The 56797-nt window shown below is 66.1% G+C and carries 54 protein-coding genes (2 of these 54 cut by a window edge); 33 read left to right on the top strand and 21 right to left on the bottom strand.

Annotated features, from left to right (window positions below; genetic code table 11):
- The 7 genes from FHR73_RS20575 to FHR73_RS20545 form a co-directional block, all read left to right on the top strand.
- Positions 1–457: the final stretch of a DUF2333 family protein gene (locus FHR73_RS20575; protein ID WP_158890967.1), read on the top strand. Its footprint begins 560 nt before the window's first position; 457 of the gene's 1017 nt are visible here — the last part of the coding sequence; its start codon lies off the left edge, out of view; it ends in the stop codon at positions 455–457.
- On the top strand, positions 457–1008 hold the full coding sequence (locus FHR73_RS20570) for an NUDIX hydrolase (protein WP_183633745.1): 552 nt from the start codon (positions 457–459) through the stop codon (positions 1006–1008). Before FHR73_RS20575 ends, FHR73_RS20570 begins: the two co-directional genes overlap by 1 nt.
- A 143-nt stretch (positions 1009–1151) precedes the next feature.
- A complete protein-coding gene (locus tag FHR73_RS20565; RefSeq protein ID WP_183633743.1) occupies positions 1152–1496 on the top strand; it encodes a translation initiation factor Sui1 in 345 nt (114 codons plus the stop codon).
- Between the two features lie 86 nt (positions 1497–1582).
- On the top strand, positions 1583–3496 hold the full coding sequence (gene speA, locus FHR73_RS20560; RefSeq protein ID WP_133861519.1) for an arginine decarboxylase: 1914 nt from the start codon (positions 1583–1585) through the stop codon (positions 3494–3496).
- 63 nt (positions 3497–3559) lie between these two features.
- On the top strand, positions 3560–3814 hold the full coding sequence (locus FHR73_RS20555; RefSeq protein ID WP_183633741.1) for a hypothetical protein: 255 nt from the start codon (positions 3560–3562) through the stop codon (positions 3812–3814).
- Positions 3811–4374 (top strand): lipocalin family protein, encoded by a 564-nt coding sequence (locus FHR73_RS20550; RefSeq protein WP_183633739.1) that lies wholly within the window; start codon positions 3811–3813, stop codon positions 4372–4374. The genes FHR73_RS20555 and FHR73_RS20550 overlap by 4 nt, the downstream gene beginning before the upstream one ends.
- 17 nt (positions 4375–4391) lie before the next feature.
- Positions 4392–4886, top strand: coding sequence for a YbhB/YbcL family Raf kinase inhibitor-like protein (locus FHR73_RS20545; protein ID WP_311630621.1), 495 nt, complete (start codon positions 4392–4394; stop codon positions 4884–4886).
- 17 nt (positions 4887–4903) lie between these two features.
- Here FHR73_RS20545 and FHR73_RS20540 read toward each other — a convergent pair whose 3' ends face one another.
- Positions 4904–5707, bottom strand: coding sequence for a hypothetical protein (locus FHR73_RS20540; RefSeq protein WP_183633737.1), 804 nt, complete (start codon positions 5705–5707; stop codon positions 4904–4906).
- A gap of 131 nt (positions 5708–5838) precedes the next feature.
- Between FHR73_RS20540 and pip the strand changes: the two genes are divergently transcribed.
- From pip to mdoH, 4 genes are all read left to right on the top strand, one after another.
- On the top strand, positions 5839–6804 hold the full coding sequence (gene pip / locus FHR73_RS20535; RefSeq protein ID WP_183633735.1) for a prolyl aminopeptidase: 966 nt from the start codon (positions 5839–5841) through the stop codon (positions 6802–6804).
- Positions 6801–7238 (top strand): D-aminoacyl-tRNA deacylase, encoded by a 438-nt coding sequence (gene dtd / locus FHR73_RS20530; protein WP_183633733.1) that lies wholly within the window; start codon positions 6801–6803, stop codon positions 7236–7238. The genes pip and dtd overlap by 4 nt, the downstream gene beginning before the upstream one ends.
- Before the next feature lie 213 nt (positions 7239–7451).
- Complete coding sequence (locus FHR73_RS20525) at positions 7452–8972, top strand: glucan biosynthesis protein G (RefSeq protein ID WP_221191664.1); 1521 nt, start codon at positions 7452–7454, stop codon at positions 8970–8972.
- Positions 8965–11562, top strand: coding sequence for a glucans biosynthesis glucosyltransferase MdoH (gene mdoH, locus FHR73_RS20520; RefSeq protein ID WP_183633731.1), 2598 nt, complete (start codon positions 8965–8967; stop codon positions 11560–11562). The genes FHR73_RS20525 and mdoH overlap by 8 nt, the downstream gene beginning before the upstream one ends.
- A 70-nt stretch (positions 11563–11632) precedes the next feature.
- On the opposite strand, the gene FHR73_RS20515 is transcribed toward mdoH, so the two are convergent.
- The 9 genes from FHR73_RS20515 to ubiE all read right to left on the bottom strand — a co-directional run bounded on the left by FHR73_RS20515 (position 11633) and on the right by ubiE (position 17798).
- Positions 11633–12343 (bottom strand): 16S rRNA (uracil(1498)-N(3))-methyltransferase, encoded by a 711-nt coding sequence (locus FHR73_RS20515; protein ID WP_183633728.1) that lies wholly within the window; start codon positions 12341–12343, stop codon positions 11633–11635.
- Positions 12340–13137: a twin-arginine translocase subunit TatC gene (tatC, locus tag FHR73_RS20510; RefSeq protein WP_183633727.1), complete on the bottom strand. Its 798-nt coding sequence runs from the start codon at positions 13135–13137 to the stop codon at positions 12340–12342. Before tatC ends, FHR73_RS20515 begins: the two co-directional genes overlap by 4 nt.
- Entirely contained in the window at positions 13134–13490 is a 357-nt protein-coding gene (tatB, locus tag FHR73_RS20505) for a Sec-independent protein translocase protein TatB (protein ID WP_183633725.1), read from the bottom strand. The genes tatC and tatB overlap by 4 nt, the downstream gene beginning before the upstream one ends.
- Positions 13491–13499: 9 nt before the next feature.
- Positions 13500–13766 carry a twin-arginine translocase TatA/TatE family subunit gene (locus tag FHR73_RS20500; protein WP_059230854.1) on the bottom strand — a complete coding sequence of 89 codons (267 nt, stop codon included), beginning with the start codon at positions 13764–13766 and terminating at the stop codon, positions 13500–13502.
- A 27-nt stretch (positions 13767–13793) separates the two neighbouring features.
- Positions 13794–14126, bottom strand: coding sequence for a phosphoribosyl-ATP diphosphatase (locus tag FHR73_RS20495; protein ID WP_007161606.1), 333 nt, complete (start codon positions 14124–14126; stop codon positions 13794–13796).
- Positions 14119–14520, bottom strand: coding sequence for a phosphoribosyl-AMP cyclohydrolase (gene hisI / locus FHR73_RS20490; RefSeq protein WP_183633723.1), 402 nt, complete (start codon positions 14518–14520; stop codon positions 14119–14121). The genes FHR73_RS20495 and hisI overlap by 8 nt, the downstream gene beginning before the upstream one ends.
- 277 nt (positions 14521–14797) lie before the next feature.
- Positions 14798–16396, bottom strand: coding sequence for a ubiquinone biosynthesis regulatory protein kinase UbiB (ubiB, locus tag FHR73_RS20485; protein WP_133861505.1), 1599 nt, complete (start codon positions 16394–16396; stop codon positions 14798–14800).
- Positions 16393–17028 (bottom strand): SCP2 domain-containing protein, encoded by a 636-nt coding sequence (locus FHR73_RS20480; RefSeq protein WP_183633720.1) that lies wholly within the window; start codon positions 17026–17028, stop codon positions 16393–16395. The genes ubiB and FHR73_RS20480 overlap by 4 nt, the downstream gene beginning before the upstream one ends.
- Positions 17028–17798, bottom strand: a complete 771-nt coding sequence (gene ubiE, locus FHR73_RS20475; RefSeq protein WP_183633718.1) for a bifunctional demethylmenaquinone methyltransferase/2-methoxy-6-polyprenyl-1,4-benzoquinol methylase UbiE — start codon at positions 17796–17798, stop codon at positions 17028–17030. Before ubiE ends, FHR73_RS20480 begins: the two co-directional genes overlap by 1 nt.
- Before the next feature lie 151 nt (positions 17799–17949).
- Here ubiE and FHR73_RS20470 point away from each other — a divergent pair, with 151 nt between their 5' ends.
- Entirely contained in the window at positions 17950–18228 is a 279-nt protein-coding gene (locus FHR73_RS20470; RefSeq protein WP_183633716.1) for a polyhydroxyalkanoic acid system family protein, read from the top strand.
- A 6-nt stretch (positions 18229–18234) separates the two neighbouring features.
- Here FHR73_RS20470 and FHR73_RS20465 read toward each other — a convergent pair whose 3' ends face one another.
- The 6 genes from FHR73_RS20465 to FHR73_RS20440 all read right to left on the bottom strand — a co-directional run bounded on the left by FHR73_RS20465 (position 18235) and on the right by FHR73_RS20440 (position 25485).
- Positions 18235–18606: a gamma-butyrobetaine hydroxylase-like domain-containing protein gene (locus tag FHR73_RS20465; protein WP_133861502.1), complete on the bottom strand. Its 372-nt coding sequence runs from the start codon at positions 18604–18606 to the stop codon at positions 18235–18237.
- A 51-nt stretch (positions 18607–18657) separates the two neighbouring features.
- The gene (hslU, locus tag FHR73_RS20460) at positions 18658–20007 is read right to left on the bottom strand and encodes an ATP-dependent protease ATPase subunit HslU (protein ID WP_183633714.1); all 1350 of its coding nucleotides are present in this window, start codon (positions 20005–20007) and stop codon (positions 18658–18660) included.
- Positions 20008–20026: 19 nt separating this feature from the next.
- Positions 20027–20560 (bottom strand): ATP-dependent protease subunit HslV, encoded by a 534-nt coding sequence (gene hslV, locus FHR73_RS20455; protein WP_058764934.1) that lies wholly within the window; start codon positions 20558–20560, stop codon positions 20027–20029.
- Positions 20561–20661: 101 nt separating this feature from the next.
- The gene (locus FHR73_RS20450; protein ID WP_183633713.1) at positions 20662–21399 is read right to left on the bottom strand and encodes an SPOR domain-containing protein; all 738 of its coding nucleotides are present in this window, start codon (positions 21397–21399) and stop codon (positions 20662–20664) included.
- 18 nt (positions 21400–21417) lie between these two features.
- Positions 21418–23175, bottom strand: a complete 1758-nt coding sequence (gene argS / locus FHR73_RS20445) for an arginine--tRNA ligase (protein WP_183633711.1) — start codon at positions 23173–23175, stop codon at positions 21418–21420.
- Between the two features lie 96 nt (positions 23176–23271).
- On the bottom strand, positions 23272–25485 hold the full coding sequence (locus FHR73_RS20440) for a primosomal protein N' (protein ID WP_183633709.1): 2214 nt from the start codon (positions 25483–25485) through the stop codon (positions 23272–23274).
- 157 nt (positions 25486–25642) lie between these two features.
- Between FHR73_RS20440 and rpmE the strand changes: the two genes are divergently transcribed.
- From rpmE to FHR73_RS20425, 3 genes are all read left to right on the top strand, one after another.
- Complete coding sequence (rpmE, locus tag FHR73_RS20435) at positions 25643–25858, top strand: 50S ribosomal protein L31 (RefSeq protein WP_133861498.1); 216 nt, start codon at positions 25643–25645, stop codon at positions 25856–25858.
- On the top strand, positions 25858–26685 hold the full coding sequence (locus FHR73_RS20430) for a thermonuclease family protein (protein WP_183633707.1): 828 nt from the start codon (positions 25858–25860) through the stop codon (positions 26683–26685). The genes rpmE and FHR73_RS20430 overlap by 1 nt, the downstream gene beginning before the upstream one ends.
- Positions 26686–26797: 112 nt before the next feature.
- A complete protein-coding gene (locus FHR73_RS20425; protein WP_133861496.1) occupies positions 26798–28066 on the top strand; it encodes a malic enzyme-like NAD(P)-binding protein in 1269 nt (422 codons plus the stop codon).
- 53 nt (positions 28067–28119) lie between these two features.
- Here FHR73_RS20425 and FHR73_RS20420 read toward each other — a convergent pair whose 3' ends face one another.
- Entirely contained in the window at positions 28120–30540 is a 2421-nt protein-coding gene (locus FHR73_RS20420; RefSeq protein ID WP_183633705.1) for a penicillin-binding protein 1A, read from the bottom strand.
- 167 nt (positions 30541–30707) lie between these two features.
- Between FHR73_RS20420 and FHR73_RS20415 the strand changes: the two genes are divergently transcribed.
- The 18 genes from FHR73_RS20415 (at position 30708) to FHR73_RS20330 (ending at position 54726) form a co-directional block, all read left to right on the top strand.
- Positions 30708–31772 carry a pilus assembly protein PilM gene (locus FHR73_RS20415; RefSeq protein WP_183633703.1) on the top strand — a complete coding sequence of 355 codons (1065 nt, stop codon included), beginning with the start codon at positions 30708–30710 and terminating at the stop codon, positions 31770–31772.
- Positions 31773–32363, top strand: coding sequence for a PilN domain-containing protein (locus tag FHR73_RS20410; RefSeq protein WP_183633701.1), 591 nt, complete (start codon positions 31773–31775; stop codon positions 32361–32363).
- Entirely contained in the window at positions 32360–33013 is a 654-nt protein-coding gene (gene pilO, locus FHR73_RS20405) for a type 4a pilus biogenesis protein PilO (protein WP_133861492.1), read from the top strand. The genes FHR73_RS20410 and pilO overlap by 4 nt, the downstream gene beginning before the upstream one ends.
- Complete coding sequence (locus FHR73_RS20400) at positions 33010–33528, top strand: pilus assembly protein PilP (protein WP_026083837.1); 519 nt, start codon at positions 33010–33012, stop codon at positions 33526–33528. The genes pilO and FHR73_RS20400 overlap by 4 nt, the downstream gene beginning before the upstream one ends.
- Before the next feature lie 18 nt (positions 33529–33546).
- On the top strand, positions 33547–35778 hold the full coding sequence (pilQ, locus tag FHR73_RS20395; protein WP_183633699.1) for a type IV pilus secretin PilQ: 2232 nt from the start codon (positions 33547–33549) through the stop codon (positions 35776–35778).
- Between the two features lie 5 nt (positions 35779–35783).
- Complete coding sequence (aroK, locus tag FHR73_RS20390) at positions 35784–36302, top strand: shikimate kinase AroK (RefSeq protein WP_183633697.1); 519 nt, start codon at positions 35784–35786, stop codon at positions 36300–36302.
- Positions 36303–36354: 52 nt separating this feature from the next.
- Positions 36355–37449, top strand: coding sequence for a 3-dehydroquinate synthase (gene aroB, locus FHR73_RS20385; RefSeq protein ID WP_183633695.1), 1095 nt, complete (start codon positions 36355–36357; stop codon positions 37447–37449).
- Positions 37450–37467: 18 nt separating this feature from the next.
- Entirely contained in the window at positions 37468–39066 is a 1599-nt protein-coding gene (locus FHR73_RS20380) for an AAA family ATPase (protein WP_183633693.1), read from the top strand.
- A 216-nt stretch (positions 39067–39282) separates the two neighbouring features.
- Positions 39283–43731: a glutamate synthase large subunit gene (gene gltB / locus FHR73_RS20375; protein ID WP_183633691.1), complete on the top strand. Its 4449-nt coding sequence runs from the start codon at positions 39283–39285 to the stop codon at positions 43729–43731.
- 90 nt (positions 43732–43821) lie between these two features.
- Positions 43822–45240 carry an FAD-dependent oxidoreductase gene (locus FHR73_RS20370; protein ID WP_183633689.1) on the top strand — a complete coding sequence of 473 codons (1419 nt, stop codon included), beginning with the start codon at positions 43822–43824 and terminating at the stop codon, positions 45238–45240.
- Between the two features lie 490 nt (positions 45241–45730).
- On the top strand, positions 45731–46798 hold the full coding sequence (hemE, locus tag FHR73_RS20365; RefSeq protein ID WP_183633688.1) for a uroporphyrinogen decarboxylase: 1068 nt from the start codon (positions 45731–45733) through the stop codon (positions 46796–46798).
- A 91-nt stretch (positions 46799–46889) separates the two neighbouring features.
- A complete protein-coding gene (locus tag FHR73_RS20360; RefSeq protein WP_183633686.1) occupies positions 46890–47903 on the top strand; it encodes an Ldh family oxidoreductase in 1014 nt (337 codons plus the stop codon).
- 110 nt (positions 47904–48013) lie between these two features.
- The gene (locus tag FHR73_RS20355; RefSeq protein ID WP_183633684.1) at positions 48014–49537 is read left to right on the top strand and encodes an MFS transporter; all 1524 of its coding nucleotides are present in this window, start codon (positions 48014–48016) and stop codon (positions 49535–49537) included.
- A 191-nt stretch (positions 49538–49728) separates the two neighbouring features.
- A complete protein-coding gene (locus FHR73_RS20350; protein ID WP_183633682.1) occupies positions 49729–50202 on the top strand; it encodes an RNA pyrophosphohydrolase in 474 nt (157 codons plus the stop codon).
- A 111-nt stretch (positions 50203–50313) separates the two neighbouring features.
- Positions 50314–52593: a phosphoenolpyruvate--protein phosphotransferase gene (gene ptsP / locus FHR73_RS20345; protein WP_133861481.1), complete on the top strand. Its 2280-nt coding sequence runs from the start codon at positions 50314–50316 to the stop codon at positions 52591–52593.
- A 76-nt stretch (positions 52594–52669) separates the two neighbouring features.
- Positions 52670–53452, top strand: a complete 783-nt coding sequence (locus tag FHR73_RS20340) for a sulfite exporter TauE/SafE family protein (protein WP_183633841.1) — start codon at positions 52670–52672, stop codon at positions 53450–53452.
- A 19-nt stretch (positions 53453–53471) separates the two neighbouring features.
- Positions 53472–54284, top strand: a complete 813-nt coding sequence (gene lgt / locus FHR73_RS20335; protein ID WP_017641011.1) for a prolipoprotein diacylglyceryl transferase — start codon at positions 53472–53474, stop codon at positions 54282–54284.
- An 85-nt stretch (positions 54285–54369) separates the two neighbouring features.
- Positions 54370–54726, top strand: a complete 357-nt coding sequence (locus FHR73_RS20330) for a multidrug transporter (protein ID WP_183633680.1) — start codon at positions 54370–54372, stop codon at positions 54724–54726.
- A 23-nt stretch (positions 54727–54749) separates the two neighbouring features.
- On the opposite strand, the gene FHR73_RS20325 is transcribed toward FHR73_RS20330, so the two are convergent.
- From FHR73_RS20325 to rsmD, 4 genes are all read right to left on the bottom strand, one after another.
- Positions 54750–55001, bottom strand: coding sequence for a YfhL family 4Fe-4S dicluster ferredoxin (locus tag FHR73_RS20325; RefSeq protein ID WP_007161640.1), 252 nt, complete (start codon positions 54999–55001; stop codon positions 54750–54752).
- Between the two features lie 99 nt (positions 55002–55100).
- Entirely contained in the window at positions 55101–55586 is a 486-nt protein-coding gene (gene coaD / locus FHR73_RS20320; protein WP_007161641.1) for a pantetheine-phosphate adenylyltransferase, read from the bottom strand.
- 99 nt (positions 55587–55685) lie between these two features.
- A complete protein-coding gene (locus tag FHR73_RS20315; protein ID WP_183633678.1) occupies positions 55686–56690 on the bottom strand; it encodes a hydrolase in 1005 nt (334 codons plus the stop codon).
- A protein-coding gene (gene rsmD / locus FHR73_RS20310) for a 16S rRNA (guanine(966)-N(2))-methyltransferase RsmD (RefSeq protein ID WP_183633676.1) crosses the window boundary here: on the bottom strand, positions 56687–56797 show its end. The gene runs 459 nt beyond the window's last position; 111 of the gene's 570 nt are visible here — the last part of the coding sequence; its start codon lies beyond the right edge, outside the window — the gene reads right to left on this strand; it ends in the stop codon at positions 56687–56689. Before rsmD ends, FHR73_RS20315 begins: the two co-directional genes overlap by 4 nt.

Below are 56797 nucleotides of genomic sequence, written 5' to 3'. Positions count from 1 at the left end.
GCGCAACTGGCTGGGTGACGTCGAGACCCGCCTGGGTTCGCTGTCCCAGCGCCTGTCCGCCAGCGTCGGCCGGGTGCGTCTGGACGCCGAGGTACGGCCGAACCAGGACATCCCCGCCGGCCAGGTGCCGGAGGTGCACGAGCAGCGCGTCGAGACGCCCTGGCTGCAGATCGACAACGTCTTCTACGAGGCCCGCGGTCAGGCCTGGGCGCTGTCGCACATCCTGCGCGCCATCGAGGTGGATTTCGCCGACACCCTGGCCAAGAAGAACGCCACGGTGAACGTGCGCGAGATCATTCGCGAACTGGAAGCGGCGCAGCAGCCGGTCTGGAGTCCGATGATCCTCAACGGCAGCGGCTTCGGCATCCTGGCCAACCATTCGCTGGTGATCGCCAACTACATCTCCCGCGCCAACGCCGCCATCATCGACCTGCGCCAGTTGCTGGAACAGGGCTGATGACGCCTGACGCTCGCGAAGCGGCGCATCGCGCCGCCTCCGACCGGGAACGGGTGGTCTGGGTCGATCGCGACGATTGCATCCAGGGTGAATTGCCACGGGCAGAACTGCGTGCCCGCGGCCTGATCGGTCGCTGCACCTTCATCCTGCTGTTCAACGACAGCGGCGAACTCTGCGTGCACCGGCGCACCCTGAGCAAGGCGCTCTACCCGGGCTACTGGGACGTGGCTGCCGGCGGCATGGTGGCGCCGGGCGAAAGCTATGCGGAATCGGCGGCCCGGGAGCTGGCCGAGGAACTGGGGGTCAGCGGCGTGCCCCTGCGCGAGCACGGCACCTTCTATTTCGAGGAGCCGGGCAATCGCCTCTGGGGCGGCGTGTTCAGCGCCCACTGGAGCGGCCCGCTGCGGCTGCAGCCGGAAGAGGTACTGGAGGCGCGCTTCCTGGCTCCGGCGGCGATTCTCGACGAGGCTCGTCAGCGCCCCTATTGCCCGGATTCGCTGGAGGCCCTGCGCCTGGCTCTCAGCCGGGCGGATGTCGCATCCCTGCCTTAATTTCTCGCATTCGCGCCTTAGCATCCGCGGGCGATGCTGCTACATTGCGCGGCCCCGGACCAGCGCGGCCCGTGCCGGTCGGCGCTGCATCCAAGGTTTCCTCCAGGCGCCCGGCGTCTGAACCAGACTGGGAGGACCGTCCCTTGAGCAAGAAAACCTCGTCGCTGTCGGATCTCAGCCGGCTGGTGTACTCCACCGACGTCGGCCGCATTCGTCCGGAAGAACCCCAGGCACCGGCGCCGATCGGTGATGGCATCGCCCGGGTCCGGCGCGAGACCAAGGGCCGCGGCGGCAAGACGGTGACCACGGTCAGCGGCGTCCCGCTGGACGAGGAAGCGCTCAAGGACCTGGCCAGCGCGCTCAAGCGCCGCTGCGGCACCGGCGGGGCGCTCAAGGATGGCGTCATCGAGATCCAGGGCGACCATGTCGACCTGCTGCTCGGCGAACTCGAAAAACGCGGCTTCAAGACCAAGCGGTCGGGCGGCTAGGCCAGGCCTTCCAGCCCCCGCGTACAACTTACCGCCCCTGGCGGCGGTCCATCCAAAGCAAGATTCCCTACAGGAGATTCCCGCGAATGTCCCCACGACGCACGCGCAAAGATGACGGCAGCCAGTGGACCGTGGCGGACAGCCGCAGCGTCTATGGTATTCGCCACTGGGGCGCCGGCTACTTCGCCATCAGCGATGCCGGCAACGTCGAAGTCCGTCCCCACGGCCCGGACGGCCAGCCGATCGACCTCCATGTGCTGGTCGGCCAGCTGCGCGAAGCGGGGCTGTCGCTGCCGCTGCTGGTGCGTTTCCCCGACATTCTTCAGGGCCAGGTGCGCCACCTGACCGGCGCCTTCGATCGCAACATCGAGCGCCTCGACTACCAGGGTCGCTACACCGCCCTCTATCCGATCAAGGTCAACCAGCAGGAAGCGGTGGTGGAAAACATCATCGCCACCCGCGACGTCTCCATCGGTCTGGAAGCCGGCTCCAAGCCCGAGCTGATGGCGGTGCTGGCGCTGGCGCCCAAGGGCGGCACCATCGTCTGCAACGGCTACAAGGACCGCGAATTCATTCGCCTGGCGCTGATGGGCCAGAAGCTGGGTCACAGCGTCTTCATCGTCATCGAGAAGGAATCCGAGGTCCCGCTGGTGATCGAGGAGGCGGCCGAGCTCAAGGTCACGCCCCAGGTCGGCCTGCGCGTGCGGCTGTCGTCCCTGGCGTCGAGCAAATGGGCCGACACCGGTGGCGAGAAGTCCAAGTTCGGTCTCTCCGCTGCCCAGTTGCTGTCGGTGATCGAGCGCTTCCGCGCCGCCGGCCTGGAGCAGGGCGTGCGCCTGCTGCACTTCCACATGGGCTCGCAGATCGCCAATCTGGCCGACTACCGCCAGGGCTTCCGCGAGGCCATCCGCTACTACGCCGAGCTGCGCGCCCTGGGCCTGCCGCTGGATCACATCGACGTCGGTGGCGGTCTGGGCGTGGACTACGACGGTACCCACTCGCGCAACGCCAGCTCGATCAACTACGACATGGACGACTACGCCGGTACCGTGGTCGGCATGCTCAAGGAATTCTGCGACCAGCAGGAATTGCCGCATCCGAACATCTTCTCGGAAAGCGGCCGCGCCATGACCGCCCACCACGCCATGCTGGTGATGCAGGTCACCGACGTCGAGCGCCACAACGACAGCGTGCCGGCCAGCGAGCGCTTCGAAGGCAAGGCCGAGGTGGTGCAGTGGCTGGCCGAACTGCTCGGCGACACCGATCCGGAGATGGTCACCGAGACCTACTGGCGCGCCACCCAGTACGTCAGCGAAGCCGCCGCCCAGTACGCCTCCGGCACCCTGAGCCTGAGCGACAAGGCGCTGGCCGAGCAGTGCTACTTCGCCATCTGCCGCCGCCTCTACAACCAGCTCAAGGCCCGCCAGCGCTCCCACCGCCAGGTCCTCGACGAACTCAACGACAAGCTGGCCGACAAGTACATCTGCAACTTCTCGGTGTTCCAGAGCCTGCCCGACACCTGGGCCATCGACCAGATCCTGCCCATCGTGCCCCTGACCCGCCTGGACGAGGAGCCGGTGCGCCGTGCCGTGCTGCAGGACCTGACCTGCGACTCCGACGGCAAGATCAAGCAGTACGTCGACGAGCAGAGCATCGAGACCAGCCTGCCGGTGCACGAGGTGCGCGAGGGCGAGGACTATCTGCTGGCGGTGTTCCTGGTGGGCGCCTATCAGGAGATTCTAGGCGACATGCACAACCTGTTCGGCGACACCGACTCGGTGAACGTCTACCAGGACGCCGACGGCAGCGTGCGCCACGGCGGCATCGAGACCCACGACACCATCGAGGACATGCTCAGGTACGTGCACCTCTCGCCCGAGGAGCTGATGACCTACTACCGCGACAAGGTCGCCAGCGCGCGCCTCACCGCCCGCGAGCGCACCCAGTTCCTCGACGCCATGCGCCTGGGTCTGACCCGCTCCTCCTATCTCGCCAGCTGACGAAGCGAACCCTGGCGGCCGGGCGGGCTCTATAGCCTTGCCGTCAGGATGGAGGAGGCAGGTATGAAGGGGCGCATGGCGCTGTTGCTGGTGGGCAGTCTGCTCATTGCCGGCTGTGGCAAGGTCAATCAGGAAAACTATTCCCGGCTCAAGGCCGGTCAGACCAAGGCCGAGGTGGAGCAGGTCCTGGGTGCGCCCACGGAATGCGCGGGCGCCCTGGGCGTCACCACCTGTACCTGGGGCGATCGCGGCTCCTTCATCAGCGTGCAGTATCTCAACGATAAGGTGGCGATGTTCGCCGGGCAGGGTCTGCGATGAAAACCTCTACCAAGATTATCCTGCTGGCGGGTGCCGTCGGACTGCTCGCGGCCTGCGCCAGCGGGCCGCGCGAGGTCCCGCCGCTCACCGCGGGCAATGTCGATCTGCAGCGCTACCAGGGACACTGGTACGAGGTGGCGCGACTGCCGATGTTCTTCCAGCGCAAGTGCGCCCAGTCCGAAGCCAACTATCACGTCATGGCCGATGGTTCGGTCGCCGTGTTCAACCGCTGCCGTACCCTGGACGGCAAGGTGGAGGAAGCCACGGGCACCGCTACCCCGCTCAAGCCCGGCGTGACCGATCGCCTGGAAGTGCGCTTCGACACCTGGTTCAGCGGCGTCCTGCCCAACATCGCCAAGGGACCCTACTGGATCCTCTATGTCGATGACGACTACAAGACCGCCCTGGTCGGCAGTCCGGATCGCAAGTACCTCTGGATACTGGCGCGCAAGCCCGAGATCTCCGCGGCGCAGAGCGAGAAGCTGCTGCGTATCGCTCGCGAGAAAGGCTACAACCTCAATCGTCTGGTCTGGCGCGAGACCGACGCCCACATGCCCTAGGCCTCAGGAGCACCCCCGTGAAACTCTGGACCGACGCCTTTTCCGATAACGCCTTCATGCCCAAGCGCCACGAATTCGACGTGGCCGATTTCGGCGCCCACGGCGAGAACGTTTCGCCCGCGCTGCAGTGGTCCGATCTGCCGGCCGACACCAGGAGCCTGGCGCTGACCGTCTACGATCCGGATGCCCCCACCGGCAGCGGGTTCTGGCACTGGGTGGTGGTCAATATCCCGGTCGGCACCCAGGGCCTGGCGGAAGACGCCGGTCGCGCCGACGGCGCGGGCCTGCCGGCCGGCGCCCTGCAGCTGATCAACGACTACGGCACCCGCGGCTTCGGTGGCGCGGCGCCGCCCAAGGGCGACAATCCGCACCGCTACATCTTCCAGCTGCATGCGCTCAAGGTCGATCAGCTGCCGGTGCCGGCGGACGCGACCAATGCGGTCGGCCGCTTCATGATCCACCTCAACCAGCTGGCTTCGGCGACCTACACCGGTCTCTACGAGATCAAGTAGGGCAGCGTACGGACGGGCTAGAGCGCGTCCGTCGAGGTCGCCAGGCGGATGCCGGCGGCACGCATCTCGGCCAGGAACGCCTCGCCCTGGGCTTCGAAGCCCGGCACCGAATGACTGCAGTCGGTGAGCAGCACCAGGTCCTGGCGCCGTTCTCGCGGCCAGAACTCCAGCAGATCGCGCAGGGTGCTGGCCACGCAGTGCGAAAGCGCCTCGCCCGCCACCAGCAGGGTGTCGGCGGCCTGCAACCGGGCGATTAGTCCGGCATCCACCGCGGTGCCCGGGTCCGCCGGATCCAGGACCTCGGCGCGCAGCGCCGAATAATGTTCGGTGTGGGGATTGCCACCCTTGGCGATGAATTCCACCAGGCGTCCCTGCTGCCGTCCCCAGGCATTGAGCGCCTGGTGGACATCCTCCTGGACTCCATGGCCCCAGCCACCCACCAGGCAGTGCTCCGGCCAGATCACCAGGCGATAGCGACCTCCGGCTTCCAGGGCCTGCACATAGGCCAGCGCGCGGGCGCGCTCGGCCGGATCGCGGGTCTGCCAGCGACCACTGGCCACCTCGTCCTCGCTGATCTGGGTAAAGGGCGCCGGCGGTCGGCCCTGGGCATCCTGCCAGCCATGCGGATGAGCGATGTGCAGTGGCTGATGGGAATCCAGGGTCACCCGGACCCCGGTGAGCCGGGCACCCAGGCGTTCGATCAGGGCGGCGACACGCTGCAGCCCGGCCACCGCACCGGGCACCGGCAGGGCCGCCCCCGGCAGGTCGCAGAAATCGTTTTGCGGATCGATCAGCAGCAACTGCAGCTTGGCACGGGACATGGCGATCTCCTTGGCGACGGGCTGTCGATGGTGCGGGTGCCGCTGGATGCGAGGCAAGCCCGGGCAGCGTGGAAACCCGGTAAGGTGCAGGTCTATGATGAAGGGGCCGACCCTGCCCCGCGGAGCGCGACATGCTGAATCTGTATCCGGAAATCAAGCCTTACGCCCGCCACGAGCTGGCCGTCGAAGCCCCCCATGTGCTCTATGCCGACGAGAGCGGCTCGCCCGACGGTCTGCCGGTGCTGTTCATCCATGGCGGACCCGGCTCCGGATGCGATCGCCTGAGCCGGCGCTTCTTCGATCCCAATCTCTATCGCATCGTCACCTTCGATCAGCGCGGCTGCGGTCGCTCCACCCCCTATGCCAGCCTGGAGAACAACACCACCTGGCACCTGGTCGAGGACATCGAGCGCCTGCGCGAGCACCTGGGCATCGAGCAATGGGTGCTGTTCGGCGGCTCCTGGGGTTCCACCCTGGCCCTGGCCTATGCCCAGCGCCATCCCGAACGGGTCAAGGCGATGGTCCTGCGCGGCATCTTTCTCTGTCGCCCGGTGGATCTGCACTGGTTCTATCAGGAAGGCGCGAGCCGGCTCTTTCCCGATTTCTGGCAGGACTACCTGCATCCCATCGCCGAAGAGGAACGCGGCAATCTCATCCAGGCCTACTATCGCCGCCTGACCGGTCCGGACGAACTGGCGCAGATGTCCGCCGCCCGGGCCTGGTCCTGCTGGGAGGGCCGTACGGTGACCCTGAGGCCGAATCCCGACGTGCTGGAAAAATTCAGCGAGCATGCCCTGGCCATCGCTCGCATCGAGTGCCACTACTTCATCAACGATGCCTTCCTCGAGCCCGACCAGCTCTTGCGCGACATGCCCCGCATCGCCCATATCCCGGCGGTGATCGTGCACGGCCGCTACGACATGGTCTGCCCCCTGGACAATGCCTGGGCCCTGCACCACGCCTGGCCGGGCAGCGAATTGCAGATCATCCGCGACGCCGGTCATGCGGCCAGCGAGCCCGGTATCTGCGACGCCCTGGTGCGGGCGACCGACCAGATCGCCCGCCAGCTGCTCGATCTGCCCCAGGAGGCCGAGTGAAGGCGCTGCTGCAGAGGGTCATCCGCGCCAGCGTCGAGGTCGAGGTAGAAACGGTCGGCGCCATAGGCCCGGGGCTGCTGGTCTTCGTCGGCATCGAGCCCGCGGATGACGAAGCGGCCTGTGGCCGGATGCTCAAGCGGCTGCTGGAGTACCGGGTCTTCGCCGACGGCGAGCAGCGCATGAATCTGTCCCTGCAGGATGTCGGCGGCGGCTTGCTGCTGGTCTCCCAGTTCACCCTGGCCGCCGATACCCGCAGCGGGCGGCGGCCGAGCTTTTCCAGCGCTGCGCCGCCGGCCCAGGGCGAGCGACTGTTCGGTCACCTGGTAGGCCTCGCCCGCGATCTGCATCCCGAGGTCGCGACCGGGCGCTTCGGCGCCGACATGCAGGTTTGCCTGGTCAACGATGGACCGGTGACATTTTTATTGTCGATTTAGTGAGGGCGCCCCTTACAGCGCCCTGCCAAGTGTCTATGATTGCGCAGTTCGAGTTTGAACGGTCGTCCAACCGGGGAATCATTGACCCTTGGGGGAGTCGGACCACTGCCTATCCGTTTCGCGACTACCCGTCGCCAAACGTATTCGTACGCTGATTTAGGAGGCTGCGTGTTATCTCATTCCAAAGTTAAGCCGGGCAAGCAGGGCTTCGCCCTGATCGGGCTCTCCGTCGCACTAGGTCTGTTCAGTGCCCAGGCCCTGGCCTTCAGCCTGGACGACGTGGCCGCCAAGGCCAAAGAACTCTCCGGCCAGAAATTCGTCGCGCCCAAGAGCAACCTGCCCGCATCCTTCAGCGGCATGAAGTATGCCGACTATCAGCAGATCACCTTCAATCAGGACAAGGCCTACTGGAAGGACGCCAAGACCCCCTTCCGGCTGAATTTCTATCACGAGGGCATGCACTACAGCGTGCCGGTGAAGATCAACGAGGTCACCGCCAACAACGTCGAAGAGATCAAATACGATCCCTCGATGTTCAACTTCGGCAACCTGCAGATCGACCAGGCCCAGCTCAAGGATCTCGGCTTCGCCGGATTCAAGGTGCTCTATCCGCTGAACAAGGCGGACAAGCATGACGAGCTGATGACCATGCTCGGCGCCAGCTATTTCCGCGTGATCGGCAAGAACCAGGTCTATGGCCTGTCCGCCCGCGGTCTGGCCATCGACACCGCGCTGCCGTCCGGCGAGGAATTCCCGCGCTTCACCGAATTCTGGGTCGAACAGCCCCAGTCGGATCGCCGCAACCTGGTGATCTACGCACTGCTCGACTCGCCCCGGGCCACCGGTGCCTATCGCTTCGTGCTGACCCCCGGCAAGGACAGCACCGTCGACGTCGAAGCCAAGGTGTTCCTGCGCGACAACGTCAACAAGCTCGGCATCGCGCCGCTGACCAGCATGTACCTGTTCGGCCCCAACCAGCCGAGCACCCAGGTCAACTACCGGCCGGCCCTGCACGATTCCAACGGCCTGGCCATCCACGCCGGCAACGGCGAGTGGCTGTGGCGTCCGCTGAACAACCCGCGTCGCCTCTCGGTCAGCACCTACACCATCGAGAATCCGCGCGGCTTCGGTCTGCTGCAGCGCGGCCACGAGTTCTACAAGTACCAGGACCTTGACGAGCGCTACGACAAGCGTCCCAGTGGCTGGGTCGAGCCCAAGGGCGACTGGGGCAAGGGTCATGTCGAACTGGTGGAAATCCCCACGCCGGACGAGACCAACGACAACATCGTGGCCTTCTGGACGCCGGACACCCTGCCGGAGAAGGGCCAGCCGATCGATGTCAGCTATCGCCTGCACTTCACCACCGACGAACCCAACCTGCACACCAAGGACCTGGCCTGGGTCTCTCAGACCCGCCTGTCCACCGGTGACGTGCGCCAGTCCAACTTGGTCCGTCAGACCGATGGCAGCCTGGCCTACATCATCGATTTCGAAGGGCCGAATCTCGACGATCTGCCCGAGGATTCGCAGGTCGGCTCCCAGGTCAGCCTGGACGCCAACGGTGAACTGGTCGAGAACTCTGTGCGCTACAACCCGGTTACCAAGGGCTATCGCCTGACCTTGAGACTCAAGGTCAAGGATCAGACCAAGCCGGTGGAAATGCGCGCCAACCTCGCCCAGGGTGACAAACCGCTCAGCGAAACCTGGACTTACCAGCTACCTGCCAATGAATAACACCACCCGCGATACCTCGGTCGCCGCCACCGGTGACTACCTCGAACACCTGCCTTTGCCCGCCGGGCAGCGGCAGGCGCTGGACCAGACGGCCGACGTCGAGTCGCTGCACCGGCAACTGGCCGGTGCCCGCGGCGAGGGCGCCCAGGGCGCCGACGCGGTGATCGCTTCCACCGAGGCGCGCCTGGCCGCCGGTTGGGACGAGACGCTGGACGACGGCGAGCTGCTGGGCAGCGATGCCCAGGGGCGTGTCTTCATCAAGGCCACCCCGCCCATGACCCGCTCCATGATGGTGCCCGATCCCTGGCGTACCAATCCCGTGGCGCGGAGCTGGAAGCGTCTGCTCGGCCGCAAGGACCACAGCCGCTGGCAGCCCGATCCCGAAGCCGATGCCCATGCGCACTGGCGCAAGGTAGGTTCCTTCCGGCGCTTCATCCTGCTGATCCTGATGCTGGTGCAGACCGGCATCGCCACCTGGTACATGAAGGCCGTGCTGCCCTATCAGGGCTGGGCGCTGGTCGATCTCAGCGAGGTCTACCGCCAGGGCTGGGGCGAATCCATCCGCCAGGTCCTGCCCTATGTGGTGCAGACCAGCATCCTGCTGCTCTTCGCCCTGCTGTTCTGCTGGGTATCCGCCGGTTTCTGGACCGCCCTGATGGGCTTCTGGCAACTGCTCAGCGGGCGCGACAAGTACAGCATCTCGGCCAGCTCCACCGGGACCGAGCCGATCGATCCCCAGTCGCGCACCGCCCTGGTGATGCCCATCGCCAACGAAGACGTGCCGCGGGTGTTCGCCGGTCTGCGAGCCACCTACGAGTCGGTCCGTGCCAGTGGCGAGCTGGACCACTTCGACTTCTTCATCCTCAGCGACAGCAACGACCCCGACAAATGCGTGGCTGAAGAGAAGGCCTGGCTGGAACTGTGCCGCGAGGTCGGTGGCTTCGGCCACATCTTCTATCGCCGTCGCCGCCGCCGGGTGAAGCGCAAGAGCGGCAACATCGACGACTTCTGCCGTCGCTGGGGCAGCCAGTACAAGTACATGGTGGTGCTCGACGCCGACAGCGTGATGAGCGGCGAATGCCTGGCCAGCCTGGTTCGGCTGATGGAGGCCAATCCTCGTGCCGGCATCATCCAGACCGCGCCCAAGGCGTCCGGCATGGATACCCTGTATGCGCGTCTGCAGCAGTTCGCCACCCGGGTGTACGGACCGCTGTTCACCGCTGGCCTGCACTTCTGGCAGCTGGGTGAATCCCACTACTGGGGCCACAACGCCATCATCCGGGTCAAGCCGTTCATCGACCACTGCGCCCTGGCTCCGCTGCCGGGTACGGGTTCGTTCGCCGGCGCCATCCTCTCCCACGACTTCGTCGAAGCCGCACTGATGCGTCGCTCCGGCTGGGGTGTCTGGATCGCCTACGACCTGCCGGGCAGCTACGAAGAATTGCCGCCCAACCTGCTGGACGAGCTCAAGCGCGACCGCCGCTGGTGTCATGGCAACCTGATGAACTTCCGGCTGTTCCTGGTCAAGGGCATGCACCCGGTGCACCGCGCGGTGTTCCTCACCGGGGTGATGTCCTACCTGTCGGCGCCGCTGTGGTTCCTCTTCCTGGTGCTGTCCACGGCGCTGCTGGCGATCCACAAGCTGCTGGAACCCCAGTACTTCTTCCAGCCCCGCCAGCTGTTCCCGGTCTGGCCCCAGTGGCATCCGGAGCAGGCCATCGCGCTGTTCTCCACCACCCTGATCCTGCTGTTCCTGCCCAAGCTGCTCAGCGTGGTGCTGATAATCGCCAAGGGCGCGAAGGAATTCGGCGGTGGGCTGCGGCTGTTCCTCTCCATGATGCTGGAGATGCTCTTCTCGGTGCTGCTGGCACCGGTGCGGATGCTCTTCCACACGGTGTTCGTGACGGCCGCCTTCCTCGGCTGGTCGGTGCAATGGAATTCGCCCCAGCGTGACGACAACGACACGCCCTGGAGCGAAGCCTTCCGTCGCCATGGTTCGCAGATGCTGCTCGGCCTGATCTGGACCGCCGGCGTGGCCTGGCTGGACCCGCGCTTCCTCTGGTGGCTGTCGCCCATCGTGGTGTCGCTGATCCTGTCGGCGCCGGTGTCGGTGATTTCCAGTCGGACCAACCTGGGTCTGGGCAGTCGCCGCCATCATCTGTTCCTGATTCCGGAAGAGTACGCACCGCCGCGCGAGCTGGTGGCGACCGACGAATACCTGCACCTGAACAACCGCAACGCCCTGACCAAGGGCTTCCTGCGCGCCACGGTCGATCCGGTGCTCAATGCCCTGGCCATCGGCATGGCCCGCGGTCGCCATGGCAAGGTGGTGGAGCCGGCACGCCGGCTGCGCGAAGAGCGGGTGGCGCGGGTACTGGCCGCCGGTCCCGAGAAGACCAAGGGCGACGACCAGTGGCGTCTGCTCAGTGATCCGGACGGCATGGCGCAACTGCACCTGCAGGTCTGGAAGGCCGAAGAGCACCGCAACTGGCGGGAGGCCTACGCCACCCTGCGACCGCGCTCCCACAGCGATTCGGCGGCGGATGCCGCGGCCAGTCCGGCCAGCATGAGTCCGCGGCCCGCCTCCTGAGGCGGCGCTCCGCCCAGGAAAAAGCCCCGGTATCGCGAGACACCGGGGCTTTTTCTTGTCCGTGAACCGGCTAGAACAAGCGGGCGAGTAGGGCGGGTACGGCGTTCTCGACGCGCAGGATGCGCTCACCGAGCTGTACGGGCGCCAGGCCCGCTTCCTGCAGCTTCTCGACCTCGTAGGGTATCCAGCCACCCTCGGGACCGATCGCCAGCGTCACGGGCTCGCTGAGGGCGCGAGGGCAGGCCGGATAGCTACCTGGATGGCCGACCAGGCCACGGGTGCCCGCGGCGAGGGCGGGCAGGCGATCCTCGACGAAAGGCTTGAATCTCTTTTCGATCAGCACCTCCGGCAACACCGTGTCCCGAGCCTGCTCCAGCCCCAGGCGCAGTTGCTCCTCGATGGCCTCGGGCGCCAGGAACGGGGTCTGCCAGAAGCTCTTTTCCACCCGGTAGCTGTTCAGCAGCACCAGCCGCGCGACGCCCATGGCGGAGACGGTCTGCAGCACCCGGCGCAGCATCTTGGGGCGGGGCAGGGCCAGCAGCAGGGTGAGCGGCAGCTTGGCCGGCGGTGGCTGGTCGAGGGTGACGTTCAGGCAGGCCTGGCCGGCATCGAGGGTCTCGATCTGGCCGGTACCCATCAGGCCATTCAGCAGGCCGACGCGCATCCGGTCGCCGGCGGCCGCCTGGTGCACCTCGCGCAAATGGGCGAGACGGCGCGGATCGCGCAGCACGACCCGGTCAGCGGCCGTGAAGTCGGCCGCCTCGAGCAGGATCAGATTCACGGGCGTTCGGCGGGCGGCTGGGCGCTGGGACTGGCGTCTTCGTCGCTGAGCGGGCGCTCGCGCTTCTGCACGAAGCGACCGAACAGCAGGCCGATCTCGAACAGCAGCCACATGGGCACGGCCAGCATGGTCTGGGAGAAGACATCCGGCGGGGTCAGGATCATGCCGACCACGAAGCAGCCGATGATGACGTAGGGGCGGATCTTCTTCAGGTAGGCGACGTCGACCACGCCGATCCAGATCAGCAGCACGGTGGCCACCGGAATCTCGAAGGCCACGCCAAAGGCGAAGAACAGCGTCAGGATGAAATCCAGGTAGGCGTTCAGGTCCGGCATCATCACGGCGCCTTCCGGCGTGATGCTGCTGAAGAAGTGGAAGATGATCGGAAACACCAGGAAGTAGGCGAAGGCCATGCCGGTGTAGAACAGCAAGATGCTGGAAATCAGCAGCGGGATGGCGACCTTCTTCTCGTGGCGATAGAGCCCGGGCGCGATGAAGCCCCAGACCTGGTGCAGGATCACCGGCATGGCGATGAACAGCGACACCACCAGGGTCAGCTTGAAGGGCGCGAGGAAGGGCGAGGTGACGTCCGTGGAGATCATGGTCGCGCCTTCGGGAAGGACGCGGCGGATCGGCTCGGAGGCGAAGGCATAGATCTTCTGGGCGAAGTAGAACAGCCCGAGGAAGATAAGAAAGGTCGCCAGCACGCATCTGAGGATGCGGGTGCGCAATTCGGTCAGGTGCGAGACCAGGGGCATTTCCTGGTCATCGTGTTCGGAAGGCTTGTCGCTCATGGTGCTCTTGGCGGCGTCTGGGGCGGATCCTGCGGGCGTTCGGCAACCACGTCCTGGGGCATGGGCGGAGCAGCGGCGGCGGGCGGTGTCTGGACTTCCGGCGGGGAAGCGGCAGGCTTGGGCCGGTTGTCGCGCTGTTCCATGGACAGGATATGCTCGTTGCGCAATTGCTGGCGAATTTCGTCAGCGCCGATCTCGCGCTCCACTTCCTGGCGGATGCTGTTGAAGCTGCGCCTCAAGCGACCGATCCACAGACCCGCGGTGCGCGCGGCACCCGGCAGGCGTTCCGGACCCAGCACCAGCAGGGCGACGAACCCCACCAGCATCATTTCGGGAAAGCTGATTCCGAACATGGCGGGGCCTTAGTCCTTGCGCACCACCGGCTCTTCGACCTTGCGGTGCTCGGCGTCGAAGGTCTGGGGGCGATTCAGGGGAGCGTTCGGGTTGGCCGTGCTGGTGGTCGGCGTCGGCTGTTCGGCCTTGTCGTCCTCGTCGGTGTGCATGGCCTTGCGGAAGCCCTTGATGGCCTCGCCCACGTCGGAGCCGAGGTGCTTGAGGCGCTTGGTGCCAAAGACGATCACCACGACGAGCAGGATGACGATCCAGTGTTTCCAGTCGAAGATACCCATGGTCTTTCCTCGTTGCGAAGCTTGGGGTCAGGATTGAGTACGGGCGGCCTTTTCGGCGTGCCCGGAGAGGCCGAAGCGACGATCCAGTTCGTCCAGCACGGCCTGGGGATGCTGGCCGAGGGCCGAGAGCATGATCAGGCTGTGGAACCAGAGGTCGGCGGTCTCGTAGATGACGTCGTCGTACTGCTGGCTGATGGCGGCGTCCTTGGCGGCGAGAATGGTCTCGACGCTTTCTTCGCCGACCTTTTCCAGGATCTTGTTCAGACCCTTGTGATAGAGGCTGGCCACGTAGGAGGAGTCCGGCGCGGCCTGCTTGCGTTCTTCCAGCACCTGCGCCAGACGCGCGAGGGTGTCAGTCATGGCCGTGCCCTCCGGCATAGATGGCGCTGGGATCCTTGACCACCGGATCGACGGTCGCCCACTCGCCCTCGCGCAGCACGCGATAGAAGCAGCTCTCCCGACCGGTGTGGCAGGCGATACCGCCGAGTTGCTCCACCTGCAGCACCACCACGTCGGCGTCGCAATCCAGGCGCAGTTCGATGACCCGCTGCACGTGACCGGATTCCTCGCCCTTGCGCCACAGCCGGTTGCGCGAGCGCGACCAGTAGACCGCTCGGCCTTCGGCGGCGGTCAGGGCCAGGGATTCGCGGTTCATCCAGGCCATCATCAGGATGCGCCCCGAGGTGGGGTCCTGGGCGATGGCCGGTACCAGGCCATCGCTGTTCCAGTGGATCTCGTCTAACCAGTCGCTCATGAGTCTGTTCAATACTACGAATTAGGGTACTGGGCTCTGTCCGAAAAATGCCTGCGCTCGGTCAGGCGGCGTTAAAAATCCGTTCGGAATGCTCATTTACCGCACGTAAATTCCGCTTCCTCACGGATTTTTGCCTTGCCTGACCTTCGCTCGGCGACTTTTCAAACAGGCCCTAGCCTCGCACAAGACGCAGCTCGAATACAGCGGCAGGGCACCAGTGGCTGAGGGCGTGTATTTCGCCCGATAAAAAAGACAGGACGGTTACAGCTTAAGGAGTTCAGCGCCTGATCACCAGAACCAGGCCGCCGACCAGCATGGCCCAGGCCGGCCAGGCGTGGGGCTGGGGTTCGAGACCCAGTTGCGCCGCACCCACCAGCAGGACCGCGCCGACCACCCGTACGATCCAGTCGTCGTTGCGTCTGCCCCAGGGATTGGGCGGATCCTTGCGATGCGGCTGGGTGATGCGTTCCAGGGTATCGCGGGCCATCTGCGCCAGATGGGGGATCTGTTCCAGTTGCTGCTGGATGTTGCGGGCGACCTGCGGCGGACTCAGCCGCTTGCGCATCCACTTTTCCAGGTAGGGCTTGGCGGTGGACCAGAGGTCCAGGTCCGGGTAGAGCTGGCGGCCCAGGCCCTCGATGTTGAGCAGGGTCTTCTGCAGGAGCACCAGCTGCGGCTGGATCTCCATGTTGAAGCGGCGCGCCACCTGGAACAGCCGCAGCAGCAGCTGGCCGAAGGAAATGTCCTTGAGCGGCTTCTCGAAGATGGGTTCGCAGACGGTGCGGATGGCTGCTTCCAGTTCGTTGACCTGGGTGTTGGCCGGTACCCAGCCTGAGTCGATGTGCAGCTGGGCGACCTTGCGGTAATCGCGCTGGAAGAAGGCCCAGAGATTGCGCGCCAGATAGTCCTGGTCCTCGGGGGTCAGGCTGCCGATGATGCCGCAGTCCACCGCGATGTAGAGCGGATCCCAGGGCTTGGCGGTGCTGACGAAGATGTTGCCGGGGTGCATGTCGGCGTGGAAGAAGCTGTCGCGGAAGACCTGGGTGAAGAAGATCTCCACGCCGCGTTCGGCCAGCAGCTTGAAGTCGGTGCCCTGGTCGCGCAGCGCGGCCAGGTCAGTCACCGGGATGCCGTAGATGCGCTCCATGACCAGCACCCGCTCGCGGCACCAGTCCCAGTACACCTGGGGCACGTAGAGGCGTTCGGAGCCGTCGAAATTGCGTCTGAGCTGGCTGGAGTTGGCCGCTTCGCGCAACAGGTCCAGCTCGTCGTAGATGGTCTTCTCGTAGTCGCTGACCACGTCCATCGGATGCAGGCGGCGGGCTTCGGCGGACAGCCGTTCGGCCAGGCGCGCCAGCAGGAACAGCCAGGCGATGTCCTGGCTGATGATGTTCTTCAGCCCGGGGCGCACCACCTTGACCACCACCTCTTCGCCGGTCCGCAGCTGGGCGGCATGGACCTGGGCGACCGAGGCCGAGGCCAGCGGCTGGTGATCGAAGCGGGCGAAGGCCTGCTTGATGGGCACGCCGAGCTGGGACTCGATGAGCGCCACGGCCTTTTCCGGCGGAAAGGGCGGGACCTTGTCCTGCAGGAACATCAGTTCGTCGGCGATATCCTCGGGCATGAGGTCGCGCCGGGTGGAAAGGATCTGGCCGAACTTGACGAACACCGGCCCCAGGCCTTCCAGCGCCAGGCGAAGCCGGGCGCCGCGCGGCAGGGTCTTGCTCGGCCGCGGCAACCAGCGCCAGGGCAGCACATAGCGGGTGGCACGCAGGTACCAGGGCAGCGGCAGGGCGTAGACGATGTCGTCAAGCCGATAGCGGATGACCACGAAGAAGATCCGCAACAGGCGGTTTAGGGCAGCGAACAGCTTCATTCGTCGGGGTTATCCCTGGCGTTGCGGGCGGTGCCCAGGCGGGCGAGACGGGCGTCGAGACGATCCACGTCCAGGCGCAGGGCATCGATCTCGGCGAAGCGAGCCTCACCTTCGAGGCGACCCACCAGTTGGCGGCTCTCCTCGTTCAGCCAGTTGGACAGCGTCAGCTGCAGGCTGTCACGGCTCTGTTCACCGAGCGCCTGGCCACGTCGGGCGAGATCGCCCAGCAACGCGGCCGGCAGCGGACCGAGCCAGCGACTGACCTCGTGCTGCCAGTCCAGCTCCAGCTTCTGCAGGATGTCGGCCAGTTCGATCAGCAGGGTGCTGTCGCCCTCCAGGCGCACATCCGGCTGGTGCAGCACCCGCTGTTTGTCGCGGGCCAGGGCCAGCTCGGCCAGGCGCGTGGCCGGGGCCTTGAGCGTACAGTCGATGTCACCCTCGTGATGGGCGGCGAAGTGCAGACCGTCACCCGCGGGCAGGATGTAGAGATGTAGCGCCGGTTGCCGGGTCTGCACCGCGATCACCCGCCCGGTCAGGCCGGCCAGCCGCGGCAACGCCACCGGGTCCAGCGCCAGCAGCGGATTCAGGCCACGCTCCAGCGCGGCCAGCAACGCCTGGGTGACGAGGGCCATCAGGGCTTGATGCCGCGATGCAGGGCGACCACGCCGCCGGTCATGTTGTGGAAGGAGACCCGGGCGAAGCCGGTTTCTTCCATCATGGCCTTGAGGGTCTGCTGGTCGGGGTGCATGCGGATGGATTCGGCCAGGTAGCGATAGCTCTCGGCGTCTCCGGCCACCAGCTTGCCCATCAGCGGCAGGAAGCCGAAGGAGTAGGCGTCATAGGCCTTGGACACCAGCGGATTGGTGGGCTTGGAGAATTCCAGCACCAGCAGTCGGCCACCCGGCTTGAGTACCCGCAGCATGGAGGCCAGGGCCTGGTCCTTGTGGGTGACGTTGCGCAGGCCGAAGGCGATGGTGATGCAGTCGAAATGGTTGTCGGGGAAGGGCAGCTTCTCGGCATCGGCCTGGACGAAGCGCACATTGCTGGCGACGCCTTCGTCGAGCAGGCGATCGCGGCCGACCCTGAGCATGGAATCGTTGATGTCGGCCAGGACCACCTCGCCGGTGGGGCCGACCAGGCGGGCGAACTGCTTGGTCAGGTCGCCGGTACCGCCGGCGATGTCCAGTACCCGGTTGCCGCGGCGCACGCCGGAGAGCTCGATGGTGAATCTCTTCCACAGCCGGTGGATGCCCGCCGACATCAGGTCGTTCATCACATCGTACTTGGCCGCGACCGAGTGGAAGACTTCCGCGACCTTGTAAGCCTTCTGGCTTTCCGGAACGCTCTGGTAGCCGAAGTGGGTCTGGGATTCGGCCTCGGGGCCTTTGCGCGGATCGCTCATGGGGCTACACCTGGGACAGGGACAAGAGGGCATTCTAGCAGGCCGATCGCCCGGCTTGCCCGGCTAAAACGGCGGCTGACCGCTCGGTTCTCGCGATTGGCGACGCGGCGGGCCCTCGCTATAGTCAGGGCCCCTTATCCGGAGTTCCCCGATGTCCCAGATCACCATCGAACGCAGCCACTCGCTCGGCCTGGAAGGCGTGCGCCAGAAAGCCGATCAGCTGGCGGAAAAGCTCACGCGCGACTACGGGGTGGCCTGCGCCTGGGAAGGCGATACCCTAACGTTCACGCGCAGTGGCGTGGATGGACGGATCGAGGTGGCGCAGGATCGGGTGCGGGTACTGGCGACCCTGGGCATGATGTTCTCGATGCTCAGTGGCCAGATCGAAAAGGAAATCGAGCGCAAGCTGGACAAGGCCCTGGCGGCCTGAGTCCGCTCAAAGCATCAGCTTGACCGCGCTGACGTGCGGATCCCGCGTCTTGCCGGCGCGGGCCAGCTGCTCCAGGTAGTCGGCCCAGAGTTCGTCGCGGCGACTGCCCAGTTCATAGAGATAGTCCCAGCTGAACAGGCCGCTGTCGTGGCCGTCGTCGAAGGTCAGCTTGATGGCGTAGCGCCCCGCCGGTTCGACGGCGCTGATGCCGACCTGCTGCTTGCCCCACTGCAATACCGGATTGCCGTGTCCCTGGACCTCGGCCGAAGGCGAGTGCACCCGCAGGAATTCGGCGGGCAGCTCGAAGGTTTCCGCGCCATAGCTGACGCTGAGGGTCTTGGAGGCCTTGTGGAGCTGGATGGCGGTGGGAGTACGCATGGTGGCTGATCTCGCAGGCGAAGCCGGCGCCCTGGGGCGCCGGCAGTACCGTCACAGTATATAGCGCGACAGGTCTTCGTCCTGGGCCAGTTCGCCCAGGTGGCCGTTCACATAGGCCGCGTCGATGACGATGGGCTCGCCATTCTGCTGGCCGGCGAGGTCGGCGGCGCTGAAGGACACCTCTTCCAGCAGGCGTTCCAGCAGGGTGTGCAGGCGCCGGGCACCGATGTTCTCGGTCTTCTCGTTGACCTGCCAGGCGATCTCGGCGATGCGGGTGATGCCGTCGGCGGCAAATTCCACCAGCAGCCCTTCGGTCTTGAGCAGTTCGCGATACTGCTCGGTGAGCGAGGCGTGCGGCTCGGTGAGGATGCGCTCGAAGTCCTGCGGGGTCAGCGCCTTGAGCTCGACGCGGATCGGCAGACGACCCTGCAGCTCCGGCACCAGATCGCTGGGCTTGGACAGATGGAAGGCGCCCGAGGCGATGAACAGGATGTGGTCGGTCTTGACCATGCCCAGCTTGGTGTTGACGGTGCAACCCTCGATCAGCGGCAGCAGGTCGCGCTGCACGCCTTCGCGGGAGACGTCGGCACCGCTGGTGTTGCCGCGCTTGGCGACCTTGTCGATCTCGTCGATGAAGACGATGCCGTGCTGTTCGACGGCTTCCAGGGCGCGGCCCTTGAGTTCCTCTTCGTTGACCAGGCGGGCGGCTTCTTCGTCCCGCACCAGCTTGAGCGCTTCCTTGACCTTGAGCTTGCGCTGCTTGGTCTTGCCCTTGTGCATGCCGGCGAAGAGATTCTGCAGCTGGCTGGTCATCTCCTCCATGCCGGGCGGGGTCATGATCTCGACGCCGGCGGGGGCATCGGCCACCTCGATGTCGATTTCCTTGTCGTCCAGCTGGCCTTCGCGCAGGCGCTTGCGGAACAGCTGGCGGGTATTGCTATCGGTCGCCGCCGGCTGGGGGTCGTTGCTGAAGCCCACCGAGGGACGCGCCGGCGGCAGCAGGGCATCGAGGATGCGCTCTTCGGCGGCGTCTTCGGCGCGATGGCGGTTACGCACCATCTCCTGCTCGCGCAGCATCTTCACCGCGGCATCGGCCAGGTCACGGATGATGGATTCGACGTCGCGGCCGACATAGCCGACCTCGGTGAACTTGGTCGCTTCCACCTTGAGGAAGGGCGCATTAGCCAGCTTGGCCAGGCGCCGGGCGATCTCGGTCTTGCCCACGCCGGTCGGGCCGATCATCAGGATGTTCTTGGGCGTGACCTCGGGGCGCAGCTCGACGGGCAGCTGCATGCGCCGCCAGCGATTGCGCAGGGCGATGGCCACGGCGCGCTTGGCGTCGTCCTGGCCGATGATGTGGCGATTGAGTTCGTGAACGATCTCGCGGGGGGTCATGGACATGGGCAGTCTCTAAACCGGATCACGCCTGGGGCGCGTCCAGCTCCTCGATGGTCAGGTTGCGGTTGGTGAACACGCAGATGTCACCGGCGATATTCAGGGCGGTCTCGGCGATTTCGCGGGCGCTCAGGTCGGTGTGCATGAGCAGGGCGCGAGCGGCGGCCTGGGCATAGGCGCCACCGGAACCCATGGCGATCAGGCCTTCTTCGGGCTCCACCACGTCGCCGTTGCCGGTGATGATCAGCGAGGCGTCCTTGTTGGCGACCGCCAGCATGGCTTCCAGCCGGCGCAGGGCGCGGTCGGTACGCCAGTCCTTGGCCAGCTCGACGGCGGCGCGGACCAGGTGGCCCTGGTGCTTCTCGAGTTGCGCCTCGAAGCGCTCGAAGAGGGTGAAGGCGTCGGCGGTACCGCCGGCGAAACCGGCCAGCACCTCGCCCCGGTACAGCCGCCGGACTTTCTTGGCGTTGCCTTTCATGACGGTGTTGCCCAGGGAAACCTGGCCGTCGCCGCCGATCACGACCTTGCCGTTGCGGCGTACAGAAACGATGGTGGTCAAGGGAATCTCTCCGCGTTGCTTGGGGCGTCGGCCCCGGTTACGCAGAGATATGGGGATGGCCGCGACGCCCTTCAAGCGCCGCGACGGGGGGATTGATCCGATCAGTGACTGCGTCGCTGTTGCAGCAACAGATTCTTGAAGCCGCTGCCGGCGAGCTGTTTCTGCGCCTGGGTCAGCTGGTCGCGATCGCTGTAGGGACCGACCAGTACCCGGTACCAGGTGTCGTCCTTGACCTTGCCCGACTCCACCCGCACGTCCTGGCCGAGCATGATGATCTGGGCGCGGACCCGGTCGGCATCGGCCTGGGTGCGGAAGGAGCCGGCCTGGAGGAAGAACAGCGTCACCGGCGGCTGGGCCTTGGTGGTGGCTTCCTTGGGCGGGGTGGCGGCCGATTGGCCCGCGGTGGTCGCGGGCGGGGTCGCGGTCGCCGGCTGGCCGGGTTGCGCCGGGGTCGCGGCGGCATCCGGCTTGGCCGGGGTGGCCGGCTTGGCGGCCGGATTGCGCGGCACGGCGTCCGGCGGCACGATCACCTCGGATTCGGGCAGCAGGGTATAGAAGTCGTACTTGGGCTTGATCGGCGTGGGCGGCGTGCCCTCGGTCTTGCCAGCGGCGGTCGAGGACGACGACTTGCCGTTGCCCGCGGCCGCGGCCGGGCGGCCTTCTTCCGGCTTGGCGCGCTGCACTGCCTTGTTGCCTGGTTCGAGCTTCATCAGGAACACCACGAAGGCCCCGATGGCCAGACCCGACGCGAGCCAGACCCAGCCGGGCAGGGGCTGTTTCTTGGGAGCCGAGGTGTTGCGACTGGCGCCGCGCTTGGGTGGGGCTTTCTTGGTGGCCATCAGGCGGTGATCCGTCTCTTACATGCGTTCCAGGGTGTGCAGGCCGAGCAGTTCCAGACCCTGCTTGAGGGTGCGCCCGGTGAGGGCGGCCAGCCGCAGGCGGCTCTGGCGCAGCGCAGGGTCCTCGGCGGTCAGGATCGGGCAATTCTCGTAGAAGCTGGAGAACAGCCCGGCCAGGTCGTAGAGGTAGCTGCACAGCAGGTGCGGGGTGCCCTTGTCGGCGACGCCGGCGAGGATTTCGCCGAATTGCGCCAGGCGGCCGCCCAGGTCCTGCTCCTGCGGGGCGTCCAGGCGGATGCTGCCGGCGGGTTCGCTCTGCTCGGCCTTGCGCAGCACGCTGGCGACGCGGGTGTAGGCGTACAGCAGATAGGGCGCGGTATTGCCCTCGAAGCTGAGCATCTGCTCGAAGTTGAAGCTGTAGTCGCTGGTGCGGTGCTTGGACAGGTCGGCGTACTTGACCGAGGCGATACCCACCACGCGGCCGATATGGCGCAGTTCGTCCTCGCTGAAGGGTGCCTCGCCACGCTCGGCGCGACCGGCATTGCGCTCCTTGACCAGCTGATAGGCACGCTCCTCGGCTTCGTCGAGCAGGTCGACCAGCTTGACGGTGCCGCCGTCACGGGTCTTGAACGGACGGCCATCGGCGCCGTTCATGGTGCCGAAGCCCATGTGTTCGAGTTGCATGGTCGGCGCGACGAAGCCGGCGCGGCGCGCCACCTCGAAGGCCATCTGGAAGTGCAGGGCCTGGCGCTGGTCGACGAAGTACAGCGCCCGATCGGCGTGCAGCTGGCGGCTGCGGTAGCGCATGGCGGCCAGGTCGGTGGTGGAATAGAGATAGCCGCCACCGGCCTTCTGCACGATCACCGGCAGCGGATTGCCCTCGGCGTTCTTGAATTCGTCGAGGAAGACGCAGCGGGCGCCATCGCTCTCGGTGAGCAGGCCGGCGGCGTCCAGATCGCTCACCACCTGGGCCAGGTCGTCGTTGTAGGCGCTCTCGCCCTTGACGTCGGCCGGGGTCAGGCGGACGTTGAGGCGGTCGTAGACTTCCTGGCAGTGGGACAGGGAGACGGCGTTGAAGCGTTCCCAGAGGCGCAGGCAATGGGCATCGCCGGCCTGCAGCGCCACCACCAGTTCGCGAGCGCGGGCGGCGAATTCCGGGGAGGCGTCGAAGCGCCCCTTGGCGGCGCGATAGAACACCTCGAGATCGGCCAGCTCGCCTTCGGCGGCTTGCGGCTGCTCTTCCATGTAGGCCAGCAGCATGCCGAACTGGGTGCCCCAGTCACCCACGTGGTTCTGGCGGATCACCTCGTCGCCGAGGAATTCCAGCACCCGCGCCACGGCGTCCCCGATGATGGTGGATCTCAGGTGACCGACGTGCATCTCCTTGGCCAGGTTCGGCGAGGAGAGGTCCACCACGACGCGCTGACGTGGCTCGTGACTGGGCACGCCCAGGTGCGGATCGGCGAAGGCCGCATCCAGGCGCGCGGCCAGTTGCGCGTGATTCTGGAAGAAGTTGAGAAAGCCGGGTCCGGCGATTTCCACCTTGCTGACCGCCGGATCGGCGGGCAGGGCGGCCAGCAGCTTTTCGGCCAGGTCGCGGGGCTTGGCGCGAGCCGGCTTGGCCAGCAGCAGGGCGACGTTGCTGGCGAAGTCGCCGTGGCTCTTGTCCTTGGTGTTTTCGACCTGGATGGCCGGGGCCACGTCGGCCGGCAGGGTGCCGTCGGCGATCAGGCGGTCGAGGGCGTGCTGGATGAGCTGGCGGATGCTGTCTTTCATGGTCATTGGCCTTCGGCGTGCGCCGAGCGCGCACTGCGATGAAAACCCGGCATTATCCGTGGCGAGCCCGGCCTTGCCAATGGTAAGCCAATGCCACTAGAAGAGATCGATGGGATCCACGTCCAGCGACCAGCGCACCTGACGGGCTTCGGGCAGGCTTTCCAGCTGGACGACCCAGATGCCCAGCAGGCGATGCAGGGGCGCGCGGCTGCTGCTCTGCAGCAGCAACTGGGCGCGGTGGCGACCGGCGCGCCTTTCCATCGGTGCCGGTACCGGACCGAGCAATTCCACCTGGGGCAGGGCGAGATTGACCGCCAGACCCTCGGCGACGTGATAGGCCGCCTCCAGGAAATTCTCCACCTGGTCCTGGCGATGGGCATCGGCGCGCAGCAGCGCCAGATAGGCGAAGGGCGGCAGCCCGGCGGCGCGGCGCTCCTGCAGGGCCTGGCGCGCAAAGGCCGGATAGCCTTCCTCGGCCAGCTGCACCATCAGCGGATGATCGGCCAGATGGGTCTGGATGAGTACCTGCCCCGGCTCCTCGGCGCGACCGGCGCGACCGGCCACCTGGACGATCTGCTGGGCCATGCGCTCGCTGGCGCGGAAGTCGGCGGAAAACAGCCCGCTGTCGGCATCCAGCACGGCCACCAGGGTCACCTTGGGAAAGTGGTGCCCCTTGGCGAGCATCTGGGTACCGACCAGGATGCAGGGCGCGCCGCTGTGGATGATCCTCAGCAGCTTGCCCAGGGCGTCCTTGCGCGCCGTGGTGTCGCGGTCGATGCGCAGCACCGGGACGTCCGGGAACAGCAGCTGCAGGCGTTCCTCGGCGCGTTCGGTACCGGCGCCCACCGGGCGCAGGTCGAGCTTGCCGCAGGACGGGCAGTGCCGCGGCGGCGTCTGGCGCTGATCGCAGTGGTGGCAGCGCAATTCGCCGGAGCCGCGGTGATAGGTCATGCGGGCATCGCAGCGCGGGCACTGCGCCAGCCAGCCGCAGTCGTGGCAGAGCAGAGTGGGGGCGAAGCCGCGGCGATTGAGGAACACCAGCACCTGCTGGCCGCGTTCCAGGGTCGCGCCCATGGCCTTGAGCAGCGGCTGGGACAGGCCGCTGTCCAGCGGACGACTGCGCACGTCCAGGCGCTCGAAGCGCGGCGGCTGGGCGCCACCGGCGCGGAGCGACAGGCGCAGATGGGCATAGCGCCCCTGCTCGGCGTTGTGCAGGCTTTCCAGCGAGGGCGTGGCCGAGCCCAGCACCACCGGCAGATTCTCGAAGCGCGCGCGGACCACCGCCAGGTCGCGGGCGTGGTACCTCAGGCCCTCCTGCTGTTTATAGGAGGCGTCGTGCTCCTCGTCGACGATGATCAGCCCGGGATGCTTGAGCGGGGTGAACAGCGCCGAGCGGGTGCCGACCACGATGTCCAGTTCGCCATCGCGGGCGGCCAGCCAGATATCCATGCGCTCGCGATCGGTCAGCGCCGAGTGCAGCAGGGCGATGCGGGCATTGAAGCGCTGTTCGAAACGCCCCAGGGTCTGGGGGCCCAGGTTGATCTCGGGGATCAGCAGCAGCGCCTGGCGCCCCGCTTCCAGGGTGGCGCGGATCAGTTGCAGATAGACCTCGGTCTTGCCGCTGCCGGTCACCCCTTCCAGGAGATAGCAGTGGAAGCCGCTGCCGGCGCGGACCGCTTCGTAGGCCAGGCGCTGCTCGCTGTTGAGGGGCAACTCGGCCTGGGCCAGCCAGGAGCCCTGGTGCCGGGTCGGCTGGTGATAGCGGGTCTCCACCTTGACCAGGCCCTTGGCCTGCAGGAGATCGAGACTGTCCTTGACCAGGCCGAGCTGCCCGAGCAATTCGTGCAGCACCCCGTGGGGGTGCTGGCGCAGGGTCTTGAGTGCCTCGCGCTGGCGTGGCGCCCGGGCCAGGCGCGGATCCTCCGGGCGCGCCTCGGGCTGGGCGATCCAGAAGCGCCGCAGCCGTCGCTCGGCCGGCTCCCCCTGACGCAAAAGGGCAGGAAGTGCCCAGCTCAGGGTGTCGCCGAGGCTGTGCTGATAGTACTGGGCAGACCACTGGCAGAGCTCGAACAGCGCGCTGGGCAGCGGCGGGCGTTCGTCGAGCAGTTGCAGCGCCTTGCGCAGCTTGTCCGGCGGCACCTCGGTTTCCGTGGCCACCTCGATCAGCACTCCGACCACCTCGCGGCGACCGAAGGGCACCCGCAGCCGCACGCCCGGGCGCAACTGCTCCTCGACCGCTCCCTTGGGCGGCAGATAGTCGAACAGGCGGCGCAGCGGGGAGGGCAGCGCCAGGCGCAGGATCAGGGGCACGGCAGGGCTCGCAGGAGGAAAGCCCGATGGTAGCAGACGGGCGGTGAGGGGGCTGCTTGCACCTCCTATCTGCTCTGGTATGATTTGCAGCCCAAATCTGTGCGGTATCCGGCAATGGCGCCGGGTGGCGGCACAGCTAGACCCCGAGGATAGCCCCATGAAAGCTGATATCCATCCGCAGTACGATGCCATCGAAGCCACTTGCAGCTGCGGCAACGTCATCAAGACCCGCTCTACCCTGAGCAAGAACATTCACCTGGACGTCTGCTCCGAATGCCACCCGTTCTACACTGGCAAGCAGAAGGTCCTGGACGCTGGCGGCCGTATCGATCGCTTCAAGCAGCGCTTCGGCGTGTTCGGCAGCAACAAGTAATGCGCTGCCGTCGGCCATCTCCGTATGGCTCGACACTGAAAAAGGCGTCCCTCTGGGGCGCCTTTTTTGTTTGTGGCCTGGCTGGCGCGCCGGCGGCCCAGGCGGCGGACTGTCCGCTGCTGCCGGGTGGGCAGGAGGTCATGGTCCGCCAGGTGGTGGACGGCGATACCCTGCGCCTGGTCGACGGTCGTTCGGTGCGCCTGATCGGCGTCAACGCACCCGAGCTGGGCAAGTCCGGCGGTACGGCGCAGCCCTATGCCGAGACGGCGCGCCGACGGCTGCAGGCGCTGGTCGAGGCCAACGATGACCGCTTGCGCCTGGTCCCGGGTAGCGAGGCGACCGACCACTACGGCCGTACCCTGGCGCACCTCTATGATCGCCAGGGCCATAATCTCGAAGCGCAGTTGATCGCCGAAGGACTCGGCTATGCGGTGGCCATCGCCCCCAATACCCGGCTGGCTGACTGCCAGGCCGCAGCGGAAGGCGCGGCGCGCAAGGCTCGCCTCGGCGTATGGAAGAAAGACCCGACCCTGGCGTCCACCCGTATCGAAGAGGGCGGCTTCGCGGTGGTGCAGGGCCGTCTGCAAGACGTAGAGCGCAATCGGGGCGGGCTCTGGCTGCAGTTCGACGGCGATCTGGTGGTCAATGTGCCGAATCGCTTCGTGGCTGCCTTCGACGAGGTGCCACTGCAGCAATGGATCGGCCGCAACCTCGAGGCGCGGGGCTGGATTTCCGATCGCAGCAGGCGCAAGGAGTCCGGTCGAGCGCGCTGGCAGATGACCCTGAGCGACCCGCACATGCTGGGTTTGCGGGTTGAATCGTTTTAGCCGAAAGTCGTATTGCGATTGATTTCAGGCATATGGCCGATTGCTTGTGGCACCTTGAGTCTTTGCGTATTCTCGCCCGACCCAAGACCCACACCACGCGGATATACCAATAATGTCTGATCTCAAAACCGCCGCCCTCGAATACCACGCCCAGCCCCGCCCCGGTAAACTCAGCGTCGAGCTGACCAAGCCCACCGCGACCGCCCGTGACCTGTCCCTGGCCTACAGCCCCGGCGTCGCCGAGCCGGTCCGCGAGATCGGTCGCGACCCCGAGCTGGCCTACCGTTATACCGGCAAGGGCAACCTGGTCGCCGTGATCTCCGACGGTACCGCGATCCTCGGCCTGGGCAACCTCGGCCCGCTGGCCTCCAAGCCGGTGATGGAAGGCAAGGGCGTGCTGTTCAAGCGCTTCGCCGGTGTGGACGTCTTCGACATCGAGGTGGACGCCGAGAGCCCCCAGGCCTTCATCGACACCGTCAAGCGCATCTCCATTACCTTCGGCGGCATCAACCTGGAAGACATCAAGGCGCCCGAGTGCTTCGAGATCGAGCGCGCCCTGATCGAGCAGTGCGACATCCCGGTCTTCCACGATGACCAGCACGGCACCGCCATCGTCACCGCCGCCGGCATGCTCAACGCCCTGGAAATCGCCGGGAAGCGCCTGGAAGACGCCAAGATCGTCTGCCTGGGTGCCGGCGCTGCCGCCATCTCCTGCATGCGCCTCCTGGCCAGCATGGGCGCCAAGGTCGAGAACATCTACATGATCGACCGTCAGGGCGTGGTCCACAGCGGCCGCAGCGACCTGAACCAGTACAAGGCGGCCTTCGCCACCGAGACCAGCAAGCGCACCCTGGACGACGCCCTCGAAGGCGCCGATGTCTTCGTCGGTCTGTCCGGCCCGAACCTGCTGTCGGCCGAAGGCCTCAAGCGCATGGCGGCCAACCCCATCGTCTTCGCCTGCTCCAACCCGGATCCGGAAATTACCCCGGAGCTGGCTCACGCCACTCGCGACGACGTGATCATGGCCACCGGTCGCTCCGACTACCCGAACCAGGTCAACAACGTGCTGGGCTTCCCCTTCATCTTCCGCGGTGCCCTGGACGTGCGCGCCCGGGTCATCAACGAAGAGATGAAGATCGCCGCTGCCCTGGCCCTGCGTGACCTGGCCAAGCTGCCGGTGCCCAAGGAAGTCTGCGCGGCCTACAACGTCGACAGCCTGAGCTTCGGTCGCGAGTACATCATTCCCAAGCCGATGGACGCCCGCCTGATCACCCTGGTATCCGATGCCGTGGCCAAGGCCGCCATCGAGACCGGTGTGGCCACGCTGCCCTATCCGGCGAACTATCCGCTGAAGTCGGTGGATGACGTCTTCGCCAAGTAAGGCCCGAAGCAATAAAAAACCCCGCCTTGGCGGGGTTTTTTATTGGCTGGAGATCAGAAGATGTCCATGGGCACGGTTTCGCTGGAGGGCAGCGGCGTGCCGGGCGCGACGCCAGGCGGCAGCTCGTCCAGGCTCGGCGGGGTGTCCTCGCTCTTGAACAGCTCGAAGTAGGCGTTGGGCGTGCCGGGCGGCGCGGCGCGACCGGTCGTGGGATCGACGCGGATGGAGACGATGCCGTCCGGCTCCTTGAGCTGATGCGGCGGCTTGTCCTTGAGCGCTGCGCCCATGTAGCTCATCCAGATCGGCAGGGCCACGGTGCCACCGAATTCCTGGCGGCCCAGGGTCTCGGGCTGATCGAAGCCGGCCCAGACCGTGGTCACGTAGTCGCCGTTGTAGCCGGAGAACCAGGTGTCCTTGGATTCGTTGGTAGTGCCGGTCTTGCCGGCCAGGTCGTTGCGACCCAGTTCCAGCGCCTTGCGCCCGGTGCCGCGCTTGATCACGTCCTGCAGCATGCTGTTCATGATGAAGGCATTGCGCGGGTCGATGACCTGGGGCGCGAACACCGGCGCCGGATTGGCCGGATCGGCCGCGGCGGTATCGGCTGCTGGCGTGACCTCGACGCCGGCTGCGGCCTTGGCCTGCACCTGCTGGGGCACCCGCGGCGCGGCAGTGCGATAGACCACCTTGCCGTCGCGATCGGTCACGTGATCGACCACGTAGGGCGTCACCTTGTAGCCTTCGTTGGCGAACACCGACCAGCCGGTGGCCACTTCCAGTGGCGTCAGGCCCGGGGTGCCGAGGGCGAGGGACAGGTTGCGCGGCAACTGATCGCGCTCGAAGCCGAAGCGACTGACGTAGTCCAGCGCATAGTCGATGCCGATGGCCTGCAGCACCCGGATGGAGACCAGGTTGCGCGAGCGATACAGCGCCTCGCGCAGGCGGATGGGCCCGAGGAAGGTGTTGTTGTCGTTCTTCGGCCGCCAGGCTTCGTCGGGATTCTCGTCCATGAAGACGATGGGCGCATCGTTGACCAGGCTGGCGGCGGTGAAGCCCTTCTCCAGGGCCGCGCTATAGATGAACGGCTTGAAACTGGAGCCGGGCTGGCGGCGGGCCTGGGTCGCACGGTTGTAGTTGCTCTGCTCGAAGGAGAAACCACCGATCAGGGCGCGGATGGCGCCGTCCTGGGGGTCGAGCGACACCAGGGCACTCTGCGCCTTGGGAATCTGCGAGAATTTCAGGCTGCCATCGTCCTGACGCTGCACCCGGATCAGGTCGCCGACCTTGACCACGTCGGCCGGGCCGTTCGGGCGCGGCCCCAGGCTGTTGGCGCTGAGGTAGGGGCGGGCCCACTTCATCGAATCCCAGGAGACCGCCTCTTCCTTGCCCTCGCGGGTCAGGACCAGGATGCCGCTCTTTTCCACCTGGGTGACGAGGGCCGGATCCTGGCCGCCGACGATGCGCTGCTTCTGGATCAGCGCGGTCCACTCGGCCCGGCTGCGGTTGGGCCACTGGGCCTCGGGACCGCGATAGCCATGGCGGCGATCGTAGTCGGTCAGGCCGTCACGCACGGCCTGGAAGGCATCTGTCTGCAGCCGGCTGTCGATGGTGGTGTAGACCTGGTAGCCATCGGTGTAGGCATCGCCCCCATAGCGACCGACCATTTCCGCCCGCGCCATCTCGGCGATGTAGGGAGCGTTGAGCTCGGGCACGGCGACGTGGTGGTAGGCCTCGAGCGGCTCGGCGATGCCGGCCTGGTAGGCCGCCTGATCGATATAACCGAGCTTGAACATGCGTTCGAGAATCCAATTGCGTCTTTCCAGGCTACGCTCAGGATTAGCGACCGGGTTGTAACGCGACGGCGCCTTGGGCAGACCGGCGATCATCGCCATCTGGGCGACGGTCAGGTCCTTGATGGACTTGCCGTAGTAGACCTGGGCGGCGGCTTCGATACCGTAGGCGCGGTTGCCCAGGTAGATCTTGTTGACGTAGAGCTCGAGGATCTCGTCCTTGGTCAGTTGGCGCTCGATTTGCAGCGCCAGGAGGATCTCGGTGAATTTGCGCGAGAAGCTGCGTTCGCTGGTCAGGAAGTAGTTCTTGGCGACCTGCATGGTGATGGTGCTGCCGCCGGTCTGGATGTGTCCGGTCTTGACCAGCTGGCTCACCGCTCGCGCCAGGCTTTTCACATCCACGCCATAGTGATTGGCGAAGTTGTCATCCTCGGCGGAGAGCAGGGCATGGATGAAATTGGGCGGTATCTCGTTGAAACGCAGCGGCGAGCGGCGCATTTCACCGAATTCGGCGATGAGTTTGCCGTCCGCGCTGTACACCCGCAGAGGGATCTGCAGTTGCACGTTTCGCAGGGCATCGATGGAGGGCAGGCTGGGGCTGAGGTAGAGGAAGGCACCGCTGAGACCCAGCAAAAGGCTGCAGACCAGGGCGACCAACGACCACCAGAAAAATTTCAGAACACGCATCAAGAGACTTTTCGAATGGAAAGAAGGAAAGGGCGACAGGTGAGGGTCAGCCTACACGGCGTCGCCATTATAGGCGCGTTTGGCGGTTGGCCGCTATTTGCTCGGGTGTCAAGTCTGTTATCTAATGCCCGTCCGCGGAAGACCACCGTCGCTCATAGGGAACTGATGTGCTAGGGCTATTCAGAAAGAAGGCGAATACGCTGCTGGGTATCGACGTCAGTTCGACATCCGTGAAACTCATCGAGTTGAGCCGTTCAGGCGGGCGCTACCGGGTGGAAGCCTATGCGGTCGAGCCCCTGCCGGCCAACGCCGTGGTGGAAAAGAACATCGCCGAACTCGAAGGCGTGGGCCTGGCCATCGGCCGGGTGCTGGTCAAGGCGCGCAGCTCCGCGCGCAGCGCCGCCGTGGCCGTCTCCGGCTCGGCGGTGATCGCCAAGACCATCGAGATGGATGCCGGCCTCACCGACGACGAGCTGGAAAACCAGATCAAGCTGGAAGCCGACCAGTACATTCCCTATCCACTGGACGAAGTCGCCATCGACTTCGAGGTGCAGGGGCCGTCGCCGCGCAACGCCGAGCGCGTCGAGGTGCTGCTGGCCGCCTGCCGGAAGGAAAACGTCGAGGTCCGCGAGGCGGCCCTGGCGCTGGCCGGCGTCTCGGCCAAGGTGGTCGACGTCGAGGCCTATGCCCTGGAGCGTGCCTACCAGCTGCTGGCCAATCAGCTCGGCGGTCATGTCGACGACCTCACCGTGGCGGTGGTCGACATCGGCGCCACCATGACCACCCTGAGCGTGCTGCACAACGGCAAGACCATCTACACCCGCGAGCAGTTGTTTGGCGGTCGTCAGCTCACCGAAGAGATCCAGCGTCGCTACGGCCTGTCGGTGGAGGAGGCGGGTCTGGCCAAGAAGCAGGGCGGGCTGCCGGACGACTACCAGAGCGAGGTGCTGACACCCTTCCGCGAGGCGGTGGTGCAGCAGGTGGCGCGTTCGCTGCAGTTCTTTTTCGCCGCCGGGCAATACAATGATGTGGACTACATCTTGCTTGCCGGAGGAACCGCGTCAATTTCCGGACTCGACCGCTTGATCCAGCAGAAAATCGGCACCCCGACGGTCCTGGCCAATCCCTTCGCCGACATGACCGTCAGCAACAAGGTCAATGCGGCGGCCCTGGCGGGTGACGCCCCGGCGCTGATGATCGCCTGCGGCCTGGCCATGAGGAGTTTCGACTAGATGGCCCGCATCAACCTCTTGCCCTGGCGGGAGCAGCTGCGCGAAGAAAGGCGCAAGCAGTTCCTGGTGATCCTGGGCGGCATCTTCGTGCTCTCGTGCGGCGCCGTGTTTCTCGGGGATCAGTACCTGTCCGGCGAGATCGCTCGTCAGGAGGCGCGCAACGCCTTCATCCAGCAGAACATCGCCCAGCTGGACGTGCGCATCAAGGAGATCAGCGAACTCAAGACCCGCCGCCAGCAGCTGCTGGCGCGGATGAAGATCATCCAGGACCTGCAGGGCAACCGCCCAGTCATCGGCCACGTCTTCGACCAGCTGGTGCGCACCCTGCCCGACGGCGTCTACTTCCGCGAGCTGAAGATGCAGGGCGATACCATGTCGATCAGTGGCGAGGCGGAATCCAACAACCGGGTCTCCAACCTGATGCGCAATCTGGATGCCTCTGACTGGTTCGCGTCGCCTACGCTGATCGAGGTGAAGGCCACCACCGCCGGTGCGGTGGACCAGGCCAATACCTTCCAGCTCACCGTCAAGCAGACCCAGCCCGGCGCTCCCGCGGCACCGGCCCCGCTCGCCCAGGGAGGCAAACCATGAGTCTCGCCGATTCCCTGGCCAGCCTGCGCAAGGTCGACATCAACGAACTCAGCCTGGAGAACCTCGGTTCCTGGCCCAAGCCGGTCAAGGTCATCGCCTGCCTGCTGATCGTGCTGGTGGTGCTCCTGCTCGGCTATCAGTTCCATCTCAGCGACATGCAGGCCCAGCTGGACAGCCAGCGCAACCAGGAAGAGACGCTCAAGCAGCAATACGCCAGCAAGGCCTTCCAGGCCGCCAATCTGGATGCCTACAAGCAGCAAATGGTGGAGATGGAGGAGTCCTTCGGCGCCCTGCTGCGGCAATTGCCCGGCGATACCGAGGTGCCGGCGCTGCTGGAAGACATCACCCGCACCGGTCTCGGCAGCGGCCTGGAGTTCGAGCAGATCAAGCTCCTGCCCGAGGTCACCCAGCAGTTCTATGTCGAGTTGCCGATCCAGATCACCGTGGTGGGCAACTATCATGACCTGGCGACCTTCGTCAGCAGCGTCTCCAGTCTGCCGCGCATCGTCACCCTGCACGACTTCGATCTCAAGCCGGTGGACGACAAGAACGCCAATGGCGGTGGTACGGTCTCCGGAGGCGGCGGCAAGTTGCGCATGAACGTCCTGGCCAAGACCTATAGGTACAACGACAAGGGGCTCGGCAAATGAGGACGCCCCTGTTGCTCTGCCTGCTGACCGGCGTGCTGGTCGGCTGTGGTTCCAGCGATACCAGCGATCTGCAGGCCTTCATGGATGAAACCCGCGCCAAGCCGCGCGGTTCCATCGAGCCGTTGCCGCAGTTTCGCGCCTACGAACCCTTCACCTACGCCGCCGCGGCCCTGCGCAGCCCCTTCCAGGCGCCGGTGCGCATCGACCCGACGGTACGTCAGCGCGGAACCGGCAACATCAAGCCGGACGTGAATCGGCCCAAGCAGTTTCTCGAAGGCTTCAACATCGAGACCTTCAGCATGGTCGGCATCCTGGCCAACGCCAGTGGCCGCTATGCGCTGGTCAATGGCGCCGGGGGCGTGCATCGCGTCAAGGTGGGAGACTACCTGGGGCGCAATGACGGACGCATCACCAAGATTACCGATGGCGAGATCGACGTGATCGAAATCGTCCCGGATGGCGAGGGTGGCTGGCTGGAACGGCCGCGCACCATCACCTTGAAGGAAAAGACTTAAATGGGCAGGGCGAGCACTGTGAACACTACTATCGCGAGACGACTGGGATTGGGCCTGGCCCTGCTGCTGAGCAGCCTGGCCGGCCAGGCCCTGGCAGCCGATCTGCAGGCCTTGAACGTCGCCTCCCTGCCCGGGGATCGCATCGAACTCAAGCTGACCTTCGATCAGCCGGTGCCGGTGCCCAAGGGCTATACCATCGAGCAGCCGGCGCGGATCGCCCTGGATCTGCCCGGCGTCGCCAACAAGCTGGGTACCAAGAGCCGCGAGCTGGGCAATGGCAATGCCCGCAGCGTGACGGTGGTCGAGGCGGGCAATCGCACCCGCCTGATCATCAACCTCACCAACCTGGCCAGCTACGACACCCGAGCCGACGGTCGCAATCTGTTCGTCACCATCGGGGGCACCGCGGGTCGCCAGGTGGCCAACGCCCAGGCCAATCTGACGCCCAACCTGCCGCGCGCCGCCGCGCCGGCCACCGTAACCGCACCCTCGTCCGCCCCCCTGCCCGGCGCGGTCGCCCGTACGCCGCTGCCGCCGACCCAGGCCACCTCCACCGTGGCCGCCATGACCGCGCCGCGGCCGCAACTGCGTGGCAAGGCGATCCGCCATATCGACTTCCAGCGGGGCCCCCAGGGCGAGGGCAACGTGGTCATCGACCTGAGCGAGACCGGCATCAACCCGGACATCCAGGAGCAGGGCGGCAAGATCCGCCTGACCTTCGCCGGTACCCAGCTGCCCGAAGAGCTGCGCGTACGCCTGGACGTCAAGGACTTCGCTACCCCGGTGCAGTTCGTCAACGCCTCCGCTGACAGCAGCGGGGCGTCCATCGTCATCGAGCCGACCGGGACGTACGACTACCTGGCCTACCAGACCAACAATCGTCTGACCCTGAGCGTCAAGCCGCTCACCACCGAGGAAAAGGAAAAGCGCGCAGCCGATCGCTTCACCTATACCGGCGAGAAGCTGTCGCTGAATTTCCAGGACATCGACGTCCGCTCGGTGCTGCAGCTGATCGCCGACTTCACCAACCTCAACCTGGTGGCGAGCGACACCGTGCAGGGCAATATCACCCTGCGCCTGCAGAACGTACCCTGGGACCAGGCGCTGGACCTGATCCTCAAGACCAAAGGACTCGACAAGCGTCAGATCGGCAACGTGCTGCTGGTGGCACCGGCCGACGAGATCGCCGCCCGCGAGCGTCAGGAGCTGGAATCCCAGAAGCAGATCCAGCAGCTGGCCCCGTTGCGTCGCGACCTGATCCAGGTCAACTACGCCAAGGCCGCCGATATCGCCAAGCTGTTCCAGTCGGTGACCAGCGCCGACAAGACCGCCGACGAGCGCGGCTCCATCTCGGTGGACGAGCGCACCAACAGCATCATCGCCTACCAGACCCAGAATCGTCTGGACGAACTCCGGCGCATCGTCTCGCAGCTGGACATCCCGGTGCGCCAGGTGATGATCGAGGCGCGGCTGGTGGAAGCCAACGTCGACTACAGCAAGCAGCTGGGTGTGCGCTGGGGCGGTAACGCCAGTTCGGGCAACTTCGCGGTCTATGGCAAGGACGGCGCCACCACCGTCGATTCCACGACCGGTCAGGTGTTCCTGCCGGGAACCAGTACCGTCGGCAGCTTCACGTCCGCCAGTGGTGTGGCGCCCACGCCTTTCGTCGACATGGGCGTCTCCGGCAGCACCTCGGGCATCGGCGTCGGCTTCATGGTCGGTGGCAAGATGCTCGACCTGCAGCTGTCCGCGCTGCAATCCAGTGGCAATGGCGAGATCATCTCCCAGCCCAAGGTGGTGACCTCGGACAAGGAGACCGCCAAGATCCTGCGCGGTACCGAGATCCCCTACCAGGAAGCCAGCTCCAGCGGTGCCACCAGCACCAGCTTCAAGCAGGCCGCGCTGTCGCTGGAGGTCACGCCGCAGATCACGCCGGACAACCGCATCATCATGGAGGTCAAGGTCAACAAGGATGCCCCTGACTACCAGAATGCGCTCAATGGCGTACCGCCGATCAGCAAGAACGAGGTTAATGCCAAGGTGCTGGTGAGCGATGGCGAGACCATCGTGCTGGGCGGGGTGTTCTCCAATACCCAGACCAAGTCCACCACCAAGGTGCCGATGCTGGGGGATATCCCCTATGTCGGCCGCCTGTTCCGCCGGGATTCGGTCACCGACAGCAAAGTCGAGCTGCTGATCTTCCTCACGCCGCGTATCATGAACAACCAGGCGATAGCGGTTGGTCGATGACATAAGTGCGTAATCTGTTTCTCGTAGGACCGATGGGCTCGGGCAAGAGCACCATCGGCCGGCTCCTGGCGAAGGAGTTGCGCCTGCCGTTCAAGGATTCCGACAAGGTAATCGAAGAACGTACCGGTGCCGACATCCCCTGGATCTTCGATGTGGAAGGCGAGCAGGGCTTTCGCGAGCGCGAACGCGCCGCGATCGCCGAGCTGTGCGCGGAAAACGGCCTGGTGATGGCCACCGGCGGTGGTGCCGTGCTGCGCGAGGACAATCGTCAGGCGCTCAAGCACGGCGGACGGGTCATCTATCTGCATGCCTCCATCGAGCAGCAGATCGAACGCACCTCCCGCGATCGCAACCGTCCGCTCCTGCAGACCGCCGATCCGGCGGCGGTGCTGCGCACTCTCATGGCCATGCGCGACCCGCTGTACCGCGAGATCGCCGATATCATCATCGAGACCGACGAGCGGCCACCCCGGCTGGTCGTGCTGCAGATACTCGACCGTCTGAAAGCCCTGGCGCCGCATTAAAGCCGCAAGCGTTCTGCGCTATGCTAGGCGCCCTTTGAATCAAGGTGACGGCATGCGGACTCTTCACGTCGAGCTCGGTGAGCGCAGCTACCCGATCTACATCGGCCAGGGCCTTCTGGATCGGCCGGACTGCTTCCTGCCCCATCTCGCCGGGCGCAAGGTGGCGATCGTCACCAATGAAACCATCGCACCGCTCTATCTGGAGCGCCTGCTGCGCACCCTGGGCGACCGCCAGGTCAGCTCGATCGTGCTGCCCGATGGCGAGGCGCACAAGAACTGGGAAACCCTGCAACTGATCTTCGACGGCCTGCTGCAGGATCGCCATGATCGCAAGACCACCCTCATCGCCCTCGGTGGCGGGGTAATCGGCGACATGGGCGGGTTCGCCGCGGCCTGCTATCAGCGCGGGGTGGACTTCATCCAGGTGCCGACCACGCTGCTGTCCCAGGTCGATTCCTCGGTGGGCGGCAAGACCGGCATCAACCACCCGCTGGGCAAGAACATGATCGGTGCCTTCTACCAGCCCAAGGCCGTGGTCATCGACACCGACAGCCTGGCGACCCTGCCGGCACGCGAACTGTCGGCGGGTCTGGCCGAGGTCATCAAGTACGGCCTGATCTGCGACGAATCCTTCCTCGGCTGGCTCGAAGAGCATGTCGAGGCGCTGCTGGCGCTGGATCAGCAGGCCCTTACCGAGGCCATCGAGCGTTCCTGCGCGGCCAAGGCCCAGGTGGTCGGCAGCGACGAGCGCGAGTCGGGCCTGCGTGCCATCCTCAATCTCGGCCATACCTTCGGTCACGCCATCGAGACCCACCAGGGCTATGGCGTCTGGCTGCATGGCGAGGCGGTTTCCGCCGGCATGGTCATGGCGCTGCAGATGTCGCTGCTGCTGGGTTGGCTCACGGCCGCCCAGCGCGACCGTGCCCTGCGCCTGCTGGTTCGGGCGGGGCTTCCCGTGGTGCCGCCGGCGGACATGCAGCCGGCCGATTTCGAACGCCTCATGGCGGTGGACAAGAAGGTCCTGGATGGACAACTCCGGCTGGTACTGCTCAGTGACCTGGGCCAGGCCGTGGTGACCGCCGACTTCGCCCGCGACATTCTCGAGCAGACGCTGCGTACCGATTACCAAGCGCTGACCGCCCAGTAAGGAGAACAAGAGAGTCCCATGTCCAATCTGCACGCCGACGAAGCCTTCCTCGGTCACTATCAGTTCACTCACGACCCGTTCGCCGCCCGCGTTCCCGGTTTCAAATTCTTTCCGGCGCAGCGCAAGCCGGTACTGGGCCAGTTGCATCATCTGGCCCGCTACAGCCAGCTGCTGCTGGTGGTCAGCGGCCCCGAGGGCAGTGGCAAGACGCTGCTGCGCCAGGCGCTGGCGGCCAGCACCAAGAAGGAAGCCGTACACTGCGTGGTGATTTCCGCGCAGAACGGCGGCGATGCCCGCACCGTGCTGGCCCAGGTCGCCAAGGGCGTGGGTGCCGACAGCCAGACGCCGGCGGCCATCCTCGCGCAGGCGGCGGAGGTGCGCCTGGCGGGGCAGGAGGTCTACATCCTGGTGGATGACGCCGAGGCGCTGGCCACTCCCGCGCTGGAAGCCCTGCTGGAACTGGCGGGTGGCGGTGAAAAGGAGCGCCTGCACGTCTTCCTGTTCGGCGAAGCGGAAGTGGTGATGCGCCTGGAAGACATCGCCCAGGGCGAAGAGCGCTATCACGCCATCGAATTGCTGCCCTACAGCGAGAGCGAGGCCGAGGAGTATCTGGCCCAGCGCCTGGAGGGTGCCGGTCAGGGGCTGGAGATCTTTACCGACGAGCAACTCGCGACCATCCACCAGCGCTCCGGCGGCTGGCCAGGTCGGCTCAACGAAGAAGCCCGGGATGTCCTGGTGGCGGGCATGAGCGCCCGGCGCAAGAAGGCCGCCGCACCGGCGAAAGGCTCGCGCAATCTGCTGGCGGCGCTGCCGCGCAAGCATCTGGTCATTCTCGGGGTGGTGGTACTGGCGGTTGGCGCCGCGGCGCTGTCGCTGAAGGGCGGCAAGAGCGAGACCCCGGCCACCGGCACGGCTGGACAGGACCTGCCCATGGGTGGCCAGAACACCGCGTCTGCCGGCAAGGACGCCCAGGGGGCGCCCATCCAGTTCGACGGCTCTTCCAAGCCGCTGCCCCTGCCGCTGGTGGGTGAGTCGCAGCCGGTCATCCGTGAACCCCTGGCGGAAGCGGCCGGTGGCCGGCAGGCGGGTACCGCGGCGGGCAACGACATGGGCGCTGGCGGCGTGCCGCCGACCGTGACCACCGAAGCCCCGCCGGTCAGTGACGAAGACGAACTGCCCAGCCGGACACCGGCACGAACGCCAGCGCCGAGCGCGCCGGCAGTGGCCACCCCGGCGCCCCGGCACACCGCGCCTGCGCCTAGCCCCGCGCCGGCACCGGCCAAGCCGGCCCCAGCTGCGGCGCCTGCTCATGCCGGCAGTGCCGCGGCGGGCTGGTACGGCAGTCAGGCCGGTAGCAAGTACGCCTTGCAGGTGGTGGGCACCAGTACCGAGAAGGCCGCCCAGGACTTCATCGCCGCCCAGGCCGACAGTGGCAACTTCCGCTATTTCAAGAAGAGCTACCAGGGCAAGGCGCTCTATGTGGTGACCTACGGCAACTTCGCCAATCGGGCGGCGGCGGAAGCGGCGGTCAAGCAGCTGCCGGCCAAGGTACAGGCCAGCAAACCCTGGCCGCGGACCTTCGCCAGCATCCAGCAGGACATCGCCACCAGTCGCTGATTCTTGCCTTTGGTGCAAATAAAGCCCCGGTGCTATCACGAGCGTGATGCCGGGGCTTTCTTTTTTGCGTCATCGAATTTTCATCAGGTGTCATCAGTGTTTGTCGTAAGCGATTTTTTCGCTACACTGGTCAGCCTTTGACTGTCCGAAAAAAGTTCAAATAAGCGGACCGTTTTGTGATGCCTTCGCAATAACCTGATTGCCGGTGAGAGCGCTATGAAAGCAGGCCTGTTCAATCCCGATAGCTTCAAGGACAACTGCGGCTTCGGCCTGATCGCCCATATGCAGGGCGAGCCCAGCCATGACCTGCTGGAAACGGCCATCGAAGCCCTGACCTGCATGACCCACCGGGGCGGTATCAACGCGGACGGCAAGACCGGTGACGGTTGCGGTCTGCTCATGCAGAAGCCGGACGCCTTCCTGCGCGCCATCGCCCAGGAGCAGTTCGGCGCCGAATTGCCCGAGCAGTACGCCGCCGGCGTGGTGTTCTTCAACCAGGACGAGACCCGTGCCGAACGGGCCCGTGCCAACATGAACCTGGAGATCGAGGCCGCCGGCCTGACCCTGGTCGGCTGGCGCAAGGTGCCCATCGACACTTCGGTGCTGGGTGAGCTGGCCCTGGCCCGCCTGCCGCGCATAGAGCAGGTGTTCGTCGCCGGTCCGGGTCTCGACGACCAGCAGTTCGGGGTCAAGCTGTTCTCCGCGCGCCGCCGCTCCTCGGTGCGCAATGCCGAGGACGCCGAGCACTACATCTGCAGCCTGTCGTCCAGGGTCATCGTCTACAAGGGCCTGATGATGCCGGCGGATCTCGCCGCCTTCTATCCGGACCTCGGCGATCCGCGCCTGGCCACCGCCATCTGCGTGTTCCACCAGCGCTTCTCCACCAACACCCTGCCGAAGTGGCCGCTGGCGCAGCCCTTCCGCTACCTCGCCCACAACGGCGAGATCAACACCATCACCGGCAACCGCAACTGGGCCCAGGCGCGGCGGACCAAGTTCGTCAACGAGCTGATCCCGGATCTCGACCAGCTCGGTCCGCTGGTCAACCGCGTCGGTTCCGACTCCTCCAGCATGGACAACATGCTGGAACTGCTGGTGACCGGCGGCATGGATCTGTTCCGCGCCGTGCGCATGATCATTCCGCCGGCCTGGCAGAACGTCGAGACCATGGACGCCGATCTGCGCGCCTTCTACGAATTCAACTCCATGCACATGGAGCCCTGGGACGGTCCGGCCGGCGTGGTCTTGACCGAAGGCCGCTACGCGGTCTGCCTGCTCGACCGCAACGGCCTGCGCCCGGCGCGCTGGGTGACCACCAAGAACGGTTACATCACCCTGGCTTCGGAAGTCGGCGTCTGGAACTACCAGCCCGACGACGTCATCGCCAAGGGCCGGGTCGGCCCGGGCCAGATCCTGGCCGTGGACACCGAGACCGGCGAGGTCCTGCAGACCGACGACATCGACAATCGCCTCAAGGCGCGCCATCCCTACAAGCAGTGGCTGCGCAAGAATGCCATGCGCATCCAGGCGACCCTGGACGACAACGATCACGGATCGGCCTTCTACGACCAGGATCAGCTGCGCCAGTACATGAAGATGTTCCAGGTCACCTTCGAGGAGCGTGACCAGGTGCTGCGGCCGCTGGGGGAGCAGGGCCAGGAAGCCGTGGGCTCCATGGGCGACGACACCCCCATGGCGGTGCTGTCGCGGCGCATCCGTTCGCCCTACGACTACTTCCGCCAGCAATTCGCCCAGGTCACCAACCCGCCGATCGACCCGCTGCGCGAGTCCATCGTCATGTCCCTGGAGACCTGCCTGGGCGCCGAGCGCAATGTCTTCGAGGAAACCGCCGAGCACGCCGATCGCGCCATCCTGAGCAGTCCGGTGGTCTCGCCGGCCAAGTGGCGGACCATCCTCAACATGCCCAAGCCTGGCTTCGAGCATGTCAAGATCGACCTCAACTATCCCGAGTCCATGGGTCTCGAGGCCGCGCTGCGCAACATCGTCGAGCAGGCCGAGGAGGCCGTGCGTGCCGGCAAGGTGTTGCTGGTGCTGACCGACCGCCACATCGAGCCGGGCAAGCTGCCGGTACACGCGGTGCTGGCCACCGGCGCCGTGCATCACCACCTGGTCAACCTGGGCCTGCGCACCAGCAGCAACATCCTGGTGGAGACCGCCACCGCCCGTGATCCGCACCACTTCGCCGTGCTGCTGGGCTTCGGTGCCACCGCGGTCTATCCGTTCCTGGCCTACGAGGTGCTGGGCGATCTGATCCGCACCGGCGAGGTGCTGGGCGACCTCTACGAGGTGTTCAAGTACTACCGCAAGGGCATCACCAAGGGCCTGCTCAAGGTGATCTCCAAGATGGGCATCTCCACCGTCGCCTCCTATCGCGGCGCCCAGCTGTTCGAGGCCGTGGGCCTGGCGGACGAGGTCACCGACCTCTGCTTCCCCGGTGTCACCAGCCGCATCAAGGGCGCGCGCTTCGTCGACCTGGAAGCCGAGCAGAAGCTGCTGGCCGGCGAAGCCTGGAACAACCGCAAGCCGATCCAGCCGGGTGGCCTGCTCAAGTTCGTCTATGGCGGCGAGTATCACGCCTACAACCCGGACGTGGTCAATCTGCTGCAGGCTGCCGTGCAACAGGGCGACTACGCCAAGTTCCGCGAATACACCGCGCTGGTGGACCAGCGTCCGGTGGCGATGATCCGCGACCTGCTCAAGGTCAAGACCAGCGACCAGCCCCTGGCCCTGGACGAGATCGAGCCGCTGGCCAACATCTTCACCCGCTTCGACGCCGCCGGCATCTCCCTGGGCGCGCTCTCGCCGGAGGCCCACGAGGCCCTGGCCGAGGCCATGAACCGCCTGGGCGGGCGCTCCAACTCCGGTGAGGGTGGCGAGGACCCGGCGCGCTACGGCACCATCAAGAGCTCCAAGATCAAGCAGGTGGCCACCGGCCGCTTCGGCGTCACCCCTGAGTACCTGGTCAATGCCGAGGTCCTGCAGATCAAGGTGGCCCAGGGCGCCAAGCCGGGCGAGGGCGGCCAGCTGCCCGGCGGCAAGGTCAACGGCCTGATCGCCAAGCTGCGCTATGCGGTACCCGGCGTGACCCTGATCTCGCCGCCGCCGCACCATGACATCTATTCCATCGAAGACCTGTCGCAACTGATCTTCGACCTCAAGCAGGTCAACCCCAAGGCGCTGGTATCGGTCAAGCTGGTGTCCGAGCCCGGCGTAGGTACGGTAGCGGCTGGCGTGGCCAAGGCCTATGCCGACCTCATCACCATCTCCGGTTACGACGGCGGTACCGGCGCTTCGCCGGTGACCTCCATCAAGTACGCTGGCTCGCCCTGGGAACTGGGCCTCGCCGAGGCGCACCAGACCCTGAGGGGCAACGACCTGCGCGGCAAGGTGCGGGTGCAGACCGACGGCGGTCTGAAGACCGGCCTGGACGTGATCAAGGCCGCCATCCTCGGCGCCGAGAGCTTCGGCTTCGGCACCGCGCCGATGATCGCCCTGGGCTGCAAGTACCTGCGCATCTGCCACCTGAACAACTGCGCCACCGGCGTCGCCACCCAGAACGACCGGCTGCGCAAGGAACACTTCATCGGCACGGTGGAGATGGTGATGAATTTCTTCACCTTCATCGCCGAGGAAACCCGCGAGTGGCTGGCCAGGCTGGGCGTGCGCAGCCTGGGCGAGCTGATCGGCCGTACCGACCTGCTGGAAATCCTGCCGGGCGAGACCGCCAAGCAGCAGCACCTGGACCTCACCCCGCTGCTGGGTAGCGACCATATTCCGGCCGCGAAGCCGCAATACTGCCAGGCGGAAAGGAACCCGCCGTTCGACCAGGGCCTGCTGGCCGAGGAAATGGTGCGTCTGTCGCTGCCAGGGATCGAAAAGCTCGAAGGCGGTGAGTTCAGCCTGAGCATCGGCAACTGCGACCGCTCCATCGGTGCCCGTGTCTCCGGCGAGATCGCCCGGCGTCACGGCAACCAGGGCATGGTCAAGGCGCCGCTAACCTTCCGCTTCAAGGGCACCGCTGGCCAGAGCTTCGGCGTCTGGAACGCTGGCGGCCTGCATATGTATCTGGAAGGCGATGCCAACGACTACGTGGGCAAGGGCATGACCGGCGGCAAGCTGGTCATCACCCCGCCCCAGGGCGCAGGCTTCAAGAGCCAGGAATCGGCCATCATCGGCAACACCTGCCTCTATGGCGCCACCGGTGGCAAGCTGTTCGCCGCCGGCACCGCCGGTGAGCGCTTCGGGGTGCGCAACTCCGGGGCCCACACCGTGGTGGAAGGCACCGGCGACCACTGCTGCGAGTACATGACCGGCGGCTTCGTCTGCGTGCTGGGCAAGACCGGCTACAACTTCGGCTCGGGCATGACCGGCGGCTTCGCCTATGTGCTGGACCTGGACAACGGTTTCTATGACCGGGTCAACCACGAACTGGTGGAGATCCAGCGCATCAACAGCGAGGCCATGGAAGCCTATCGCAGCCACCTGGAAGGGGTGCTGGCCGAATACGTGCGCGAGACCGGCAGTGCCTGGGGCAGCCATCTCCATGAAAACCTGGACGACTACCTGCGCAAGTTCTGGCTGGTGAAGCCCAAGGCCGCCAGCCTGGCGTCGCTGCTGGTCAGCACCCGCGCCCGTCCGGAATAACGACTTCGATGCCGGCGCCCCAGGGCGCCGGTTTCACCGTGATAGCTCGTGGCGCCCTGCTGAAGGGGCGTCGCTTCAAGAGGTTTGGAAATGGCTGAACGTCTGAACAACGACTTCCAGTTCATCGAGGTCGGTCGCAAGGATCCAAAGAAGAAGCTGCTGCGCCAGCGCAAGAAGGAATTCGTCGAGATCCACGATCCCTTCAAGCCGCAGCAGGCCGCCGAGCAGGCGCACCGCTGCCTGGGTTGCGGCAATCCCTATTGCGAATGGAAGTGCCCGGTGCACAACTTCATTCCCAACTGGCTCAAGCTGGTCTCCGAAGGCAACATCCTGGCGGCGGCGGAGCTGGCGCACCAGACCAACACCCTGCCCGAGGTCTGTGGCCGGGTCTGCCCGCAGGATCGGCTCTGCGAGGGCGCCTGTACCCTCAATGACGGCTTTGGCGCGGTGACCATCGGTTCGGTGGAGAAGTACATCACCGACACCGCCTTCGCCATGGGCTGGCGCCCGGACATGTCCAAGGTCAAGCCGACCGGCAAGCGTGTCGCCGTGATCGGTGCCGGTCCGGCCGGCCTGGGCTGTGCCGACATCCTGGTACGCAACGGCGTGACCCCGGTGGTATTCGACAAGCACCCCGAGATCGGCGGCCTGCTGACCTTCGGCATCCCCGAATTCAAGCTGGAAAAGACCGTGCTCAGCCGCCGCCGCGAGGTCTTCGGCGGGATGGGCGTGGAATTCCGCCTCAACACCGAGGTGGGCAAGGACGTGACCATGGACCAGTTGCTCGAGGAATTCGATGCGGTCTTCCTGGGCATGGGTACCTACACCTACATGAAGGGCGGCTTCCCCGGCGAAGACCTGCCCGGGGTGCACGACGCCCTGGATTTCCTGGTGGCCAACGTCAATCGCAACCTGGGCTTCGAAAAGGATGCGGCCGACTTCGTCGACATGAAGGGCAAGCGCGTGGTTGTCCTGGGGGGTGGTGACACCGCCATGGACTGCAACCGCACCTCCATTCGCCAGGGCGCCAAGAGCGTGACCTGCGCCTACCGTCGCGACGCCGCCAACATGCCGGGCTCGCGCAAGGAAGTGAAGAACGCCAAGGAAGAGGGCGTGAAGTTCCTCTTCAACCGCCAGCCCATCGCCATCATCGGCGAAGACCGGGTGGAAGGCGTCAAGGTGGTGGAGACCCGCCTGGGCGAGCCCGATGCCCGCGGTCGCCGCAGTCCCGAGCCGATTCCCGGTTCCGAGGAGATCCTGCCGGCCGATGCGGTGGTGATCGCCTTCGGTTTCCGCCCGAGTCCGGCACCCTGGTTCGAGCAATTCGGCATCGACCTCGACAGCCAGGGGCGCGTGGTCGCGCCGGGGCTGCACGAGTTCAAGCACCAGACCAGCAATCCGAAGATCTTTGCCGGTGGCGACATGGTGCGCGGCTCCGACCTGGTGGTGACCGCCATTTTCGAAGGTCGCAACGCCGCCGAGGGCATCCTCGACTACCTGGGCGTCTAACGTTCGACGGCTGGACAAGAGCCGACCGGTGCAAGCCGGTCGGCTTTCTTGTGGCGGAAAGATTATCGCGCCCATGCGGCCCGCAGATGCGGCCACTCCCGCGGGGAACGAAGCTTTCGTAGGAGCTACTGTCTTATCGCAGCCAGGGCGGCAATACGTAGGTTGGGTCGAGACGGCTCTATCGTCGAAGCCCAACAGTGCCGGCCCCGAGGCGATGTTGGGCTTCGCTGCGCTCAACCCAACCTACGGCGGCCCGTAGGAGCGGCCCATTGAATCTGGACTCGCGAGCACGGCCGCATCGGCGGAGCGCCATATGCTGGACTCGTAGGGTGGAAAACCGCAGCGTTTTCCACGCGTGTCGTGCCGGCGGCGATGAACGCCGTCATCGAGGGCGCTCCATCGCCCCGATAGATAAAAGGCACGACCCCCTGCCGTGCCTTTTGCCAGCCGCTTTGCGACAATGCCGGCACTTTTGCTGCCGGATGTCGCCATGACTGCCCTGAAGAACGACCGTTTCCTGCGTGCCCTGCTCAAGCAGCCGGTGGACGTCACCCCGGTGTGGATGATGCGCCAGGCCGGGCGCTATCTGCCCGAGTACCGTGCCAGCCGGGCCCGTGCCGGGGACTTCATGAGTCTGTGCAAGAACCCGCAATTCGCCTGCGAGGTGACCCTGCAGCCGCTGGAGCGCTATCCGCTGGATGCCGCCATCCTCTTTTCCGACATCCTCACCATCCCCGATGCCATGGGTCAGGGCCTCTATTTCGAGACCGGCGAGGGGCCGCGCTTTCGCAAGGTCATCAATACGCCGGCCGACATCGAGGCGCTGCCGATCCCCGATGCCGAATCCGACCTGGGCTACGTGATGGACGCCGTGCGCACCATCCGCACGGCGCTGGACGGTCGGGTACCCCTGATCGGCTTTTCCGGCAGCCCCTGGACCCTGGCCACCTACATGATCGAAGGCGGCTCCAGCAAGGATTTCCGCAAGGCCAAGGCCATGCTCTACGACACCCCCGAGGCCCTGCACCTGCTGCTGGACAAGCTGGCCCAGGCGGTCACCGCCTACCTCAACGGCCAGATCCGCGCCGGCGCCCAGGCGGTGCAGATCTTCGATACCTGGGGCGGCAACCTGTCCGCCGCGGCGTACCAGGAATTTTCCCTGGCCTACATGCGCAAGATCGTCGCCGGGCTGATCCGCGAGCATGAGGGACGGCGGGTGCCGGTGATCCTCTTCACCAAGAATGGCGGTCTCTGGCTGGAAAGCCTGGCCGACAGCGGTGCCGAGGCCCTGGGCCTGGACTGGACCTGCGACATCGGCGAAGCGCGCCGCCGGGTGGGTGCCAAGGTTGCCCTGCAGGGCAACATGGACCCCAGCGTGCTCTACGCCAAGCCGGCGGCCATCCGCGCCGAGGTGGGGCGTATCCTGGAAAGCTATGGCCAGGGCAGCGGCCACGTCTTCAACCTGGGCCACGGCATCACCCCCGAGGTGGATCCGGCCCATGCCGGCGCCTTCATCGAAGCCGTCCACGAGTTGTCGGGGCGCTACCACCAGGGCTGACTGTGCCGGGATCGGCATGGCCGGTCCCAAGTCGAGCGAGCGGGTCGTGGCCGGTTGCGGCATAGTCGGGTTTTCCCGACGGAGCGCCGCCATGGCCCAGATGACCCCGGAAGAGCTGCAGCACCTGGCCGAAGAGGTGCTCGCGGCCCAAGGTTTCAGCCAGCCGCAGGGCGCGGCCATCGCCGCCATGATGGTCGCCGGCCAGCGCGACGACTGCGCCTCCCACGGCATCTATCGGCTGCTGGGCATCGTCAAGACGCTCAAGGCCGGCAAGGTGGTGCCCGCTGCCGAGCCGACGGTGGAAGACGTGGCCCCGGCCATCGTCCGGGTCGATGCCGGCGGCGGCTTCTCCCCGCTGGCCTTTCACACGGGCCTGCCGTTGCTGGAAGCCAAGGCCCGTGCCTGCGGTCTGGCGGCCCTGGCGATCAACAACTGCGTGCACTTCTCGGCGCTCTGGGTGGAGATGGAAGCCCTCACCGCCAGGGGGCTGGTGGCCCTGGCCTGCAATCCGACCCAGGCCTATGTCGCCCCAGCCGGCGGTCGGCGTCCCCTGTTCGGGACCAATCCCATCGCCTTCGGCTGGCCGCGACCCGAGGGTCCGCCCTTCGTCTTCGATTTCGCCACCAGCGCCGTGGCTCGCGGCGAGATCGAATTGCATCGTCGCGCCGGCAAGGCCCTGCCCGAGGGCTGGGGCGTGGACGCCGAGGGTGCTCCCAGTCGCGATGCCCGCACCGTGCTGGAGGAGGGCGCCATGCTCACCTTTGGCGGCCACAAGGGCTCGGCGCTGTCGGCCATGATCGAATTGCTCGCCGGCCCGCTGATCGGCGATCTCACCAGTCCGGAGTCTTCCGTGGTCGACGCCGGCGCGGGTGGGCTGCCCTATCACGGCGAACTCATCCTGGCCTTCGATCCCCAGCGCTTTCTCGGCGCCGCGGTGGCCGACTACCAGCAGCGCGCCGAGCAGCTGTTCGCCGGCATCGAGGCCCAGGGCGCCCGCCTGCCGTCGCAACGCTGCTACCAGGCGCGAGCGCTTAATACCACCCGGGGCTGGCTGGAGGTGCCGGACGAACTCCTGGCCGACGTCCGCGCCCTGCTACCCGGCTGATCCGGGACGCGATGCGCATCACCTGGGGAAGACTGCGACAACGCGGTCTCTGAACCCCGCCCCGGACGCAGGGTCCACGACTGGCCCCCTTAGTGCCAGCCTGGGTCTTCATGTACGCCGACGATACCGATCGCCCTCATCACCGCGGCCTGTTGCTGCTGAGCATCACCCTGATGGTGCTGGTGTACTTTCTCGACAACCTGTCGATCGCCCTGGCCAACCGCTATGTCTACGGCGGCCTGGGTATCGACCAGCGCAGCTATACCCTGGCCACTGCCTGCTACAGCGCCGCGGTCATCGTCACCAGTGCCCCGCACCAGTGGTTCGCCCAGCGCCTGGGCTATCGCAACCTGATCTTCGCCGCCGTCGGCATCCACCTGGTCGGCCAGGTGTGCTGCCTGGTGGCCACCGATCTGCCGACCTTCATCGTCGGGCGGGCGCTGATGGGCGCCGGCGCCGCCACCTTCTTTGCCGGGGCGCGGGTGCTGGTGCAGATGTATTTCTCCGGCCCCCAGTTGCCGACCGGGATCCGCGCCTTCGCCTCGGGCGTGCCCCTGGGTGGTGCGCTGGCCTCCTTCACCACCGCGGAATTGCTGGAAGGCCACCAGTGGCGCGCCATCTTCATGGTGCCGGCGCTGGCCTGCGCGCTGGTGGCGGTATGCGTCTGGCTGTCGCTACCGCGGCGCTCCCATCCGCTGCAGAATTCCGGGGCGCCGTCGCTGCTGTCCATGGTGCTGCTGGCGGTGGGCAGCCTGCTGCTGACCACCACCACCCAGCGCCTGGCCTTCGACTTCTTCAGCGACGGGCTGTGGCTGGCCCTGGAGCTGCTGCTGGGAACGGCCATCCTCGGACTCTACGTCTACTACGAGCGCGGCCTGGCGCGGCCGACCCTGGACTTCAAGCACGCCATCACCCCGGGCTTTCTCGCCGGCATGCTGTTCATGATGCTCAACTACTTCCTGCTCGGCGCCTACAACTTCATCATCCCCCAGTACGTGGTCAACGGCCTGCAACTGCCGGTCTACACCGCTGGCGGCGTCATGGCGCTGGGCTGGCTGTGCGGTCTGGCCCCGCTGCTGATGATCACCTCGGTGCGGCTGCGCGAGCGCTTTCCCTGGGGCGGCTTTCGCAAGTACCTGGTGGCGGGCTATCTGCTGCTGGCCGGCTACGGCTTCTGGATGGTGCGCCAGCACGCCGACGTGCCCCTCTACCAGCAACTGGTCCCGGGGCTGATGATGCATGGCACCTACCTGATCGGCACCTTCGCGGTGATCATCATGTACACCTTCATGCGCGTCGAGCCGGCCTATTTCAGCCAGGCCTACCAGATCAAGAACATGACCCAGCAACTGGTCATGCCCATGGGCATCGTGCTGTCCAACGTCTTCCTGCAGTGGCGCGACGCCTTCCACGCCTCGGTGCTCAGCGCCGTGATCAATCCCTATGCGCAGAATTACCAGGCCTATGGCGAGCGCTATCGGCAAGCCACCGGCGCCGACAGCGCCCTAGCGCAGATCTCCAGTCTGGTCACCCGCCAGAGCCAGGTGCTGGGCTATCTCGACTATTTCTGGCTGGTCGGCTGGATCGGCCTGGCACTGGCCCTCTACATGGCCGTGCAACGGCATTTTCGCTGAAGCACGACGTTTGCCGGCCCTTAAGCCGACGTTCAGCTAGCGACCACCATAATGCGGGCTTTTGCAGGTCACGGCAGCCGCCGGGAGCCTGCGCCGGTCGGCCGCGCCCCAGTCGGTCCGGAGCTTGCATTGCTGGGCTGTCGGGCTTTGTGGAACAATGCGGGCAACGACATTTTTCAAGGGTGGCAGCCGTGATCGACGCTGATGGTTTTCGCCCCAATGTCGGCATCATTCTCGCCAACGATGCCGGCCAAGTACTGTGGGCTCGCCGCATCAACCAGGATGCCTGGCAGTTCCCCCAGGGTGGGATAGATGACCGGGAATCGCCCGAAGAGGCGCTGTACCGGGAGCTGAACGAAGAGGTGGGGCTGAGCCCCGATGACGTCCGCATCCTGGCCTGTACCCGGGGCTGGTTGCGCTATCGTCTGCCGCAGCGCATGGTGCGCACCCACAGCCGTCCGCTGTGCATCGGCCAGAAGCAGAAGTGGTTTCTGCTGCGGCTGACCGCGGAAGAGCAGCGGGTGCGGATGGATGTGACGGGCAAGCCGGAATTCGATGGCTGGCGCTGGGTAAGCTACTGGTACCCGCTGGGCCAGGTGGTGACCTTCAAGCGAGAGGTCTATCGGCGGGCGCTCAAGGAGTTGGCACCCCGCTTGCTGGCCTGATTACCGGTACGGCCGGTGCGAAAGAGGTGAGGAGAAGCTGTGGTCATGCAGGATGAACGACACGTGATGCACGCCGGCGGCTCCGCCGGGCGTCGGCTGCGGAGGCGCTAGATGCTTGCAGTTCTGCGCAAGATCGTCCAGGAGGTCAATGCCGCCAAGGATCTGGGGTCGGCACTGTCCATCATCGTGCAGCGCGTCCGCGCGGCCATGCAGTCGCAGGTCTGCTCCGTCTATCTGCTGGATCCGGACACCAACCGTTTCGTGCTGATGGCCACCGAAGGCCTCAACAAGAAGTCCATCGGCCGCGTCAGCATGGCGCCCAACGAGGGTCTGGTCGGCCTGGTCGGGACCCGCGAAGAGCCGCTCAATCTCGAAGACGCCGCCAGTCACCCGCGCTTTCGCTACTTCGCCGAGACCGGCGAAGAACGCTATGCCTCCTTTCTCGGCGCGCCCATCATCCACCACCGGCGCGTCATGGGCGTGCTGGTTGTGCAGCAGAAGGAGCGTCGCCAGTTCGACGAGGGCGAGGAGGCCTTCCTGGTGACCATGAGCGCCCAGCTCGCCGGGGTGATCGCCCATGCCGAGGCCACCGGGACCATCCGTGGTCTGGATCGGCAGGGCAGGGGTATTCAGGAGGCCCGTTTCGTCGGCATTCCCGGTTCACCCGGGGTCGGCGTCGGCAAGGCGGTGGTGGTCCTGCCACCGGCCGACCTGGAAGTGGTCCCGGACAAGACCGTGACCGACATCGACGCCGAGTTGCAGTTGTTCCGCACCGCCATCGAAGGTGTGCGGGCGGACATGAAGGCGCTGTCCAAGCGGCTGTCGACCCAGTTGCGCAAGGAAGAGCAGGCGCTGTTCGACGTCTACCTGATGATGCTCGACGACGCCGCCCTCGGTAACGAGGTGACCACCATCATCAAGAGCGGCCAGTGGGCCCAGGGCGCCCTGCGCCAGGTGGTGATGGAGCACGTCCAGCGCTTCGAGCTGATGGACGACGCCTATCTGCGCGAACGCGCCGCCGACGTGCGCGACCTCGGTCGCCGACTGCTGGCCTATCTGCAGCAGGCCCACCAGGCCTGCCTGATCTATCCGGAAAACACCATCCTGGTCAGCGAGGAACTCTCGCCGGCCATGCTCGGCGAGGTGCCCGAGGGGCGTCTGGTCGGCCTGATCTCGGTGCTCGGCTCGGGCAACTCCCACGTGGCCATCCTGGCGCGCGCCATGGGCGTGCCCACGGTGATGGGCGCGGTGGACCTGCCGTATTCCAAGGTGGACGGCATCGACCTCATCGTCGATGGCTACCACGGCGAGATCTTCACCAATCCGTCGCCGACGCTGATCAAGCAGTATGGCGACGTGGTGGAAGAGGAGCGCCAGCTGACCCAGGGCCTCGACGCCCTGCGCAGCCTGCCCTGCGAGACCCTCGACGGTCACCGCATGCCGCTGTGGGTCAACACCGGCCTGATGGCCGACGTGGCGCGTGCCCAGCAGCGCGGCGCCGAAGGCGTCGGCCTGTATCGCACCGAAGTGCCCTTCATGGTCAACGAGCGCTTTCCCAGCGAGAAGGAACAGCTCTCTATCTATCGCGAGCAACTGGCCGCCTTCCATCCGGCGCCGGTGACCATGCGCACCCTGGACGTTGGCGGGGACAAGGCGCTGTCCTATTTCCCGATCAAGGAAGACAACCCCTTCCTCGGCTGGCGCGGGATCCGCGTCACCCTGGACCATCCGGAAATCTTCCTGGTGCAGACCCGCGCCATGCTCAAGGCCAGCGAGGGCCTGAACAACCTGCGCATCATGCTGCCGATGATTTCCGGCGTGCACGAGGTGGAGGAGTCCCAGCACCTGTTGCACCGTGCCTGGTGCGAGGTGCGTGACGAAGGCGTCGACATCCCCATGCCGCCAGTGGGCGTCATGGTCGAGGTGCCCTCGGCGGTCTACCAGGCCCGCGACCTGGCGCGCCAGGTGGACTTCATCTCGGTGGGTTCCAACGACCTGACCCAGTACCTGCTGGCGGTGGATCGCAACAACCCGCGGGTGGCCGATCTCTACGACTACTTCCACCCGGCGGTGCTGCAGGCGCTGCAGCAGGTGGTGGACGGCGCCCATGCCGAAGGGGTGCCGGTGAGCATCTGCGGCGAGATGGCCGGCGATCCGGCGGCGGCGGTGCTGCTCATGGGCATGGGCTTCGATACCCTGTCGATGAACGCCACCAACCTGCCCAAGGTGAAGTGGCTGCTGCGCCAGGTCACCCTGGAAAAGGCCCGCGAGCTGGTGCAGCAGATGCGCCAGATCGACAATCCCCAGGTCATCCACAGCGCCCTGCACCTGGCCTTGCGCAATCTCGGACTGGGCCGGGTGATCAACCCGGCAGCCAGCGTCCAGAGCTGAGCGTGTCAGGCGGGAAGGCTGCTTCCCGCCTGACAGGTAGCGGCGTACCATGCCGCCTCTTGCGCCCGAGGTGATGATGGATCTCTTGCTCTTCCTGGTGCTCGGCGCCTGCGCCGGGCTGCTGGCCGGTCTGTTCGGGGTCGGCGGTGGCCTGATCATCGTGCCGGTGCTGGTCTACAGCTTTACCGCCAAGGGCCTCGATCCGGACATCCTCACCCACCTGGCGGTGGGCACCTCGCTGGCCACCATCGTCTTCACCTCGCTGAATTCCGTCTGGGCCCACCATCGACTCGGCGCCGTGCGCTGGCGGCTGTTCGCCTGGATGGCCCTGGGCATCGTCTTCGGCAGTGCCCTGGGCGCCCTGACCGCCGCCGCCATCCACGGCCCGCTGCTGCAGAAGATCATCGGCACCTTCGCCATTCTCATCGCCCTGCAGCTGGCGCTGGACCTGCGCCCCAGGCGCCAGGCCGGCGAGCCCGGCAAGCCGGCGCTGACGGTGGCGGGGGTAGTGATCGGCTGGGCCTCGGCGATCTTCGGCATCGGCGGCGGCTCGCTCACCGTACCCTTCCTGGTCTGGCGCAGCCTGTCGATGCAGCAGGCGGTGGCCACCTCGGCGGCCTGTGGCCTGCCCATCGCCCTGTCCGGGGCGCTGTCCTTCATCCTGGTCGGCTGGCACCAGCCGGGTCTGCCCGCCTGGAGTCTGGGCTATGTCTATCTGCCGGCCTTGCTGGGCATCGCCCTGACCAGCATGTTCTCAGCCCGTTTCGGTGCGCGACTGGCCCATCGCCTGTCGCCCCGGCTGCTCAAGCGCCTGTTCGCCCTGCTGCTGTTCGGCGTCGGTCTCAACTTCTTACTCTGATCCCTTTCAAGGAGGCACCATGCTGCCGTATCCGCAAATAGACCCGGTGGCCCTGTCGCTGGGGCCGCTGAAGATCCACTGGTACGGCCTCATGTACCTGGTGGGGATCGGCGGCGCCTGGTGGCTGGCCAAGCGGCGACTCAATCGCTTCGATCCGCGCTGGACCAGCGAGACCCTGTCCGACCTGGTGTTCTGGGTGGCGCTGGGGGTCATCGCCGGTGGGCGACTCGGCTACGTGCTGTTCTACAACCTGGCGGAATACATCGCCAATCCGACGCTGATCTTCGAGGTCTGGAAGGGCGGCATGTCCTTCCACGGCGGCCTGCTCGGGGTGATCCTGGCGGTCTGGTGGTTCGGCAAGCGCCACAACAAGGGCTTCTTCGAGCTGATGGACTTCATCGCCCCGCTGGTCCCCATCGGCCTCGGTGCCGGCCGCATCGGCAACTTCATCAACGCCGAACTCTGGGGCAAGCCCACCGATGTGCCCTGGGCGATGATCTTCCCGCCCTACAGCGATCCGGCCCAGTTGCCGCGCCATCCGTCGCAGCTCTACCAGTTCGCCCTGGAGGGCGTGGCGCTGTTCGTCATTCTCTGGCTGTACTCGCGCAAGCCGCGGCCGACCATGGCCGTGTCCGGCCTGTTCGTGCTCTGCTACGGCATCTTCCGCTTCATCGTCGAATTCGTCCGGGTACCCGACGCCCAGCTCGGCTATCTGGCCTGGGGTTGGCTGACCATGGGGCAGGTGCTCTGCGTGCCCATGGTGCTCGGCGGTATCGCGCTGATGGTCTATGCTCATCGCCGCGCGCCGCAGCCGGTCGTCCGCGCCGAATGACGTCTGGGGACCGCCCGCATGACAAGTGCGGGCGGCCTGTTATAGTTCAGGGACCACCATCACAATCGCGCAAGGGATCAGCCGTATGAATCCGTTCCGTAGCCTGGCTGCCGTGCTGGCGCTGGCCCTGACGATGCAGGTCTTGCCGGCGCAGGCGCAGCAGGCCCAGGGTGACGTCACCGAATATCAGACCGCCGACCAGGCGTTCGGTGAAGCCCAGGCTCCCGCCGCCTTTTCCATGATCGGCGATCTGCTGATCGCGCGGCCGCTGCTGATCGCCGCTACCGTGATCGGGGCGGGCGCTTTCGTGGTCAGTCTGCCGTTCACCGCCGCCGGCGGAAACGTCGGCAAGGCCGGCAAGGCCCTGGTGGTCGAGCCGGGCAAGGCGGCCTTCGTGCGCTGCCTGGGCTGCACCCAGAGCGGGTACGGGCGTACCGAATAGGCCCTGGTGCCAGGCCAGGTCGCTCAAGCCTGGCCGCTGATCTTCAGATACTTGTCGTGCAGCTGCTCCTTGGTCTCGACATGGTTCTCGTCAAGGGGGATGCAGTCCACCGGGCAGACCTGCTGGCACTGGGGTTCGTCGTAGTGGCCCACGCACTCGGTGCACAGGTTCGGATCGATCACATAGATCTCCGCACCCTGGGAGATGGCGCCGTTCGGGCACTCGGGCTCGCACACGTCGCAGTTGATGCAATCGTCGGTAATGATGAGGGACATCGTCGGCTCCACGCCGCGCGAACGCGCGGCGACTCAAAAGTCAGGCGCGCATTTTGCCCCATCCGCGCGCCGGCTGCACCCGACAGTCCTTGGGGTTAATCAGCTGGCCGGGGCAAAACGCTCCAGCAGCGCCTGATGCACGGTGGGATGGACGAACTTGGTCACGTCACCGCCGAGCGCCGCGATCTCCCGCACCAGGGTGGAAGACAGGTAGGAATAGTGTTCCGACGGGGTCAGGAACATGCTTTCCGCCTGGGGCGCGAGCACCCGGTTCATGTTGGCCAGCTGGAATTCGAATTCGAAATCCGACACCGCGCGCAGGCCGCGCAGGATGATGGTCGCCTTCTGCTGCTCCACCAGGGTGGCCAGCAGGCAGCTGAAGCCGATCACCTCGACGTTGGGCAGGTGCGCGGTCACCGCCTTGGCCAGCTCGACGCGGCGCTCCAGCGGAAACAGCGGATTCTTCTTGGGGCTGGCCGCCACCGCCACCACGACTTCGTCGAACAGCCGCGAGGCGCGCTCCACCAGATCGCCATGGCCCTTGGTGATGGGGTCGAAGGTGCCGGGGTATAGCACTCGGTTCATGACGCTGTCCTGGGGGCGAAGCTGTTGGGGCTTGGATGGTAGCTCAGGGGCGGAGTGAGGCCAAGGCGACAGCCGCCGGGATCGCCGACCCGTGGGCGTTTATCGGCCGGATGGCGCTGCCCGCTGGCTGACCAGCCAGTCGGGGATGCGTCTTTCCAGATAGTAGTCCGGATCGCCAAAGGAACCGCCGACGAAGCCGACATGGCCGCCATGGGGCAGGCGCTCGAACAGGGTGTCGGGCGCCAGTTCGGCGCGGGCGGGTAGGGCGTCGGTGCCGATGAAGGGGTCGTCCTCGGCCTGGATCAACAGGGTGGGGATGCGGATACCGCCCAGGTAGTAGCGGCTGGAGGCCTGGCGGTAATAGTCGCGGGCGTCGCGAAAGCCGTGCAGGGGCGCGGTGTAGCGGTCGTCGAAGTCCCAGAAGGTCTTGAGCCCCTCGGGCGGCCCCAGGCGCGCGAGGATCTCGTGCTGCTCGGGATGGCGCTCGCGGTCGAACAGCGCCTGCTTGTCGCGCACGTAGCGCGCCAGTTCGCGGATGAAGTGCCGCTGGTAGATGCGCGAGAAGCCGAGGCCGATGCGATCGGCGCAGAGGTCCAGGCGAAAGGGCACCGAGACCGCCGCCGCGGCGCGCAGGCCGCTGTCCTGGCCGCGCTCGCCCAGATACTTGAGCAGCACGTTGCCACCGAGGGAAAAGCCCACCGCATACAGCGGCGCCTCCGGACGACTGGCCTGCAGATGGCGCACCACCGCCGCCAGGTCTTCGCTGACGCCGGAGTGATAGCCGCGCGGCAGGCGGTTGGGCTCGCCGGAGCAGCCGCGCCAGTTGAGGCCGACGCTGGCCCAGCCGCGGGCGGCGAGGGCGAATTGCAGGCCGAGCACATAGTGGGAGCCGGAGCTACCGGTCAGGCCGTGGGCGATCAGCACCAGCGGCGCCCGCGGATCCTCGGCGTGGTACCAGTCCAGATCGAGGAAGTCGCCATCCTCCAGCCATAGCCGTTCCCGCGGCCGGGTGATGGGCGGCAGGCGGCGCCACAGCGAGCCCCAGAGGGTCTGCAGGTGCGGGCCGGGCAGCCAGCGCGCCGGGCGAAAGGGTGCGCCGTTCACGCCTGGCGGTGCCAGAGGGCGTAGTGGACGTTGCCGGTCTTCTTCTCGCGGTGCAGCTGCCAGGTCGCGGGCAGGGTCAGGCGCGAGGGCTGGGTCTCGCTCTCGGT

It is taken from the genome of Pseudomonas sp. AS2.8 (assembly GCF_014190935.1).
In the GTDB taxonomy this organism is placed as follows: domain Bacteria; phylum Pseudomonadota; class Gammaproteobacteria; order Pseudomonadales; family Pseudomonadaceae; genus Chryseomonas.
Note: the sequence above shows the minus strand (reverse complement) of the source record. Positions and strands in the feature narration are given on the sequence as shown.

What these genes read in the sequence shown, in the direction of transcription:
- FHR73_RS20570 (WP_183633745.1), top strand. Translation starts at nt 457, where the DNA reads ATGACGCCTGACGCTCGCGAAGCGGCGCATCGCGCCGCCTCCGACCGG.
- speA (WP_133861519.1), top strand. Translation starts at nt 1,583, where the DNA reads ATGTCCCCACGACGCACGCGCAAAGATGACGGCAGCCAGTGGACCGTG.
- FHR73_RS20555 (WP_183633741.1), top strand. Translation starts at nt 3,560, where the DNA reads ATGAAGGGGCGCATGGCGCTGTTGCTGGTGGGCAGTCTGCTCATTGCC.
- FHR73_RS20550 (WP_183633739.1), top strand. Translation starts at nt 3,811, where the DNA reads ATGAAAACCTCTACCAAGATTATCCTGCTGGCGGGTGCCGTCGGACTG.
- FHR73_RS20540 (WP_183633737.1), bottom strand. Translation starts at nt 5,707, where the DNA reads ATGTCCCGTGCCAAGCTGCAGTTGCTGCTGATCGATCCGCAAAACGAT.
- pip (WP_183633735.1), top strand. Translation starts at nt 5,839, where the DNA reads ATGCTGAATCTGTATCCGGAAATCAAGCCTTACGCCCGCCACGAGCTG.
- mdoH (WP_183633731.1), top strand. Translation starts at nt 8,965, where the DNA reads ATGAATAACACCACCCGCGATACCTCGGTCGCCGCCACCGGTGACTAC.
- tatC (WP_183633727.1), bottom strand. Translation starts at nt 13,137, where the DNA reads ATGAGCGACAAGCCTTCCGAACACGATGACCAGGAAATGCCCCTGGTC.
- tatB (WP_183633725.1), bottom strand. Translation starts at nt 13,490, where the DNA reads ATGTTCGGAATCAGCTTTCCCGAAATGATGCTGGTGGGGTTCGTCGCC.
- FHR73_RS20500 (WP_059230854.1), bottom strand. Translation starts at nt 13,766, where the DNA reads ATGGGTATCTTCGACTGGAAACACTGGATCGTCATCCTGCTCGTCGTG.
- FHR73_RS20495 (WP_007161606.1), bottom strand. Translation starts at nt 14,126, where the DNA reads ATGACTGACACCCTCGCGCGTCTGGCGCAGGTGCTGGAAGAACGCAAG.
- hisI (WP_183633723.1), bottom strand. Translation starts at nt 14,520, where the DNA reads ATGAGCGACTGGTTAGACGAGATCCACTGGAACAGCGATGGCCTGGTA.
- ubiB (WP_133861505.1), bottom strand. Translation starts at nt 16,396, where the DNA reads ATGAAGCTGTTCGCTGCCCTAAACCGCCTGTTGCGGATCTTCTTCGTG.
- FHR73_RS20480 (WP_183633720.1), bottom strand. Translation starts at nt 17,028, where the DNA reads ATGGCCCTCGTCACCCAGGCGTTGCTGGCCGCGCTGGAGCGTGGCCTG.
- ubiE (WP_183633718.1), bottom strand. Translation starts at nt 17,798, where the DNA reads ATGAGCGATCCGCGCAAAGGCCCCGAGGCCGAATCCCAGACCCACTTC.
- FHR73_RS20470 (WP_183633716.1), top strand. Translation starts at nt 17,950, where the DNA reads ATGTCCCAGATCACCATCGAACGCAGCCACTCGCTCGGCCTGGAAGGC.
- FHR73_RS20465 (WP_133861502.1), bottom strand. Translation starts at nt 18,606, where the DNA reads ATGCGTACTCCCACCGCCATCCAGCTCCACAAGGCCTCCAAGACCCTC.
- hslU (WP_183633714.1), bottom strand. Translation starts at nt 20,007, where the DNA reads ATGTCCATGACCCCCCGCGAGATCGTTCACGAACTCAATCGCCACATC.
- FHR73_RS20450 (WP_183633713.1), bottom strand. Translation starts at nt 21,399, where the DNA reads ATGGCCACCAAGAAAGCCCCACCCAAGCGCGGCGCCAGTCGCAACACC.
- argS (WP_183633711.1), bottom strand. Translation starts at nt 23,175, where the DNA reads ATGAAAGACAGCATCCGCCAGCTCATCCAGCACGCCCTCGACCGCCTG.
- rpmE (WP_133861498.1), top strand. Translation starts at nt 25,643, where the DNA reads ATGAAAGCTGATATCCATCCGCAGTACGATGCCATCGAAGCCACTTGC.
- FHR73_RS20430 (WP_183633707.1), top strand. Translation starts at nt 25,858, where the DNA reads ATGCGCTGCCGTCGGCCATCTCCGTATGGCTCGACACTGAAAAAGGCG.
- FHR73_RS20425 (WP_133861496.1), top strand. Translation starts at nt 26,798, where the DNA reads ATGTCTGATCTCAAAACCGCCGCCCTCGAATACCACGCCCAGCCCCGC.
- FHR73_RS20420 (WP_183633705.1), bottom strand. Translation starts at nt 30,540, where the DNA reads ATGCGTGTTCTGAAATTTTTCTGGTGGTCGTTGGTCGCCCTGGTCTGC.
- FHR73_RS20410 (WP_183633701.1), top strand. Translation starts at nt 31,773, where the DNA reads ATGGCCCGCATCAACCTCTTGCCCTGGCGGGAGCAGCTGCGCGAAGAA.
- pilO (WP_133861492.1), top strand. Translation starts at nt 32,360, where the DNA reads ATGAGTCTCGCCGATTCCCTGGCCAGCCTGCGCAAGGTCGACATCAAC.
- FHR73_RS20400 (WP_026083837.1), top strand. Translation starts at nt 33,010, where the DNA reads ATGAGGACGCCCCTGTTGCTCTGCCTGCTGACCGGCGTGCTGGTCGGC.
- aroB (WP_183633695.1), top strand. Translation starts at nt 36,355, where the DNA reads ATGCGGACTCTTCACGTCGAGCTCGGTGAGCGCAGCTACCCGATCTAC.
- FHR73_RS20380 (WP_183633693.1), top strand. Translation starts at nt 37,468, where the DNA reads ATGTCCAATCTGCACGCCGACGAAGCCTTCCTCGGTCACTATCAGTTC.
- gltB (WP_183633691.1), top strand. Translation starts at nt 39,283, where the DNA reads ATGAAAGCAGGCCTGTTCAATCCCGATAGCTTCAAGGACAACTGCGGC.
- FHR73_RS20370 (WP_183633689.1), top strand. Translation starts at nt 43,822, where the DNA reads ATGGCTGAACGTCTGAACAACGACTTCCAGTTCATCGAGGTCGGTCGC.
- hemE (WP_183633688.1), top strand. Translation starts at nt 45,731, where the DNA reads ATGACTGCCCTGAAGAACGACCGTTTCCTGCGTGCCCTGCTCAAGCAG.
- FHR73_RS20360 (WP_183633686.1), top strand. Translation starts at nt 46,890, where the DNA reads ATGGCCCAGATGACCCCGGAAGAGCTGCAGCACCTGGCCGAAGAGGTG.
- FHR73_RS20355 (WP_183633684.1), top strand. Translation starts at nt 48,014, where the DNA reads ATGTACGCCGACGATACCGATCGCCCTCATCACCGCGGCCTGTTGCTG.
- ptsP (WP_133861481.1), top strand. Translation starts at nt 50,314, where the DNA reads ATGCTTGCAGTTCTGCGCAAGATCGTCCAGGAGGTCAATGCCGCCAAG.
- FHR73_RS20340 (WP_183633841.1), top strand. Translation starts at nt 52,670, where the DNA reads ATGGATCTCTTGCTCTTCCTGGTGCTCGGCGCCTGCGCCGGGCTGCTG.
- lgt (WP_017641011.1), top strand. Translation starts at nt 53,472, where the DNA reads ATGCTGCCGTATCCGCAAATAGACCCGGTGGCCCTGTCGCTGGGGCCG.
- FHR73_RS20330 (WP_183633680.1), top strand. Translation starts at nt 54,370, where the DNA reads ATGAATCCGTTCCGTAGCCTGGCTGCCGTGCTGGCGCTGGCCCTGACG.
- FHR73_RS20325 (WP_007161640.1), bottom strand. Translation starts at nt 55,001, where the DNA reads ATGTCCCTCATCATTACCGACGATTGCATCAACTGCGACGTGTGCGAG.
- coaD (WP_007161641.1), bottom strand. Translation starts at nt 55,586, where the DNA reads ATGAACCGAGTGCTATACCCCGGCACCTTCGACCCCATCACCAAGGGC.